53 protein-coding genes (2 of these 53 only partly in view) are annotated in these 57,671 nt (G+C 46.6%); 26 read left to right on the top strand and 27 right to left on the bottom strand.

From position 1 onward, the window contains the following. Nucleotides 1-334, bottom strand: the 5' portion of a protein-coding gene (locus ACXAGP_RS10555; protein ID WP_475261291.1) for an ATP-binding protein. 1,292 nt of this gene lie to the left of the window's left edge; 334 of the gene's 1,626 nt are visible here — the first part of the coding sequence; it begins with the start codon at nt 332-334; its stop codon lies beyond the left edge, outside the window. Nucleotides 335-635: 301 nt separating this feature from the next. Between ACXAGP_RS10555 and ACXAGP_RS10560 the strand changes: the two genes are divergently transcribed. Then, complete coding sequence (locus ACXAGP_RS10560; protein ID WP_475261292.1) at nt 636-1,214, top strand: DUF2799 domain-containing protein; 579 nt, start codon at nt 636-638, stop codon at nt 1,212-1,214. Nucleotides 1,215-1,247: 33 nt separating this feature from the next. On the opposite strand, the gene hutI is transcribed toward ACXAGP_RS10560, so the two are convergent. Continuing rightward, nucleotides 1,248-2,489, bottom strand: coding sequence for an imidazolonepropionase (hutI, locus tag ACXAGP_RS10565; RefSeq protein ID WP_475261293.1), 1,242 nt, complete (start codon nt 2,487-2,489; stop codon nt 1,248-1,250). An 89-nt stretch (nt 2,490-2,578) separates the two neighbouring features. Here hutI and hutC point away from each other — a divergent pair, with 89 nt between their 5' ends. The 7 genes from hutC to ACXAGP_RS10600 all read left to right on the top strand — a co-directional run bounded on the left by hutC (nt 2,579) and on the right by ACXAGP_RS10600 (nt 11,067). Beyond that, on the top strand, nt 2,579-3,283 hold the full coding sequence (gene hutC / locus ACXAGP_RS10570) for a histidine utilization repressor (RefSeq protein ID WP_475261294.1): 705 nt from the start codon (nt 2,579-2,581) through the stop codon (nt 3,281-3,283). 32 nt (nt 3,284-3,315) lie between these two features. Next, nucleotides 3,316-4,986 (top strand): urocanate hydratase, encoded by a 1,671-nt coding sequence (gene hutU, locus ACXAGP_RS10575; RefSeq protein ID WP_475261295.1) that lies wholly within the window; start codon nt 3,316-3,318, stop codon nt 4,984-4,986. Between the two features lie 21 nt (nt 4,987-5,007). Further along, nucleotides 5,008-6,516 carry a histidine ammonia-lyase gene (gene hutH, locus ACXAGP_RS10580; RefSeq protein ID WP_475261550.1) on the top strand — a complete coding sequence of 503 codons (1,509 nt, stop codon included), beginning with the start codon at nt 5,008-5,010 and terminating at the stop codon, nt 6,514-6,516. A 150-nt stretch (nt 6,517-6,666) separates the two neighbouring features. Next, nucleotides 6,667-8,127, top strand: coding sequence for a sigma-54-dependent transcriptional regulator (locus tag ACXAGP_RS10585; RefSeq protein ID WP_475261296.1), 1,461 nt, complete (start codon nt 6,667-6,669; stop codon nt 8,125-8,127). 175 nt (nt 8,128-8,302) lie between these two features. Beyond that, entirely contained in the window at nt 8,303-9,574 is a 1,272-nt protein-coding gene (locus ACXAGP_RS10590) for an oligosaccharide flippase family protein (RefSeq protein ID WP_475261297.1), read from the top strand. Between the two features lie 13 nt (nt 9,575-9,587). Then, a complete protein-coding gene (locus ACXAGP_RS10595; RefSeq protein ID WP_475261298.1) occupies nt 9,588-10,616 on the top strand; it encodes a glycosyltransferase family 2 protein in 1,029 nt (342 codons plus the stop codon). Next, nucleotides 10,603-11,067, top strand: coding sequence for a VanZ family protein (locus tag ACXAGP_RS10600; RefSeq protein ID WP_475261299.1), 465 nt, complete (start codon nt 10,603-10,605; stop codon nt 11,065-11,067). Before ACXAGP_RS10595 ends, ACXAGP_RS10600 begins: the two co-directional genes overlap by 14 nt. On the opposite strand, the gene ACXAGP_RS10605 is transcribed toward ACXAGP_RS10600, so the two are convergent. The 4 genes from ACXAGP_RS10605 to ACXAGP_RS10620 form a co-directional block, all read right to left on the bottom strand. Further along, the gene (locus ACXAGP_RS10605) at nt 11,023-11,868 is read right to left on the bottom strand and encodes a DUF4437 domain-containing protein (RefSeq protein WP_475261300.1); all 846 of its coding nucleotides are present in this window, start codon (nt 11,866-11,868) and stop codon (nt 11,023-11,025) included. The two genes, ACXAGP_RS10600 and ACXAGP_RS10605, sit on opposite strands and share 45 nt — an antisense overlap. Before the next feature lie 66 nt (nt 11,869-11,934). Continuing rightward, nucleotides 11,935-12,921 (bottom strand): zinc-dependent alcohol dehydrogenase family protein, encoded by a 987-nt coding sequence (locus ACXAGP_RS10610; RefSeq protein WP_475261301.1) that lies wholly within the window; start codon nt 12,919-12,921, stop codon nt 11,935-11,937. Nucleotides 12,922-12,993: 72 nt separating this feature from the next. Then, nucleotides 12,994-13,815 carry an SDR family NAD(P)-dependent oxidoreductase gene (locus tag ACXAGP_RS10615; protein ID WP_475261302.1) on the bottom strand — a complete coding sequence of 274 codons (822 nt, stop codon included), beginning with the start codon at nt 13,813-13,815 and terminating at the stop codon, nt 12,994-12,996. A 13-nt stretch (nt 13,816-13,828) separates the two neighbouring features. Beyond that, nucleotides 13,829-14,797 carry an LLM class oxidoreductase gene (locus ACXAGP_RS10620; RefSeq protein WP_475261304.1) on the bottom strand — a complete coding sequence of 323 codons (969 nt, stop codon included), beginning with the start codon at nt 14,795-14,797 and terminating at the stop codon, nt 13,829-13,831. Between the two features lie 106 nt (nt 14,798-14,903). Here ACXAGP_RS10620 and ACXAGP_RS10625 point away from each other — a divergent pair, with 106 nt between their 5' ends. Beyond that, nucleotides 14,904-15,830, top strand: coding sequence for a LysR family transcriptional regulator (locus ACXAGP_RS10625; RefSeq protein WP_475261306.1), 927 nt, complete (start codon nt 14,904-14,906; stop codon nt 15,828-15,830). Between the two features lie 97 nt (nt 15,831-15,927). Continuing rightward, nucleotides 15,928-16,749, top strand: a complete 822-nt coding sequence (locus ACXAGP_RS10630; protein WP_475261307.1) for an alpha/beta fold hydrolase — start codon at nt 15,928-15,930, stop codon at nt 16,747-16,749. Here ACXAGP_RS10630 and ACXAGP_RS10635 read toward each other — a convergent pair. From ACXAGP_RS10635 to ACXAGP_RS10685, 11 genes are all read right to left on the bottom strand, one after another. Beyond that, complete coding sequence (locus tag ACXAGP_RS10635; RefSeq protein ID WP_475261308.1) at nt 16,742-17,812, bottom strand: acyltransferase family protein; 1,071 nt, start codon at nt 17,810-17,812, stop codon at nt 16,742-16,744. The genes ACXAGP_RS10630 and ACXAGP_RS10635 overlap by 8 nt on opposite strands. 24 nt (nt 17,813-17,836) lie before the next feature. After that, nucleotides 17,837-18,259, bottom strand: coding sequence for a hypothetical protein (locus ACXAGP_RS10640; protein WP_475261309.1), 423 nt, complete (start codon nt 18,257-18,259; stop codon nt 17,837-17,839). A gap of 60 nt (nt 18,260-18,319) precedes the next feature. Beyond that, nucleotides 18,320-19,168 (bottom strand): glycosyltransferase family 2 protein, encoded by an 849-nt coding sequence (locus tag ACXAGP_RS10645; protein WP_475261310.1) that lies wholly within the window; start codon nt 19,166-19,168, stop codon nt 18,320-18,322. Nucleotides 19,169-19,201: 33 nt separating this feature from the next. Then, nucleotides 19,202-20,125, bottom strand: coding sequence for a glycosyltransferase family 2 protein (locus tag ACXAGP_RS10650; protein WP_475261311.1), 924 nt, complete (start codon nt 20,123-20,125; stop codon nt 19,202-19,204). Further along, a complete protein-coding gene (locus ACXAGP_RS10655) occupies nt 20,082-21,227 on the bottom strand; it encodes a polysaccharide pyruvyl transferase family protein (protein WP_475261312.1) in 1,146 nt (381 codons plus the stop codon). Before ACXAGP_RS10655 ends, ACXAGP_RS10650 begins: the two co-directional genes overlap by 44 nt. After that, the gene (locus tag ACXAGP_RS10660) at nt 21,220-22,542 is read right to left on the bottom strand and encodes an O-antigen ligase family protein (RefSeq protein WP_475261313.1); all 1,323 of its coding nucleotides are present in this window, start codon (nt 22,540-22,542) and stop codon (nt 21,220-21,222) included. The genes ACXAGP_RS10655 and ACXAGP_RS10660 overlap by 8 nt, the downstream gene beginning before the upstream one ends. After that, nucleotides 22,497-23,888, bottom strand: a complete 1,392-nt coding sequence (locus ACXAGP_RS10665; protein WP_475261314.1) for a GumC family protein — start codon at nt 23,886-23,888, stop codon at nt 22,497-22,499. The genes ACXAGP_RS10660 and ACXAGP_RS10665 overlap by 46 nt, the downstream gene beginning before the upstream one ends. 25 nt (nt 23,889-23,913) lie before the next feature. After that, on the bottom strand, nt 23,914-25,188 hold the full coding sequence (locus ACXAGP_RS10670) for a polysaccharide biosynthesis/export family protein (RefSeq protein ID WP_475261315.1): 1,275 nt from the start codon (nt 25,186-25,188) through the stop codon (nt 23,914-23,916). A gap of 377 nt (nt 25,189-25,565) precedes the next feature. Then, nucleotides 25,566-26,255, bottom strand: a complete 690-nt coding sequence (locus tag ACXAGP_RS10675; protein WP_475261317.1) for a sugar transferase — start codon at nt 26,253-26,255, stop codon at nt 25,566-25,568. Nucleotides 26,256-26,259: 4 nt separating this feature from the next. Continuing rightward, the gene (locus ACXAGP_RS10680; RefSeq protein WP_475261318.1) at nt 26,260-27,543 is read right to left on the bottom strand and encodes a WecB/TagA/CpsF family glycosyltransferase; all 1,284 of its coding nucleotides are present in this window, start codon (nt 27,541-27,543) and stop codon (nt 26,260-26,262) included. 202 nt (nt 27,544-27,745) lie between these two features. Then, the gene (locus ACXAGP_RS10685) at nt 27,746-28,498 is read right to left on the bottom strand and encodes a hypothetical protein (RefSeq protein ID WP_475261319.1); all 753 of its coding nucleotides are present in this window, start codon (nt 28,496-28,498) and stop codon (nt 27,746-27,748) included. Nucleotides 28,499-28,770: 272 nt separating this feature from the next. On the opposite strand from ACXAGP_RS10685, the gene ACXAGP_RS10690 reads away from it, so the two are divergent. Continuing rightward, nucleotides 28,771-30,396, top strand: a complete 1,626-nt coding sequence (locus ACXAGP_RS10690) for an LruC domain-containing protein (protein WP_475261320.1) — start codon at nt 28,771-28,773, stop codon at nt 30,394-30,396. 9 nt (nt 30,397-30,405) lie between these two features. After that, nucleotides 30,406-30,885: a hypothetical protein gene (locus tag ACXAGP_RS10695; RefSeq protein WP_475261321.1), complete on the top strand. Its 480-nt coding sequence runs from the start codon at nt 30,406-30,408 to the stop codon at nt 30,883-30,885. A gap of 109 nt (nt 30,886-30,994) precedes the next feature. Here ACXAGP_RS10695 and ACXAGP_RS10700 read toward each other — a convergent pair whose 3' ends face one another. From ACXAGP_RS10700 to efp, 3 genes are all read right to left on the bottom strand, one after another. Then, the gene (locus ACXAGP_RS10700; RefSeq protein ID WP_475261322.1) at nt 30,995-32,251 is read right to left on the bottom strand and encodes a hypothetical protein; all 1,257 of its coding nucleotides are present in this window, start codon (nt 32,249-32,251) and stop codon (nt 30,995-30,997) included. A gap of 121 nt (nt 32,252-32,372) precedes the next feature. Continuing rightward, nucleotides 32,373-33,338, bottom strand: coding sequence for an elongation factor P--(R)-beta-lysine ligase (epmA, locus tag ACXAGP_RS10705; protein ID WP_475261323.1), 966 nt, complete (start codon nt 33,336-33,338; stop codon nt 32,373-32,375). Nucleotides 33,339-33,413: 75 nt separating this feature from the next. Further along, a complete protein-coding gene (gene efp / locus ACXAGP_RS10710) occupies nt 33,414-33,983 on the bottom strand; it encodes an elongation factor P (RefSeq protein ID WP_475261325.1) in 570 nt (189 codons plus the stop codon). 43 nt (nt 33,984-34,026) lie between these two features. Between efp and epmB the strand changes: the two genes are divergently transcribed. Beyond that, nucleotides 34,027-35,052: an EF-P beta-lysylation protein EpmB gene (epmB, locus tag ACXAGP_RS10715; protein ID WP_475261326.1), complete on the top strand. Its 1,026-nt coding sequence runs from the start codon at nt 34,027-34,029 to the stop codon at nt 35,050-35,052. Between the two features lie 7 nt (nt 35,053-35,059). On the opposite strand, the gene ACXAGP_RS10720 is transcribed toward epmB, so the two are convergent. Beyond that, nucleotides 35,060-35,248 carry a hypothetical protein gene (locus ACXAGP_RS10720; protein WP_338294314.1) on the bottom strand — a complete coding sequence of 63 codons (189 nt, stop codon included), beginning with the start codon at nt 35,246-35,248 and terminating at the stop codon, nt 35,060-35,062. Between the two features lie 175 nt (nt 35,249-35,423). Here ACXAGP_RS10720 and ACXAGP_RS10725 point away from each other — a divergent pair, with 175 nt between their 5' ends. From ACXAGP_RS10725 to ACXAGP_RS10735, 3 genes are all read left to right on the top strand, one after another. Continuing rightward, on the top strand, nt 35,424-35,741 hold the full coding sequence (locus tag ACXAGP_RS10725; RefSeq protein WP_475261327.1) for a hypothetical protein: 318 nt from the start codon (nt 35,424-35,426) through the stop codon (nt 35,739-35,741). A 96-nt stretch (nt 35,742-35,837) separates the two neighbouring features. Next, the gene (locus ACXAGP_RS10730) at nt 35,838-36,302 is read left to right on the top strand and encodes a hypothetical protein (protein ID WP_475261328.1); all 465 of its coding nucleotides are present in this window, start codon (nt 35,838-35,840) and stop codon (nt 36,300-36,302) included. 101 nt (nt 36,303-36,403) lie between these two features. Continuing rightward, nucleotides 36,404-37,132 carry a hypothetical protein gene (locus ACXAGP_RS10735; RefSeq protein ID WP_475261329.1) on the top strand — a complete coding sequence of 243 codons (729 nt, stop codon included), beginning with the start codon at nt 36,404-36,406 and terminating at the stop codon, nt 37,130-37,132. 116 nt (nt 37,133-37,248) lie between these two features. Here ACXAGP_RS10735 and ACXAGP_RS10740 read toward each other — a convergent pair whose 3' ends face one another. From ACXAGP_RS10740 to ACXAGP_RS10755, 4 genes are all read right to left on the bottom strand, one after another. Then, nucleotides 37,249-37,803, bottom strand: coding sequence for a DUF3016 domain-containing protein (locus ACXAGP_RS10740; protein WP_475261330.1), 555 nt, complete (start codon nt 37,801-37,803; stop codon nt 37,249-37,251). Between the two features lie 177 nt (nt 37,804-37,980). After that, complete coding sequence (locus ACXAGP_RS10745; RefSeq protein WP_475261332.1) at nt 37,981-38,400, bottom strand: methylglyoxal synthase; 420 nt, start codon at nt 38,398-38,400, stop codon at nt 37,981-37,983. Between the two features lie 12 nt (nt 38,401-38,412). After that, nucleotides 38,413-39,558: a GGDEF domain-containing protein gene (locus ACXAGP_RS10750; protein WP_475261334.1), complete on the bottom strand. Its 1,146-nt coding sequence runs from the start codon at nt 39,556-39,558 to the stop codon at nt 38,413-38,415. Nucleotides 39,559-39,563: 5 nt separating this feature from the next. Next, a complete protein-coding gene (locus ACXAGP_RS10755) occupies nt 39,564-40,679 on the bottom strand; it encodes a Kelch repeat-containing protein (protein ID WP_475261335.1) in 1,116 nt (371 codons plus the stop codon). 462 nt (nt 40,680-41,141) lie between these two features. Here ACXAGP_RS10755 and argC point away from each other — a divergent pair, with 462 nt between their 5' ends. The 6 genes from argC to ACXAGP_RS10785 all read left to right on the top strand — a co-directional run bounded on the left by argC (nt 41,142) and on the right by ACXAGP_RS10785 (nt 50,286). After that, the gene (gene argC / locus ACXAGP_RS10760; RefSeq protein WP_475261336.1) at nt 41,142-42,170 is read left to right on the top strand and encodes an N-acetyl-gamma-glutamyl-phosphate reductase; all 1,029 of its coding nucleotides are present in this window, start codon (nt 41,142-41,144) and stop codon (nt 42,168-42,170) included. Between the two features lie 2 nt (nt 42,171-42,172). Beyond that, entirely contained in the window at nt 42,173-42,994 is an 822-nt protein-coding gene (argB, locus tag ACXAGP_RS10765) for an acetylglutamate kinase (protein WP_475261337.1), read from the top strand. Next, nucleotides 42,991-43,905 carry an ornithine carbamoyltransferase gene (locus ACXAGP_RS10770; RefSeq protein WP_475261338.1) on the top strand — a complete coding sequence of 305 codons (915 nt, stop codon included), beginning with the start codon at nt 42,991-42,993 and terminating at the stop codon, nt 43,903-43,905. Before argB ends, ACXAGP_RS10770 begins: the two co-directional genes overlap by 4 nt. Nucleotides 43,906-43,915: 10 nt before the next feature. Then, nucleotides 43,916-45,127 carry an argininosuccinate synthase gene (locus tag ACXAGP_RS10775; RefSeq protein WP_475261339.1) on the top strand — a complete coding sequence of 404 codons (1,212 nt, stop codon included), beginning with the start codon at nt 43,916-43,918 and terminating at the stop codon, nt 45,125-45,127. A gap of 19 nt (nt 45,128-45,146) precedes the next feature. Continuing rightward, the gene (gene argH / locus ACXAGP_RS10780) at nt 45,147-47,129 is read left to right on the top strand and encodes an argininosuccinate lyase (RefSeq protein WP_475261340.1); all 1,983 of its coding nucleotides are present in this window, start codon (nt 45,147-45,149) and stop codon (nt 47,127-47,129) included. Nucleotides 47,130-47,286: 157 nt separating this feature from the next. Beyond that, a complete protein-coding gene (locus ACXAGP_RS10785; protein WP_475261341.1) occupies nt 47,287-50,286 on the top strand; it encodes a response regulator in 3,000 nt (999 codons plus the stop codon). 20 nt (nt 50,287-50,306) lie between these two features. Here the strand turns inward: ACXAGP_RS10785 and ACXAGP_RS10790 are convergent, their stop codons facing one another. Both ACXAGP_RS10790 and ACXAGP_RS10795 read right to left on the bottom strand, forming a co-directional pair. Continuing rightward, nucleotides 50,307-51,998 (bottom strand): NAD-dependent malic enzyme, encoded by a 1,692-nt coding sequence (locus ACXAGP_RS10790; RefSeq protein ID WP_475261342.1) that lies wholly within the window; start codon nt 51,996-51,998, stop codon nt 50,307-50,309. Nucleotides 51,999-52,098: 100 nt separating this feature from the next. After that, entirely contained in the window at nt 52,099-54,702 is a 2,604-nt protein-coding gene (locus tag ACXAGP_RS10795) for a penicillin-binding protein 1A (protein WP_475261343.1), read from the bottom strand. A gap of 338 nt (nt 54,703-55,040) precedes the next feature. Between ACXAGP_RS10795 and pilM the strand changes: the two genes are divergently transcribed. The 4 genes in view from pilM to ACXAGP_RS10815 are tightly spaced (each overlapping or abutting the next) and all read left to right on the top strand, a layout consistent with a single transcriptional unit that may run on beyond the window. Then, on the top strand, nt 55,041-56,099 hold the full coding sequence (pilM, locus tag ACXAGP_RS10800) for a type IV pilus assembly protein PilM (protein WP_475261344.1): 1,059 nt from the start codon (nt 55,041-55,043) through the stop codon (nt 56,097-56,099). Continuing rightward, complete coding sequence (locus ACXAGP_RS10805; RefSeq protein WP_475261345.1) at nt 56,087-56,674, top strand: PilN domain-containing protein; 588 nt, start codon at nt 56,087-56,089, stop codon at nt 56,672-56,674. Before pilM ends, ACXAGP_RS10805 begins: the two co-directional genes overlap by 13 nt. Then, nucleotides 56,671-57,270, top strand: coding sequence for a type IV pilus inner membrane component PilO (locus tag ACXAGP_RS10810; RefSeq protein ID WP_475261347.1), 600 nt, complete (start codon nt 56,671-56,673; stop codon nt 57,268-57,270). Before ACXAGP_RS10805 ends, ACXAGP_RS10810 begins: the two co-directional genes overlap by 4 nt. Then, a protein-coding gene (locus ACXAGP_RS10815; protein WP_475261349.1) for a pilus assembly protein PilP crosses the window boundary here: on the top strand, nt 57,267-57,671 show its 5' portion. The gene runs 135 nt beyond the window's last position; only the first 405 of its 540 coding nucleotides appear in the window; it begins with the start codon at nt 57,267-57,269; its stop codon lies off the right edge, out of view. Before ACXAGP_RS10810 ends, ACXAGP_RS10815 begins: the two co-directional genes overlap by 4 nt.

Genomic DNA, 57,671 nt, shown 5'->3' on the forward strand with positions numbered 1-57,671 from the left:
TATTGTTGATCCCCGTTTCGGTCTCGAGGGGGGATAAAATACCCGCTTGAATGTTTTCAGCAAACCCGATGATGGCTGTGAGCGGTGTGCGTATTTCGTGACTCATGTTGGCAAGAAAAGCGCTTTTTAGTTTACTGGCGGCAAGGGCTTCATCCCGGGCTTTTTCCAGTTCTACAGTGCGCGCCAGTACTTTTTCTTCTAGCTGCAGGCTTAAGACCTGTAATTCCTGGTTCTTTTGAAACAGCTCGAGGGATTTTTCTTCCAACAAGCGCTCAGCCTCTTTTCTGGCCGATTTAGCGCGCTCTAGTCTGGCTTTGGGCACCATGTCAGACATGAGTGCAACTCCGTTTCCTTAGCGATATAACCTAAAAGGTAGCCGTTAGTGCGAAATTATTAAACCCCTGTACCAGATTTGTGAGAGCCGATGCATTCATTTTTCGATGACGCCGCTCTTTGTGGCGCTCATGACTGAGTTTACAAGGGGGTTAAATCCTGCTTCGCAAAGGTTGTTCCGCAGGCGCTGCAGGTTTACTATTTTAATAAGTAACCACTTTTCTTTTATATAAGCGCGAATAATGATGGATTTTAAGAAATGGCTGTTGCTTACGGCTTTATTGCTAAGCGGGTGTGCTTCCATGAACCAAATGGAATGCCAGACTGCTGATTGGCGAGCGATTGGATTTGAGGACGGCAGTACGGGGAAAAATCAATCTGTGATTAGCCAGTACAGGAAAGACTGCGCTGAGCATGGGATTACTGCCGATTTGCAAGCATATCGGGAGGGCCATCTGCAGGGTGCTACCCTTTATTGCACCGAAAACAATGGATTTCGCCAAGGCCTAATGAACAGAGATTATCAGCAATCTTGTCCAGCCGATTTAGAGGTCGTTTTTCTGGTGGCTTATCGCGACGGTCAATCTCTCTTTCAAGCTGAGCAAGCGATGAATGCCGCAGAACATGATATCAGCCATAATCAGCAACGATTAGCCTCTATCTCGCAAGAAATAGAGAGAATGAGTGATGAAATGTTGGCGGATGGCTTAACCAGAGAGCAGCGCATTCAAATTCGTGACGAGATCAAACAATTAGAAATCGAATATATTGAGGTACAGAGCCAGCAAGACGAACTGCACGCAATATTAGATGAGCAAACAGCGCATTTTAATCATGTTAATGCAACCATGAATAATAAATATCCGTTTGCTGATCTTTAAATTGGGATGGCTCTGTCTAATTATCATTCATCATTAAGTTCTCAGTCCTTTGTGCCAGATTTGAGAGGGCTGATGCAGCCCGGCGTAATAACAAAGTTCGCGAGGATGCTCGATGTTCCACAGAGTCAAATCAGCTTGCTTGCCTGGTGTGATGGTGCCAACGTGGTCTTCCATACCTAATGCTTTAGCAGCATTGAGGGTTACACCTAAAAGTGCTTCTTCCGGTGTCAGACCAAAAAAAGTACAACTCATATTCAGCATCAAAGGCAGAGACGCAATCGGTGAGGAGCCGGGGTTAAAGTCAGTGGCCACTGCCATAGGTATCTTGTATTGGCGCAATAATTCAATCGGAGGCTTTTGGGTCTCTCGCAAGAAGTAAAAGGCTCCGGGCAAAATAGTGGCAACCGTGCCACTTTGAGCAATAGCTGCTACGCCAGCTTCATCCAGATACTCGATGTGGTCGACGGAAAGCGCGTTTAATCCAGCAGCCATTTCACTGCCGCCCAGATTACTCAGCTGTTCTACATGAGCTTTAACTTTCAGTCCTAGCGACTGAGCTTTTAGTAACACTTTATTACTTTGTTTCAAATCAAAGCCAATACCCTCACAGAATACATCCGCCGCATCAGCTAAACCGGCTTTAGCCACCATGGGTAGCATCTCATCGCAAACTAAATCGATATAACCATCGGCGTTGTCTTTAAATTCAGGGGGCAGGGCGTGAGCACCCAAAAAGGTACTTTGAATATTGAGAGGATTAGTCTCTTTTAAACCTTGTATCACTCGCAGCATTTTTAGTTCTGTGTCGCTGTCCAGGCCATAACCGGATTTTATCTCCAAGGTAGTAACGCCTTGTTGTTGCATTGCTTTCAAACGCTTTGCTGCTGAGGTGTACAAGCTTTCTTCGCTTGCCTCTCGGGTGGCTCGCACGGTATTCATAATACCACCACCGGCGCGAGCTATTTCTTCGTAAGACACACCTTGTAATCGTTTTTCAAATTCATCGGCGCGATTGCCACCGAATACCAGGTGGCTATGACAATCGATAAGCCCCGGCAATAACCACTGCTGTTGACAGTCTTGTTTGGGATATTGCTGGTATTGTTCTGGTAGCTGATCGGCTGTACCGCACCAGGCAATCTTGCCTTGATCTATCACTACTGCCGCATTCTGCAACAGGTCTTGTTCAGCAATCCCCCTTTCCATGGTTGCGAGATTCAAATTGTGTAATACCAAAGGAGTGTTGGCGATCGTTGTGGAACTGTTTGAATTCATTGGCAATGTCCATGAAAGGATGAGTTATGTGATTTATTCTGCGAAAATTAACTTGTATATACAAGTTGTTTGTGAGAATTTATTAATTCATGAGCGTCAGCAAATATCTACAGATCAAGCAGCACTTACTGCAAAACATCGAATCAGGCCTATGGCCTGAGTATAGCCCTGTGCCATCAGAAAATGCCCTGGCGGAAGAGTTTTCTGTTAGCCGCATGACCGCCAGAAGGGCGCTACAGGAATTGGCAGAGCAAGGCGTGATTGTGCGCAATCAAGGTGCAGCTTCCTACGTGGCTAGCCTGAAAAGCCAATCGTCTATGCTGGTTATTCGCAATATCGCCGATGAAATCATAGATCGAGGCCATGAGCATAAAGCGCAGGTGTTGCAGCTAGATAAAGTCATTGCTGATCAAGTGGTGGCGGCAAACCTTGGCGTATCCGCTGGTACTGAAGTGTTTCATAGTGTGATTTTGCACTTCGAAAATGCCCAGGTATTGCAATTAGAAGAGCGCTTCGTTAACCCGAAAGTAGCACCTGACTATCTGGCGCAAGATTTTGAGGGCCAAACCAGTCACGATTATTTGTCGCAGAAATTACCCCTTACCGAAGCCGAGCATTTGGTGGAAGCCATAGTGCCAGATTCGGAATTGCAGGAACTTTTACATATTAAGGAAGGAACTGCTTGCTTACGCGTAACCCGAAGAACCTGGTCTAAAAAGGCTTCGGTGAGTTACGCCATATTGACCCATCCCGGTGACAGGTACCGTTTAGGCAGTCATCTGACCTTCGGTTAAGCCGGCCAAAGAGATTAATAAAGGTGAATCATATGAACAATCGTCACGACCCTACACGAGTGATACGCGCCCCGAAAGGCACAGAAATAACCTGTAAAAGCTGGCTAACGGAAGCGGCCATGCGCATGCTGATGAATAACCTGGATCCGGAGGTGGCAGAGCGCCCGGAAGATCTGGTGGTCTACGGTGGTATTGGCCGTGCAGCGCGCGACTGGCAGTGTTTTGATAAAATCGTAGAAGTATTGCAACGCCTGGAAGAAGACGAATCACTGGTAGTGCAATCGGGTAAGCCTGTTGGCGTTTTTAAAACTCATGCCAATGCACCGCGTGTGCTGATTGCTAACTCTAACCTGGTACCTCATTGGGCTAACTGGGAACACTTTAACCAGTTGGATAAAGAAGGTTTGATGATGTACGGCCAGATGACGGCCGGTAGCTGGATCTACATTGGCAGCCAGGGCATTGTACAAGGTACCTACGAAACCTTTGGTGCCGTAGCACGCAAACACTTTGACGGTGTCGCTTCGGGTAAGTGGGTACTCACTGGTGGTTTAGGTGGTATGGGAGGAGCGCAACCTCTGGCGGCTACTATGGCTGGTTTCTCTATGATTGCAGTTGAATGTGATGAAACCCGTATCGATTTCCGTCTGCGCACCCGCTATGTGGACAAAAAAGCCACGTCGCTGGATGAAGCATTAGACATGATAAATAACACTGACAAACCTATCTCAGTCGGTTTGTTGGGTAATGCCGCTGACGTATTCGCTGAATTAGTGGAGCGCGGTATTACACCTGACGTAGTAACCGATCAAACTTCTGCTCACGATCCACTGAATGGCTATCTACCACAAGGCTGGACTATGGAGCACGCTGCGGATATGCGTACCCGAGACGAAGCGGCAGTGGTAAAAGCCGCTAAGCAATCCATGGCAGTGCAAGTACAGGCCATGTTAACCCTGCAAGAGCGCGGCGCTGCTACCTTGGACTATGGCAATAACATCCGTCAGATGGCGTTGGAAGAAGGGGTGGGGAATGCCTTTGATTTCCCAGGTTTCGTGCCTGCTTATATTCGTCCTTTATTCTGTGAAGGTATCGGTCCGTTCCGCTGGGCGGCGCTGAGCGGCGACCCGGAAGACATTTATAAAACTGACGCCAAAGTAAAAGAGCTCATCCCGGATAACCCGCACCTGCACAACTGGTTAGATATGGCCAGAGAACGCATTCAGTTCCAGGGCTTGCCTGCGCGTATTTGCTGGATTGGGTTGAAAGACCGCGCTCGCATTGCCAATGCCTTCAATGAAATGGTGAAAAACGGCGAGTTAAGTGCGCCGGTGGTGATTGGTCGCGACCACCTGGACTCTGGCTCAGTAGCCAGCCCTAACCGTGAAACTGAAGCCATGTTAGATGGTTCTGATGCCGTATCAGATTGGCCGTTACTCAATGCCTTGTTAAGCACAGCTGGTGGTGCAACCTGGGTGAGTTTGCACCACGGCGGTGGTGTCGGTATGGGCTTTTCACAACATTCGGGTGTAGTGATTGTTTGTGATGGTACCGAGGAAGCCGGTGAGCGGGTACGTCGTGTGCTGTGGAATGATCCGGCCACGGGTGTTATGCGACATGCTGATGCCGGATACGATATTGCCATTAATTGCGCTAAAGAAAATGGCCTGGATTTACCCATGCTTAATACTGGCAATAAGTGAGGCTTGGCTATGAATGACTCCATGAATGAATTAATGATACAACCAGGCAAATTAACTCTGGCTCAACTACGTGATGTAGTAACTCAGTCTGTGCATTTGTCACTGGACAGTAGCGTGCAAGCGGCTATTACGGCATCGTCTGACCAGGTAAACAAAGTCCTGGCGTCCGGGCAAGTGGTATACGGAATCAATACCGGGTTTGGCCTTTTGGCCAATACCCGCATTAAGCCAGAAGAGCTGGAATTATTACAAAAATCCATCGTGCTTTCCCATGCGGCAGGTACGGGCGATTTAATGAATGATTCCACCGTGCGTTTGATGATGACCTTAAAAATCAATGCTCTGGCCCGTGGTTTTTCTGGTATTCGCCTGCAGGTGATTGAAATGCTGATGGCACTGGTAAACGCTGAAGTGTATCCCTGCGTACCGAAAAAAGGCTCAGTGGGTGCCAGTGGCGATTTAGCACCGCTGGCTCATATGAGTATGCCGCTGATTGGTGAAGGCCATGTGCGCTATAAAGGCGAAGTGATTTCCGGCGCCAAAGGCCTGGAGATTGCGGGCCTTGAGGCTATCAATCTGGCGCCTAAAGAAGGTCTGGCATTGCTTAACGGCACTCAAGCCTCTACTGCTTTAGCACTGGAAGGTTTGTTCCACACAGAGAACCTGTTTAATGCTGCTATTGTGGCAGGCGCTATGAGTGTTGAGGCGGCGGTGGGTAGCCGCGTGCCTTTTGATGCGCGCATTCACGAAGCTCGCGGTCAAAAAGGCCAAATACACGCAGCTACCTTGTACAGAGAGTTATTAACGGAAACCTCAGAAATTGGCGATTCCCATCTGGAATGCGACAAGGTACAAGACCCTTATTCACTGCGTTGTCAGCCTCAGGTGATGGGGGCTTGTTGGGATCAGATGCAACATGCGGCACAGATCTTAACTACCGAAGCTAACGGGGTAACCGATAACCCACTGGTATTCAATGAAGACATTATCTCAGGTGGTAACTTCCACGCCGAGCCTGTGGCGTTTGCCGCTGACAATCTGGCATTGGTAATCGCCGAGATCGGCGCTTTATCGGAACGTCGTATTGCCTTGTTGATTGATAAAAACCTGAGTGGTTTGCCGCCATTTTTGGTGAACAATGGCGGGGTGAATTCGGGCTTTATGTTGGCTCAGGTAACGGCCGCGGCACTGGCATCAGAAAATAAAACTCTGGCGCACCCGGCTTCGGTGGATAGTTTGCCCACTTCTGCCAACCAGGAAGATCACGTGTCGATGGCCACCTTTGCGGCGCGACGTTTGTCGGATATGGCTGAAAACAGCCGTGGTATTGTGGCTGTGGAGCTATTAGCTGCGGCACAGGGCATTGATTTCAGACGGCCAAATAGGACTTCTGAAAAACTGGAACAGGCCTACGCCATTGTGCGTGCGAAAGTACCGTTTTACGATCACGACCGCTACTTCTCGCCCGATATCGGCATGATGCAGGATGTAATTGAAGCGGGTAGCTTTAATCAGCTAATACCGCAATAAAATACTTTTTCGAAGAGGGCATCACGCCCTCTTCTGTTTTAATCACGCCGACAACAATAGCTTTTATCGCCATTAGACCAATGGGGTATGGCTAATTTCACAAAATTTGCCTACCTTAATGATTCTGGATATTCCACAGGATCGGAAGCAATGAAGTTTAAAACCATATTATTAGTGGATGATGAGACTGCTATCACATCGGCCATCACCAGAGTCTTGCGCGGCAAACACACGACTATTTTGACAGCCAATAGCGGCCAGCAGGCTTTGGACACCTTAGCTGAAAACAGCGTCGATATTATTATCTCCGATCTGAGTATGCCGGGTATGACCGGTAACGAACTCTTTACCCGTGTTGCCCAGGAATATCCAGAAACCATTCGCATTATGTTAACTGCTCATACTGATATCAATTTAGTGTTAGAAGCAGTAAATAACGGCAGGGTTTGGGGTTATTTACAAAAGCCTTGGAATAATGACGAATTGCGTATTTTAGTGGAGCAAGCCAGCCAGATGCAGGATATTCTGGCAGAGCGCAGCATGCTCAAACAAACTTTGCAGCGCTATCAGAAAAAACAGCGGCCTACTTTTGAAGGTTTCATCGGCGATTCCATTGCCATGCAATTTGTTTACAACGCCATAGAGCGGGCAGCTCCTAGTAATGCCAGTATGTTTTTAACTGGCGCCAGCGGCACTGGTAAAGAAGTGGCTGCTGAAGCCATACACAAACTCAGCAAGCGCAAAAACGCCGCTTTTGTAGCGCTGAACTGTGCCGCAATTCCATCAGAATTGATGGAGTCAGAGATTTTTGGGCACGTAAAAGGCGCGTTTTCCGGCGCTCTGTCTAACCGTGATGGTGCGGCTACCATGACCGACGGCGGTACCTTGTTCCTCGATGAGCTAGGGGAGATGGATATGGCGCTACAGGCTAAACTGCTGCGTTTTATTCAAACCGGCGAATATCAAAAAGTGGGTTCGGATAAAACTGAACGAGCCAATATTCGCTTTATCGCCGCCACCAATCGCGACCCGCTGCAAGCGATTGCCGACCAGGTACTTCGAGAAGACCTGTATTACCGGTTGAATGTAATTTCCATCGATCTGCCCCCGCTAAAGGAACGAGACCAGGATCCATTGCAAATTGCTCAGTATTTTCTGACCCGGTTTAGCGAAGAAGAGGAGAAGATTTTCGCTGGTTTCTCTGCTGATGCAGAGATGCTGCTAACCCAGTACGATTGGCCCGGTAACGTGCGGCAACTACGTAACCTTATTCACAGTGCGGTGATCATGTCTGACGGGCCAATTATCGGTAGCGAAGAGTTGGGGCGGCAATTGAAATTAGATAATACCAGTATCCATAAACTCAGTGTCGCCCCTCCTGGTGGCACATCGGCAAATATGCCCGTAGCTGAAGCTATCCAGGATAACCCGCTGCTGGGTGCCGCATCTGAAGCTGTGTTTACTATTGAACCGCTGGCCACTACCGAACGTCGAGCCATTGAGCGAGCCATTCAGCATTTCGATGATAATGTGGTGCAGGCAGCCAATGCTTTGCAAGTGAGTCCATCGACTCTGTACCGTAAAATGCAATCCTGGCAAGATGAAAACTAGTTGTCTGGCTATTCGCATCTTGCGAATAGCCACAGTCTGCACATTGCAAAACGCGAATGGTATTTAGTCGGCTCTAAAAATAACCAATAAAATCAACATCTTGTAAACGTTTAAAAGTTGGAACGCATCTTGTAATCCCTTGAGCAATGCACAAACATTGTTAACAGGCGATTTCATGCAACGCGCAATTAAGGCCCTTAAAAATAAGCTTTCCACTACTCAGCATCGCAATGTGTTGAGTATGATCGGCGCTGAGGCCGTAGCCAAGTTATCCCGCATCGTGACGCTGTTAGCAATGGCGGCATTTTTAGTTCCAGCACAATACGGTACCGCAATGTTAGCGCTGGCTTGTCACGATATGATTCGATTGGTTCTGCGCTGTGGTGCCGGCTCCCAACTAGTTCAGTGCTCTGATGAACAATTGCCGGCATTCGCTAAAAATGCCGTAGTCATGCAAATCATATTAAGTGTCACGCTCGCTGCTCTTCAGTATACATTGGCGATATTCCTGGGCGAATTTTATAGCAACCCTGAACTCAAGCAATTACTGCAACAATTATCTACCGTTTACCTGCTATATCCGGTAGTGAGTGTACGGGTATTCTTATTACAGCGCAGTAACAAGCTGGGCTATTTCGGCTTTTGCAATGGCTTATGTGTCAGCATCGAAAACCTGTCTATCGCTATGTTGTTATGGCTGGGGCAGGGCATTGAAGTGGTGGTCTACGGCAAATTTATCTATGCCATTTTATGGATTGTATTGTTCATACGAGTGCCGGTAACACAATATGGTATTGGTTTTAATTGGCCGATTTTCAGAAAGCTTGTTGTTAATTCAAGTAAATTATTGCAATCGGAATTATCAAGAGCACTGCGCATCAATGCCGATGTGTTGATAGCCGGAAAACTGCTTTCTCCTGAAATTTTCGGTATCTACAGCTTTGCCAAAAGTGCCAGTATCGCCGTCAGCCAGGCATTCAGCAATGCGGTAACGACCGCACTTTATCCACAGTTTTGTGTGATGCAGCGCAATGGTATCCAATCAGATTCCGTTAAGAATATTGTTTTGCTGATGGGGTTAGTTTGTGCGCTTTACGTGACACAAGCACTACTGGCACCTTTCTATATTCAATGGGTGTTTGGCAATACCTGGCTGGCATCGATACCTGTCGCTACCTGGTTGTGTATTTCAGCGATTCCGATTTTTCTCATCGATATGATTTGTGTGGCGCAGCGGGCGGCAGGTGCATTCACTCGTGAATCCCATGTGCGCCTGGCACACCTGAGCGTCTTGGTGGCCAGTTTGTGCTGGCTCAAACCTGCATCACCTTTGGCGCTGGCTCAGGTGGTGTTATTTGCCAGTAGTTTTTGTTTGCTGCTCAGTTTGAGCTGTGTAAAACCTTCTAAATTAAAACAAGCTAAAGCGCCGCTTTGCGGCTCGCTGTAATCTGGAGAATCTTATGACTCAGCAGAACTTATCTTACTCTTGTCCCGTGGTTTCTGTGGTAATTCCTATGTACAACGTGGAAAAGTACATTGCTACGAGTTTACAGTCGGTGCTGGCACAAACCTGGCAACACTTTGAAGTGATTTGCGTAGACGATGGCGGTAGCGACGATACCCTGGATATCGTTAATAGCTTCAATGATCCAAGAATACGCGTGGTATCTCAAAAGAATCGTGGTTTGGCAGGTGCCAGAAATACCGGTATCGCTGAGGCACGCGGTCACTACGTGGCATTGTTGGACGCAGATGACTTTTGGGCACCGGAAAAACTAGAGCTGCACGTATTACATCTCAACCGCAATGAACAGGTTGGTATCAGTTATAGCGCCTCCTGGTTTGTGGACGAAAACGGTAAATCAATGGGTATTGGCCAGTTCCCAAAACTCACCGACGTGGATGCCAAACATATCTTTTGTCGTAACCCAATCGGCAATGGCTCAGCACCCGTGATACGTCGAGAGTTATTGGAAGAAATTAAAACCAGTCGCTGGGAAGGCAGTCAGCTTAGACATTTCTGGTTTGATGAACGCTTACGACAGTCAGAAGACATAGAGTTTTGGTTGCGGGTGGCCTTGAACACCTCATGGATTTTTGAAGGCCTGGCCGAGCCTCTGACGTTTTATCGAGTTAATGCCGGGGGATTATCGGCTAATCTGCAAAAGCAATTCGCCAGCTGGCAGTTTGCCGTGCAGCAAAATACAGAAGGTCATGAAGATTTTATGCAACAGTGGCAATCGCTGGCTGAAGCATATCAGTACCGCTACCTTGCCAGACGCGCTGTGCAATCAGGCAACGCTAGAGAAGCCATCCGCCTGTCCTTCAAAGCCATACGCACTGATTACCGCGTAGTTGCCGAAGAGCCCCAACGTACTTTCTTAACCTGTGGCTGTGCTTTGTTGAGTGTCTTACCTCAATCGTTATATACCAAGCTAGAATCCTGGTTTATGCACAACGCGCAGCAGCTGAATTATGGTAACAAATAGTCCTGCCATTGCGGCTTTAGGGTTTGTTGTCGAGCGAGCCCTTGCCAAGGTCATTGTTCAGCTATGGCAATGTAACAGGCGTTGCTGGCCTTTTATTGTGTGCACCGGATTGCTGTGCATTACCTGGTTGTCACTAAAACCACCTTATGTGGGACCACCCGGCATTCCCGGTATCGACAAAGTTCAACATTTACTGGCCTGGTGCATGGTAGCCTTGCCCATCGTTGTAGCCAAACCCAAAGGAGCATACCGATTCTTGCTATTACTCTGGCTCGCCAGTGGCTTGATTGAATGTTTGCAGCCTTATTTTCAGCGCACTTTTGATGTACTGGATTTATTGGCAAATGGCGCAGGCATTGCGCTCGCCTTGTATGGTGGCGAGCGCAGTATAAATGGCGTAATGCAGTTACTGACTCGCAGACGCTTGTTTCACCCGCAGCTCTCCATCTGAGCGCACATAAATTACGGTCTCTTCTTTGGTGTTCAGCTGATGTTTGAATTGTCCAGTGGCGCTGAAATAGCTGCCTTCTGAGAGGTCCAGGGGCTGGCTGGTTTCCACGGAGCTGTATGTCACCTCACCCTGGATAACCACTGCCCGGAACTCATTCGCTTCACTGGCAATTTCGATGTGGGGTGATGCAGGCAGTTTCACCAGATAACCGCGCAAAGCGGGACGCTCCTGTTTTTGCCAGAGGTAGCTGACGGCAAGCTTGTCACCTTCGACAATGGAAGATTGGGTTGCATCTAGCCAAACCAAGTTGTCTGCGTGCACATTAACAGGATACTCGCCATTGGCAAATTGTTGCTCTGTGGGTCTTACCAGGTAAGGGCCACTGTCTATTTCAAGGTAAATCAGGTTGCTGTCACCATCGGCTGCAGTAATGTGATTTTCCCCTGCAGGTTGCGTCCAATAGGACGTCGCCGGTAACCAGAGCTTTTCTGCGCCGGGGTCATCATTGTGCATCAGGCCTTTGATCACGACACCGCGATAAGAAATATTGTGGATATGAGGCGGTGAGGAAAAACCTTTGTTGAAGCGCACTAACATACCTGTAGCCGTATCTTTGCTGCGATCACCCCACAAATTTGCCGCTCCTGGGCTTTTATCGCCACGCGCTGGGTTGAGATAACCCCATTGAATATTATCTGTGGTGATCACCTTTGACTGTAGTTCAGAGGCATTAGCGATAGCACACAGCGAGGTGCTCAGAAGCGCTAAGCTTATCCAAAGTAACCTGTTGATCTTTAACATTAAATCTCTCCTTTTATAAATGGCAAAAGGGATGCCAGTGCATCCCTGATAAACGAAGTCTTCGGATTAAATCGTCACGACCACTTTACCCATCGCTTGACCGCTGGCCAGTCGCGCATGGGCCTCACTTACTTGCTCTAACGTATACTCGTTACTATCCAGTATCGGTGTGAGTTTACCGGCTTCCACGATCTCGGTTAGCGCTTTGAGAATCGTTGCATGCTCCTCGCGGCGGAAGTTGTGCAGCATAGGGATTAGCATAAACACCACATGTAAGGATAGCCCTTTAAAGTGCGCCAGGGTTAAATCCAGTTCCACCAATGATACGGTTGAAGCAACATGACCGTTCAGGGCTGCCGCTTCAAAGGAATTTAGCATGTTGGCACCGCCCACCGAGTCAAATACCACATCAAAACCCACACCTGACGTATGCTGTTGTACATAACTTTCAACTGATTCGGATTTATAGTTAATGGCCGTGGCACCCAGTTTTTCAATCAGAGCGCTTTGAGCATCGCCTCCGCCCGTGGAGTACACCTCAGCGCCAAAGTGTTTCGCTAGCTGCAGCGCGATATGCCCCACACCTCCTGAGCCACCGTGCACCAACACTTTTTGCCCGGCTTTAACCCCAGCGCGCATTAAGCCTTCATAGGCGGTAATACCCACCAGTGGAATAGCCGCCGCTTCCCGCATTGTCAGGTTTTTAGGCTTGTGGGCAATCAGGTTGGCATCAGCAGCAATATACTCGGTGAGCGTCCCGGGTAGATCGGCAAGTCCGCCTGCACAACCGTACACCTCATCACCCGGTGCGTAACCCGTAACATCTTCACCCACTTGTGTGATGACACCCGCGAAATCCATACCTAACACAGCGGGGGCTGCGGGAGACAAAGGTAACTCCGGACCCATCTGGCGTATCATGGTGTCCACCGTATTGACACTGGTGGCTTTGATGTTCACCAGAACATGACCAGCTTTAACTTCCGGTTTGGCGATGTCTGTGGCCTGAAATACCTCCGGGCCACCAAATTCATTTACTATCATTGCTTTCATGGAAACTCTCCTGATTTGATGCTGTTAAAATTACTGTAGTTTGTTACTTGAGGTGTCTGCGCACCTCAGTGCTTAATCGATTGTGGGTATTTGCAGTTTTTTAAGAATGTCCTGCAGGGTTGCCATTAAGGCGTTGTTTTTCATTTCATTGAGGGCATCAGGGTGAGGCTGTGCCCAATTGCCAATATCGTTATCAAAGTAGCGTCCGGTGATACCGTTAAATTCCTCACTCAATGCGGCTCGCACCAGAATATCAGCGCCGATAGACAGGTCCTTACCCTCAGATCCATAGGCGTCCTTTACCATTTTGCTGCCAAGGAAAGAGGCGGGATTAATAGCCAAAATCGCCGGTGCGTTTGAGCCTGAATGCTCAGCCAGATAAAAACTCCACATCGTAATGGCGAGCTTACTTTGCGCATAGGCACTGCTATCGCTAAGGAGCTGTTTACCAGAGAGAGCATTGAGGCTGACTGGCGCTTGTGCTGCGGAGGACAGGTTTAATACCCGCCCTTGTTTATTCATTGCGGGCAACAACTGTTGCGTAAGTACAAGCGGGGCCAGGGTATTAACCATAAAACGAATGTCGTAGCCGGTATCAGTTACGGGTTTAGGTGTTTTGAACACACCGGCGTTATTGATTAGCACATCAATCTTATCGTGTGCCGCTCTAACCGCGTTTGCCAGTTTCAGCACCTCACTGAGATTGGCCAGATCAGCCTGATAGCTTTCGATAGTCGCATTGCTGTTAAGTGCTTCAAGCTGGCTTTTAATCACCTGTAATTTTTCACTATTGCGACCGTGAAGTAACAGGGTGTGACCTTGTTTCACCAGGTTTTTTGCGGTTTCCAGACCGATACCATCAGTCCCGCCAGTGAGTAAAATTGTTTTGTTCATGAATACAGTCCTGTTAGTTAAATTCCGGCATAATGTGCTCAGCGATTTCATGTAGCGTTTGCGGCACATTTCGCTGGTTGAAGCGCAGGTTTAACGCTACGTGGTTAACACCAATCTCTTGTCGTGCTCGCAGATAGTTACGCAGCGATTTGATACCCAAGCGATATCCCAGGTGAATGGCTTGGGGCGCATGATCCGGGTCTTCGGTGATATCAATGTAAAGTGGCTCCATTACCGGTTTTGATATGCCGGTTTCGCTAGCGGTAATTCGCAAGTTTTCGATGAATTTTGCTTGTAACGCCTGTGGTCTGGGGTAAGTGATCCAGCCATCGCCATGCTGGGCCAACCAATCAGGCGCTTGTTGTGAAGCGCCAGTGATCAGCAGAGGTAACTGCCCATGTTGCGGTTTAGGCAACAGGTCCATTTGGCACTGTAGCGTGCCATAGTGGTTTTCTATCTGAGGATAGGCCTGAGCAGCACAGCGAATATAGTCATAGCTTTGCTGAAATAGCGCGCCTCGCTGCTGGTAGTCAACGCCCATTGCAGGATATTCCTCAGGACGATCACCACTGGCAATGCCAAGGAGCAGTCGACCACCCGATAAGCTATCAACCGATGCGGCTGCCTTTGCCACATGCACCGGATGACGCAGGGGTAAAATCAGACTCGCAACGCCCAGAGCAATACGGCTTGTTTGTCCGGCTAATAATCCCAAATATACAAAGGGATCGAACACCTGTCCGGCATCACCAAAGGAGGGCACATTAAAGGGCACATCTCTGAGCCACACCGACTTAAATCCCAGGGATTCAGCCAGTTGTACTCGCTGAACTTGTTGTTGCATGGTGGGCTCTGGACTGTCGGGATACGCCTCAACAGGTACCACTAAGCCCAGGCTCAGTTTGTTAGCCTGAAACACCTGATTGTAAGCGGTATTTAGCGCTGGAAAAGCGGGTGTCTCAAGTCGTTGTCGCTGCAACATGGTTCCCCCTGTGGTGAATTGACCCGTGATGTTTAATTGATGGCGAAAGCATATCTCTGTTGAAAATGCGAATAAATGGCGTATAAAAGGAATCAGAATTCGGATTTTGGATATAATTATGGATACCAGTGGCGTTCGATTATTCGTTCTGGCGGCAGAATTACTGAATATCAGTGCCGCCGGAAAGCGCTTGGGCTTGCCGCCTTCAGTGGCGAGTGCCCGATTATCGAAATTAGAAGTGCAGGTGGGAGCCGACTTGTTTCACCGCTCTACGCGTAAAGTCAGTTTGTCGATAGAAGGTGCGGAGTTTTTGCCCTATGCTCGTGAAATCATTGCTCAGGAGGAGGCGGCTTTAGCGGCTTTAGGTAAAGGTAAAGCACAGGTGAGCGGTACATTGCGTTTTGCCGCTTCCAGTACCTTTGCTCAGTTGCACATTGCCCCCATCTTGCCGGAATTTCTGGCCCGATACCCGGATGTCAACATTGAGCTGAAATTGTCTGATACACGCATGGATTTGATTGAAGGTGGCTTTGATCTCGCGCTTAGAAATTACGCAGCCGAAGATACCAGTTTAATCGGCCGGCGTCTGGCTAACGATTCTCGCATTTTGTGTGCTTCTCCTGAGTATTTACAGCAATTCGGTACACCGGAGCAGCCAGCGGATTTGGAGCAACACCAGCTGATTGTTTTTATGCATACTAAGCCCCGCAAACTGGTGTCGCGTAGCGACAAAAGCAGTTACCCCTTTCCCAAACCCGGACTTACGCCCCGAGTGATATGTGATGATGGAGCAAATATGCGCATCGCGGCAAAAGCGGGGGTGGGTATTTGCATGAGCTCGGTATGGAATGTCCATAAAGAGCTAAATGAAGGCAGTTTAGTAAGGGTGTTACCGGATTTTGAAATAGATGATCAGGCCGCTATCTGGCTGGTTTACCCCAAATCCAATGTGCTTACCGCCAAGGTACGGGTATTTATCGATTATCTTATTGAAAAAATTGGTGATGCTCCTTGCTGGCAGCGCGCCAGCTAGTTCCATGAAGGCCATTTACAAATTGTTAAATGTCGCGCTTGCACCTGAACTTTTTCCGCTGTAGCGTTTAATCAAACTTGTTATGGATGAATAGTAAATGCCGCAAATCAATGTGAATGGCGCCAACCTGTTTTATCAGGAAACAGGCGCAGGAAAGGAAACCATCGTATTTTCTCACGGTTTTCTGATGAACCACACTATGTTCGCCGGTCAGGTGGAACGACTTCAGGAAAGCTACCGCTGCATCAGCTTCGAACATCGTGGCCATGGCCAGAGTGAAGTTACATCATCAGGCTATGAACTGGATAATCTGGTAAGCGATGCGATTGCTTTGATAGAGCAGCTGGATTGTGGTCCGGTGCATTTTGTGGGTATGTCCACAGGTGGCTTTGTGGGGATGCGTATTGCCCTGCGTCGTCCTGATTTGCTGCATTCCTTGGTATTAATGAGCACGTCTGCAGAAGACGAACCGCAAGCAGCGCTGCAGAAAAATACTCTGCTGTTAAAAACCGTAAAAAACCTCGGCTGGTGGCCGGTGATTGGTAAAGTATTACCTATGATGTTTCACAAGAGTTTTTTGAAAACGACTGACAACAAAAAAGCGGTGAACTACTGGAAGCAAACTGTCACTGAACAGAATAAAAAAGCCATGGTGGCTTTTGGCGAAAGCATATTTAGTCGAGACAATGTATTGTCGCAATTACAGGACGTATCTTTGCCTGTTGCGGTCATCGTTGGGGAATTTGACGTCTTAACACCACCTGAGTGTTCGCAGCGCATGGCGGACACCATTCCCGGCGCGCGTCTTTTCACTATCAATGATGCAGGGCACAGCGCTGCAATTGAAAAGGCTGCTGAAGTGGCAGCAGCCATGCAACAGTTTTACAGGGATGCTTTTCCTGAGACAGACTCTATCTAACGGGATAGCTAGCTGCTCGAGGAAAAGCTTTAGCAAAAAGTTGGGTTGTGGATGGCAGATTCAACCTGTTTTGAATATGCACACACAGCACCGCGAACCCCATGACAAACAGCGCTTTTTGCAGGAAAGGTAACATGGTTCCATCAGGCGTACCCATTACTCCGGACCAGATAAACAGAGCAAGAATATGCCATAAGTACAACCACATCGAGTTGCTGGACAACCAGATGATCACCCGCTGTGATAGCGAGCTGTTCAATGAGCATGATGTCACCAGCAGGTATAGTAAATTGATGGCGAAAAACGCATAACTCAGGTAATACAAGGTGGGTGGGTACTTATACCCTTGCGTAGGCACAAATGCGCCCGTTTCATTGAACTTAAACAGGGCATACAGCACGAAAAGTAACAAAGATAGCAAGGCTGTGAATAATACCTGTCGGTTGCTTAAAGAGGGTAACCTGAAGGCATAACAATAAATTAAGCCATAGGGAATTAGGGTAAAGACTACCGAGTTAATGATGCTCCCCACTGAAGCCGAAAATAGATTTACCATTACCTCGTAGCTGAAATATGCCAATAACAACGCGGCAAAGTAGGCGTTATTACTGCGAATCCGGCGATTTAGATAAAGAGCGAATGGGGTGAGCAGCGCCAATGCCAGATATACTTTAAATACCCATACAAAACCAATTCCACCCATCAGCGCATAAGAGCCGACGATGTTTTTCAAGGTAAAAGGGAATTCGCTGTCCATTAATTGTGAGAACAGGTAATAGCCTGCAAAAAACAGGGTAAGAAAAAGCCAAACGGGGAACAGCAGGTTCTTGATGCGTTTGTGATAAAAGGAGCTGACATTCAGAGTTCGATTATGAAAGATAAGCGCGTAGGTCAGCCCGGAGCCCAGCACTAACAGCGGAGTTCCAAAATTACGCAACTGAAACAACCACTCTGGGGGATTAGAATGGGCAATAACAATGATCAACAAGCCTAACAGTCTGAGCAAATCATAGTTGAGATTACGCTGAGTATTGCCGGTCTGAGTCTGATGAACTGATTGCATTTCGAATCTCCTGTTAGCTATTGATTACTGCGACTTAAACCAGTCCCAGACACCCAATGAATAACCTTCGAATACATTGATACCCAACGCCGATTTCAACAGATAAACAGCTAACAGCCCCAGTAGCGCCAGACCCATCACAAAACTAATGGTAAACGCCAGTAAAACCAGCGCTGCCATGTATTGCTCTTGTTTTGATAAGGAACGACGGTTGCGGCCCACCAAAAACACCACATAGAAACTCCATGGTAAGAACGGAAACTTCAACGTCGGGCGAATGTCCACCGAGTGCAGTCGTCCACCACGGACACCAATCGCCTCGCGCAAACCAAAAAGCTGCTCAGTACTAAAACTACTGGCGATATTGTCGGGCATGCGTTTAAGCAGGCGTTGAATGGCGGGATCGTCACCCGGATGTTCAATGGAGGAGGCCACTGTCGCTGTCATAGGATTCTTCCTGTAAAAGGTTGGGCTGCTGCACAGCCCGTTACATCTTCTTTCGGCCGCTTAGCGGGTTTGGGGTATCGCAAACGACACGGCTTTATGCACCAGGTTAATGACGTTTTTAACGCGCCACTGGCACCAGTAGCGAAGCTCACTGGCAAAGTACTTAACCCGGTCAGACAGCGGAAACTGAAACACACCGTCATTGTTGTATACGAACATGTCATCGGCTTGTTTTAACCAGTTATCTGCCTTGCCATTTTTTAAATGGAAAAAGCTAAACGGGTTGTTGATGCGGATCTGATTTCTCGCCTTGATTTGCTCTGGTGTGCGCTGTGCATAATGGCGACAAATGGGGGCTTTATAATAAAAGCGTTTGCAAAATGGAGGTAAACGACCGGAAATGTTTTCAGACCATTCCTGCGACTGCTTGTTTTTGAAAAAGCGCGGCTCACGCCAGTTAATGCGATAGTAGCGACGACGCTCGGTAACAGGGAGTGACTTGTCTTCCTGCTCGTAACCCGCCATGTCTTTATCGGTGAAATAAAACTGGGCTTGCCACACTCTTAGCATGTCATAACCTCTGCGGTCTGCCTCAGACAATAGGGGCTTAGGATCTTCGGTTAGCATTTCATCGGCATCCAGGATGTACCACCAGTCGTCGTCTGTGTACTTGTGATGGAACATGTTGTACACCCGATTGCGTAGCTGGTTTTTAAACACTTCATCGCTGTGGGCGGCGATTTCAATTTGTTTGTGTAGTTGCGCCAGTTCCAGCACGGTTTCCCAAGTGCCGTCAGTGGAGCCATTGTCAAACACATAAATGCGGTGACAAAAGTTAATCGCGTTTAACAGCGTTTCGGCGATGACATCGCCTTCGTTTTTAACCATACAGATTGCATTAAGTTTCATGATCTTTACCTCTTTAATTCGGTTTGGCGCGAATTATTGCGCGACCAATGAATGTTGAATTTGTTTCAGATAACTCATCGTGAGCAGGCCCCACTTATGTTTCGCTTTAAGGTTGCAGCGGCGGTCCGAAAGTAGTGCTCGTGCGGTATCAAATCGGCCCTTGTAGATATTGAGCTTGGCCAGGTGACACAGGTGAGCAGCACTGTATTTATTAACGTGTTTCGCTACTGTCTCATGGTTTAACTGAGCCATTTGCGTTTTTAAACGTTCACTGAAAGGACATTCCTGCTCTGGTACCCAGGTGCTGGTGGCACTGTTTTCACTGTCTCTGCGGTACAGCAGGTGAATGTTAGGGCTGTAAGCAATCGGCCCATGCATTGCCGCTCGGGCAAAAAAGTCCTGGTCTTCACCAATGCGCTCTCCCGGTGGAAAGCCGCCAATGATGTCTACTAGTGACTTGTCTATCACTGCTGAAGAGATCATAAAGGGCAGATCACCTGACGCAGCGACTTCGAAATAGTTGTTCAGTAAGACACCTTCGGGATCAAGACCCGATAAATTAATTTTGGCATCCACATAATTTTCACCGTCGATACATTGATAGCGACTTGCAAAAAATTTGCATTGTGGGAATTTCGCAATAAGCAATTGCATTTCTTCCAGAAAGAAAGGCAACCAGGTATCGTCGGCATCCAGAAAGGCCACATAGGTGTTGCGGGCCGCTTTAATACCATTATTGCGCGCCACTGAAACACCTTGATTGGCCTGGTGGATAATGCGCACGCCCTCAATCTTAGCTTGTTCTACTACGGCGACGCCTTCATCGCTGGAGCCATCGTCGATGATGATAATTTCATCCGCGGGCACACTTTGCGCCTTAATAGATGCAATGGCATCCAGTATGTGATTTGCTTTATTGTAAAGCGGGATGACGACTGAAAAATTTAGGTTGTTCATCGTGCTTTCTCCAGTTTGCTTCTGAGCGTTCTGTTGCGGTTTCTACTGGCAATTGGGCCATTGGAAAACCTGTTTCTAACCCCTGTTCAATCACATTAAACAGTTGACGTTTTGAGAATCGGTTAGCGTTAAATTGCATCTTTTCCGGTAACCCAATTTGCTCACACCATTGTTCGCATTTTGGGTGATAATTCAGTGCGACACTGGGGGTTTTACTCATAAATGCAAAAACGTTGCCATGTAGGCGCATACTCACCATAACTTTAAAATGGGAGATAACTTGCATGACTTTTAGCGGGTTGCTGTTATAGGGAATTGTCGATACCGGGACCCGGCCACGCAGTTGTTCGCAAATCATATTTGTCAGTTGGCCATCACCCAACTGAGCATGGCCGTTGAAGTTAATCAGGGATATGCGCTGGCCAGTTCGACGCCAAATGGCCTCGATGACCTGGCTGAGATCACGAGCACGCTGCTCTTCTTCAAAGGGATCGGTATTGCCAAAAGCATCTTTTGCTACCGGGCAAACGTTAAATAACACCCCTTGGCGCGGCCCGTCATTTACCTTGAATTGCGGGTGGTTACACAAGGAAACCGCAAGGTCAAAGCTCAACCTCACGTTACAGTCCGGCGCAAGGGCTTTGGCAATATCGTAACTTTGCTGATCCCGCACACCTACGAAGCTCACTTCTTGCAGAAATTGCCTACAGGCTTGTTCTGCTTCGGTATTTTTAAACGGACCCAGACTCACACCCAGTGCTTGAGAGTGTTTGATACCGGCCAGTTTTATCAAGTGGCGTTTTTGATTGATGTCTGTGGCGTTGTGGAACACACTACCTCCACCAAATATCACCCGTTTGCTGGCTAGTGCATAGCGATATTGAATTAACCGATTCTGGCCGCGCCAGTTTTGCGTTTTGCGCAATGTCTTCGCAATTTGCAAATCATCACAAAGCTTAAAATCACGCATGCTAGACGCTGCAATTTTGTTACACCCTAAGTGTTTCTGTGCGCCGAAATGAGTGGCTAATAGCAGCGCATCATCGCCGCAATTTTGCATCCCGTAATAACCCACCAGATAGGCGTCGAGGTGTTTAAACATGCTGTACTCCTTGAGAATCGATATAAATAACTGTGTTTTCATTGCGCGCTTTTTGCGGCAAGGTATTCACTGGATTAAAAGCCATTCCTATCCACAGCAATGCGGGCCAATAAAGGTAGGAAAGGATCTCCAGGTTTTCAAAAAAGCTGTAACATACAAACACTGCAAGCAAGCACAGTGCCGTTTGTGCGACTTTTGAAACCTGGGAATAAATGAATAAATAAATGGCGCTAACACCCATAGGTATAGCAAGTGCTAGCAAACCCACAAGGCCCTTTACAAAAAGCAATCCGTACCAGCTGTGATGGGAGCCAATGGGCATGCCTTCCACCAGTTTAGGGCCTTTTTCTACAATGCCATGACCAAACCAAAATGCTTCTGATTCCCAGCGTTGTAAGGCAATGGAAGCCAGCGCTTCGCGCACTCGTGTAGAGGCTGGACGGGAGGCTTTCACTTGCTCGTAGGAATCCATTAAAAACTCGAACAAGGGTTGTCCCAAAATCAGAATGGCAGGAATTAAAAAGCCAGCGATGAATAAGAACCAAGGCTCTTTAAATTTGTCGGAAAAGATCACCATGGGCCACAAACAAATAAAGATGGCCCAGCCAGCGCGCGACTGACACAGCAAGCACATGGCGGTAACACCCATGATGCCGCGCATGCGCCATTTTTTATCTTTTTCCTGTAAGCACAATACCAGGTATAAACAGGCGAGCAGGCCCGCCGCAGGTGCCCAGGGTGCGAAAAACTGCCAGCGGCCAGCCCCGGTTTCCGGGTTCAGACCATATAAAGACACCATAAAGAATTTTGGACCGGGACCACCTACAGCCTGAAATGGAGAGATGAACAGCTCACCTGGCAGCTTGATCATGTAAGCCACAAAGGTGAACGATGCGAAAATAAAGGTGTGCCAGCCTACAATACAGGCACCCCTTGCCAATAATTCCGGACGTATTGGCAATACTGCGCCGAGAAAGATAAATAAACCGATTAACGCCCAGCCTTTGGCCCAGCCAATGGTGGATTTGATGGTTTTACCCGTACCTAAATCCCAATTGGCATGTCCGGCCCATAATGCGATCAACATGAAGAACATGGCAATCATCCATAACCAAGCCATCGCAGGCACTTGTTTGCTGTAATCTTGATTACCTGAGATGAACAGGCGAAGCAGGATCACACCGAGAATGAGGTAGCCTAGTACCGAGCCGGTAACATAAAGAGCACCGAAACAATAAACCGGATAGGTGCCCAAAAAACCGAACCAGATTAGTCTTTCTTCAGCAGTAACTGGATTAATGCTTTGCGTTGCCATATCACTATCAGTCCAAAAGTAATGAAAAACATGCCGAATAACGCCGCCGCAATCGCAATCATGGGATTAGGACTGGCTTTCAGCACAGGAAATGAAGGGGTGGTTAGCATCTGAATTACGGGATAGGATGCGAACACGTCTGCTTTACTGGCTTCCAATCTTGCTGCGGCGGAGGTATAAACTGCTTCAGCCAGATCAAATTCTTTTTCCAGTCTGTCCAATACCGCGGCCTCACGGGCATAGACTTTTAACTGGTCAGTCAAATGCAGGTGAGAGCGTTCCAGATCTTTTAACTCAGATTCCTTGCCTTGCTTTTTGGCAAACGCATCGATCAGATCAGCAAATAGTTCCGCTCGCTTTGGGTTGTTTTCTAAATGCAAGGTGGTGAACATGTCGGTCGCGTCAAGGCCAGACAATTCTGCTCCGCGTTTGATAAGAGATGCTTTGGCGACATTAACGCGACTCTGCTCTGCAATCACTTTCGGGTGAGCAACACCCCAACGAGAGCGGTATTCACTGAACTGCATGGTGGACTCGCTTAATTCTCGAATGAACCCACGAAACTCTGGATCAGATTGTAAAATTAACGCTTTGCCCGCTAGTCTGGGGGAAACTTGCAGATCCAGGCTCAGCTGTTGGATGTAGTCAGACAACTCAACCAACTGTGCTTGCACATACATTTTCTTTTCGTTGAGCTGCGCGACGGTGGTGATGAGCTTGTCCATCTGACTGCGGGATACCAATAACGCTCGCTGTTGAAAGTCGACAATTTCATTGCGTGCTGTGTTAGTTCTCAGACGATACTCACCCAGCACATTCTTGATGCTCAGGTCGCGTCTGGCCACTTCATCGGCACGCAGTTTGTCCAGCTCTTCCTGTAATGATTCATACAGGGCCCAGCCTTTTAATTGCGCCTGCTCTGAAGAGTTACCAATGATGGTGATGGCAATGATGGAAGTTTGCTGCGTTAACTTCACATTAGGCTTACCGAATTGTGCTGCTGTGATACCGACTTTTTCTGCTGCACGCTCAATAACGCCTCTACTGGATAACATTTCCTTGTAGTTCACCTGTGGGTTAAAACCACCTGAACCAAAAGGCGTAGAGGTTTGAGACGTCACTTGACCTACTTCATTCAGGCTTACCTGGTTGCTGGAACCCGTGCCGGGTAATACCAGATCCAACTCACTCTTGTATTTTGGTGACTGGCTCATGTACAGCGCCACTAACATCAGAATGAACGCATAACCCATGGCACCTGTTGTCATATATGGCCAGCGCAAGATGCGATAGACATGGCCTCTAAAGCGGTCCCAGCGAGTTGGAATTTTAATGGCGGTTCCCATAACTTACTCCTTACTTCCGTTTGCCTTAAAACAGGCGGAATGGTGCGGCGATTTGCAATACTGTGCTGGCGATATCCCGCAAGTTGGTAACAGATGAGTCATAACAGGCGACAGCGTCGTCCGGCATCAAATAGGGGTTGATGGCTTCGCGATTGCCAAAGCGCATAAGTTGTTCAACAGAGCGTTCAATCACCTGAGTTTCACCAGTGATAGGGTGCTTGCTGGCCAGCACGATTTTACGCGGCGCATTGGTCCACTGCTTACCACCTACGCAGTTTGCTGATACTGCTGCTTGTAACAGGCGTGTACCGTAAGGCAGGTTGGTGGCGTATTTGCTGATCCCAGCACCAGAGTTGCTGATAGCCGAATCGGTCAGGTTAGACATAAATACCCGGAAACCTTTGGGAGTGATTTGGCTCGGGCGAACCAGGTGCGCCTGGAAACAACCTGTACTAGGAATGATGATGCGATCACCGGCTACTAAGGGATAATCCTGAACTTCTTCACCAGTGAGGATACCGGTTAAATCCACTTCAATTTGCCAGCCTTTGCGGATCAAGATCACCTGGTCCAATTTGGCATCCGGTCTGATGCCACTGGCGGCGCGGATAGCTTCTGACAATAATCTTCTAGGCGAAAAGTCACCGTAGGTGGATATTTTTTCGTCCATCAGAGCGTTATATTGGCGTTGATTAATTAACACTCGGCCAGGCTGGAATACCGCACCAGAAACATTTACTTCAATGCCCGCCCAAATGATAACTTGTAAATTCACTAAAGCCGTTGCTGGTTGGAAGATTTCTGCGCGAATTAACTCCAGTTCAATTTCTTTGGCTACCTGCCAGGTGTTTTTACCAAAGGCGAAAATTGGCTTGATGAGCGGAATTTCGATATAGCCCGATGCATCCAATACATATTTGCCATTGAAGCCGTCGCCGTTGTCCATGATCAATTCAATCATATCGCCGGGGCTAAGTGGTGTACCGAATTCGCGAGCATCCTCCATACCATAGTGGTGGCTAACAACATTGCTGTTTAGCGACAAAGGACGATCTGCACGGTAATTCAAAGGTGCTGCATAGTCTTCACGAGCAATACACTCTTTGCTGGTAGCGAATAAGTGCTCAGGTGCTTCTTCGTGTAAAAAGTAAGTGCCATTCTCACCAGGCTGACCGTAAAAAGGATGGGCAACATTTTGTGGTTCAGTCAACGAGTGGTGTTGCGCACAGCCAGAAGTAAAAATGGTGGCTGCTGCTAACATGCCGCAGACAACTGATTTTGAGAATGGAAACTTTTTCATGGTGATTCCTGCTATCTAATTTAACTATCAGTAACTGAGCAGAAACCGTTCCAACTTTTATCTTATTGAAAATTATATGTTTTTTATTTTAAGTGACTAGGGTTTTCGCAATTTGCAATTGCAGAACAAGGTGTTTTTGCAAAATGGAATGGTGTGAGAAGGGGGTATTGTAGGTTCGGCTTTAGCCGGACAGCGGTGGTGGAATTTGAATTAGTTGTCCAGCTGGTCTTTTTTATGCTCCCTGCAAAAAAGACATTTACGCCATCCATGGCGCTCAAGCAGGACATAAAGGATGTGTAGGTTCGACTTTAGTCGGACAATGTAGAAAAATAAGTCCCAGCCCCGCTTCCGAGTACACTCGAACCTACAAGGCGCTGTTAATAAGCGCCTTTGGCTCCTAGTACTGCCGGGACAGTGGCGAACAGGATTTTCATGTCCAGCCAGATACTTTGCTGCTGGATGTAGTCCTTGTCGAACTGTAACTGCTGATCAAAATCGGTGTCGGCACGCCCGTTAACTTGCCACAAACCTGTTAAACCGGGTTTGCAGTACAAACGAGGCATGATGTTGCGATCATAGTTGTCATATTCTGTAGTCAGGTGAGGACGAGGACCAATTAACATCATGTCACCTTTTAGAACATTGAGCAGTTGTGGCAGTTCATCGATGCTATATTTGCGAATGAACTTACCTATGCGGGTAATACGCGGATCGTTATAGTATTTCTTACAAACCCCTTCACGATCGCTGTCACTCGGCTCAGGCTCACGATACTTCGGGTCGGTTTTTAAGTACATTGAGCGGAATTTATAGCAATGGAAGCGACGACCATTTTCGCCCACCCGAACCTGGGTAAAGAACACCGGACCTTGGCTCTCCATGCGAATGAATAACATGGTTAGTAGCAGTAACGGAGATATTACTAATAAACCTAAGGCTGCGGCTGATTGTTGTAAAATCACGGGTATGCCTTTGTGACCGAAACGCACTGCTTTGGGTTGTTGAGCTACATTTTGTGGCACCATGAACAGCATGGTAAACATACGATTTAAAGCTAAATTATTCATAGTGTTACTCCTGATTAGCTTGTTTTAAAACGAAAGTACGAAACATGAACTCCGGTACGCCAATGACGTAGCGGTTAAATTTAGTAACGGGTTCTTGCATTAAGCGCCATACCCACTCCAGCCCGGTTTCACGCATCCACAAGGGGGCGCGTGTGATCTCTCCGGAATAAAAGTCGAATAGTCCGCCGACAGCCAAAACGGATTCGCAATCTAATTTGGCGGCGTTATCAATCACCCAGGTTTCTTGTAGCGGTGAGCCTTGCGCCACCAACAACACATCGGTTTTACTGCTATTGATATGCTGGATGATGTCGTCGTTTTGCGAGTCGGAAAAGTAGCCGTGTTGTACACCGCTGATTTGCATTTGTGGCCAGATCTGTTTCAGATTGTTTGCCATTTTTTGGGCGATACCGGGTTTAGCCCCCAGTAAAAACAAGCGCTTATTTTGCTTGTTCATGGCCTTGCATAACAGGGGTAATACGTCGGTGCCATTAATGTTGTCCATCAACTTCAGTTGACGGGAGCGGGCAGCGACACGAATACCTGAGCCATCGCCAAATAAGCAGTCCGCTTTTTTCAAGGCTTCTTTAAATTCAGGATTTCGCTGGGCAAGATTCACTGAGTTGGCGTTTACAAAGAAACTGATTTTGGGACGCTGCAGATTCAGACTGCTGCGCTTAATACCGCGGAAGAATGTACCGTCAGTGAACCACGCAATCGCCTTTTCCATTTGGGTGTTATTAATGTTTAACCCGTACAACGGAAGGCGAGCCGGGCAGGCTAACTCATCACTGCGATAAAACACGGAGTTAAAAGCAAAGCGCACCAGCAGTCCCATTAGGTTGAGTGAGCTCATCGTCGCTTGCTTTTGATAAAGGCTATCGGGGCAGCTTACTGCTAAGCCACTGCGGCTGTGCAAGGCATGCAGACTTACCAGTGCTGAAGGCAGCTTGTTCAAGTCAATTCGAGATAGCGTTTCGTTGCTAACTCTGTGCTCACAAGTTGCTCCACAGAAATGTAATTCGCCTTTTAACACTTGCCACAACACTGGACTGGACTTGAAGACACCAAAACTAAAGTGTTTGAAAGTCACGCGGCGACCTAGCGCATCGATTTTATGTTGTTCCTTGATGGTGCTCTCGCCACGTAAGGCTGCCTGTACCAGATTTATTATCAATAAAGGTGCAACTGTCACGAGCGCAACGAGTGACAAACTGAATTCAGTAGCACGCAGTACCAGACCGATCTGTTTTATATTGCGTGTGGTTTGAGATTGCGTATTGCTCATAACCATTCTCCTGTTCAAACTTCGTATTGTGGTTAGCTTGAAAAGGATATTGCTTAAGCCGTGCCATTTTTTAAATAGTTGAAAATCATAGAAAATTTTATTTTTCTGTTGATGTTGCTTTGCAAATTGCAACGCTTTTTTCGATGGCTTTTTCAATTTGCATTTTTATTTTGAGAAATGAGATGTATGAGGTCGCAGACAACTAAAAAAATTGCGGATAGCTTTTCTGAGTACGGGTAAAAAGTGCCAACAGTGGCGATTTTGTATCAGCAAGAGGTTGGTTGTTGGAGTCTTGAGAGTGCAGCTTACTCATCGCCCTGGTAAATTTAGCCAGATATCGGTGAACCAGGTTATAGAGGTGGTGGTGTGGGGTTTGGTTACGCATAATACCGTGGTTAAAATGCCGTATGTGGTCTTCCAACTCAGGTTGCCAGGTGTTGTTCCATTTGAGAGGCAAGGTTGCAATGCAATCGCTGTTTTCGGCTGCCTGAATAATATAGCCATTTTCGCCCCAGCCCACTTGATGTGCTTTGGCTAAGGGTTGTCCTTTTGATGCAATCACCTCATCGATGAACTGTTTTGCTGGTTTTGTATTGCGCAACAAAATAACACCCGAGTTAAACCGACCTGTCTTCCCATTTGCCATGTAGATACTTTTGGATTCGTCTGCGTGTAAACGGATATCGGGTGCTTCTTGTTGTACATAGGCATCGGCATCAATAAACAACACCCATTGGTATCCCTTATTTAATGCCTCTCTGAGAAGGAGTAGCTTCAACCAACAACATTCAATGCCCATCGACGAAAATCTCGGACGAGACACGCAAACGTACTCAGCATTAATTTTGTGTGCGTATTCGCGATGGCTATTAATGCAGTGGCGATATAACCACTGATAGCCATTAAGTGCGATGGAAAACACCAACATCTCTTTTTGTTCGGTGGCATGTTGCATAATGCACGATCTCCGAAACGCAAGTTAATTTCATCAAGGTAAAGCACTAAATGGGCCAGGTGTTCTTGCAAAGACTTTTAAAGGCATCAAGACTGCTGTAATAGCAAATTACTGCGTCAAATTGCGAAAAATCCCCGTTTTGCGATGCGAAATGCAAAAACCATCTCTATCAAATTGTATAAAAATCACATAAAACTTTGAATTTAATAAGATAATTCTGGTTGGCACGGTCCTCGCTCTGTTTGCTTCAGAAAACAACTGGAGAATCAGAGATGCGAAAATCCACCGCAATGTTTATCGCTACCATGATGTTGGGCTCCCTCATCACATCTATGCCGCGTGCCTCAGAAATGGTGAACGGGGTTTATCAATGGCAGTTCTTATCTGGTCAGGCTTGGCCGGGCGGGTACAACCAAAATACCGGAAAACCACAAAATATGATTTGGGCGCGAGAAGAGTACTCATCTGAATTCTTTCAGCGTATCAACAACGCATTGCCGGAGTCCAAAATAAACAAAGCCTTTTTAACTGATGATTCTGGCTCGACTATCTCCTTGACTGAAACGGCCGAGGTTTACGTAACCTTCCTGCATGAAGGGGCAGGATACAAAAATGCGTTCGGTTTTTTCAGCTATCCCACGGGTAATCCGCCAACAAGAAAAGAGGATGTGGACGTAACCATTGTATTTCCTAACCTTTCTTATCCCCACATGGCAACGGGGCATAGAGTCAACATAGGTGAGTTTACTGCTGGTACCACAATTGGCTTTTTTATCGCAGCCAATGGTTACTCCTGGTGGACAGGGGTAAAGGATCGCCGCATTCCTTATTATTATTCACTTAGCGGTCTCAACCCTGAGCACACTGCTGAACTACGTCAACATGTGGTATTGCTTTACGATGAAGAAGTGCAGGAAGTTATCATGGGCTTTGAGGATTTACCACGCACCTGGGGGGACAATGACTTCAATGATGCTGTATTTAGCGTGAAAGCTACGCCAAGCACTGCCATTCAAAAAGAGACATTGGTGTCGATGCCCAAGGTGAATGATAGCGACGCAGATGGTGTTGCCGACGAGCAAGACGAGTTTCCCAATGATTATCGCAAGGCTTACAGTAGCTATTATCCAAATCAAAATGATTGGGTAACTTTAGCCTATGAAGACAACTGGCCGAAACTGGGTGATTACGATATGAATGATCTGGTCATTCGTGAACGCCTGCAAACCATATACAGTGCACAAGGCGGGATTTCTGGACTTAAAATCAGCGGCTTTATCGATGCCAGAGGGGCGTCTAATGCCAACGGGTTTGCACTGCGTTTAATGAACGTTGTACCTGACGCGGTGAAGTCTGCCAGCCTGAGTATTGCCGGTGAACAGTTCGACAAATTTACCGAAGAATATCAAACGAATGCCGTGATCCAACTGTGGCGTAATTCGACTTTGTATACTCAAACCGGTGAAGCCAGCGGCCAATGTTCTCACTTTAACACTCATCTGCACTGTGAGAAGTTTCCTCCTGTGCCCTTTAGTTTTGAGGTGAACTTCCACGACGACTTAAGTCAACTTCTGCATGCTGATTTGGATTTCTTTATCTTCCGCAGTAATAAACGTGGCCACGAAATCCATTTCGCAGGTTACGGTCCTACGGACCTCGCTGATCCCTACTTGTTTGGCACTCATGCGGATGATTCAGACCCTGCTCAGCAGCGCTATTACAAAAACGCGCAAAACTTACCCTGGGGATTAAAGCTCAACAGTGATTGGCAATATCCTCGAGAGTACATAGACGTTCTGTGGGCCTATCCTGACTATCAAGATTGGGTAGAGTCATCAGGGCAACTTAAGCCAGATTGGTACCTGGTGCCCGGTCGTCAAACTCATGTGTTTCAATAGGAGTCTGTTATGAAAACTCAAAAGCAAATATTTTCTCTGTTACTAACTGGCTCTTTAGCGATGAGTGTTGTGATGCAGCACGCGCAAGCAAAAGCGGAAGTGCTGCAGTCCTCCGTTGCTGCTAAATCGCAAACCAGTAAAACCGCCGGAAGCTCCAAAGACCTTGTGGTTAGTTCAGATTTTGATTTTAAAACATCGCAGCAAGTCATGTTAGATATCACGGTAACCAATGATTTAAAGCAACCGGAAGCGGGGATTTTACTCAAGGTGTTTGCAGTGGAGAATCCCAAAATGTTGCAGGGTGTAAAACGTCCCCTGAAAGTGACTTTGCTGACCGTGCTGCGCACCGATAGCAATGGCACAGTGCAACGCAAGATTGAGATCCCTGCCCATTATCGCGACCTTCAGATAGAGAAACTCACGCTCTCTCATAACAATGTCAAAGACATCACCTACAAAGGCCAGGACAGGATTGTGCTCAGCCTCTGATTTGGGTGTTACCTGGGGTGGCCCGCCTTTGGCGGGCTTTTTTGTTTTAGTTTGTGAAACTCTTCTAATTGAACTCATACCACTGTCAAAATAATCAAGTGATTGTCCGTTAAAATGATCTTAAATCTTGGGGCTTATTACAATTTGTTCCTTCGAATATTGACTGGTGTTTTACTCCCCAAGTATAAAGAGCTTCACAACCTCCAAAACTTTCTAAAATATTTATTGCATTTTCTTTGGCTTCGGTAGCGTTGGTTTCAACATAAAGAAATGCCTCAATATTTATTAAGGTTCTTTTGAAGGCTAGAACTCCACCAATCTTGTAATAATATTCACTTTGATTTGTTGGATTAGTTCCTATCTCTATGGCTTTCAAAATCGCTTTTCTGGCTTCTTTCAAATAGAACGATTCACCAGTCGAGTCTGATTTTATTAGGTATAGCTTTGCAATGTGGTGAAAATACCACATTGCAAAATCTGAATTAAAATTTGATATTGAGGTATTTGCTTCGTTGAATTTTTCTATTACTGGGTCAATACTATTTTGAATAAAGCTTCCATTTGGTCCAGCTGCTTGCCCCCTTACCATGTTGCTCCACGCTCCAATAATGTCGTAAATTATGGGAAATATAGCTTGTAACTCACGATATATTACTTTTTCAGAGTTACCCGTCAAATCATCAGGATAGTCACTATTCGGACTTTTTGACAATAGCATCTGTTTAGCGCTAATGGTTGATTTTGTTAATAAATCCAAAGGTGTTGGTGCAGAGTAAAACATTTCAGACGTTGATGGAAAATAGTGAACTAAAAATTGTCCCTCCTCATTTTTTTCAATGCCAGCACACATCTTGAGCCCACAGTTAAGCTTAAATAACTTCCTGTAGCTAGTGCCTTGTTTGATATTTAAAGTGCCATTCAACTTAGAGAAGTCAGAAACTTTTAGTCGGGCAAATTCCTTTTTGGAATAGTCTTGGCCAAGTGTTTCAAGGTGAAAAAAATATGAAAAAATAAGAAGTAATATGAAAATCATTAAGGATGAATTTACAATAATTCTGAATGTATTCCGAGAAGGTTTTGTTTTGTATAAATTGACCAGCTCAATGAAAGTGTTGTGTCGAACAATTATCACATATATCGTCATTGAAATAATTAATAAAGCAACTAAAAGATATATATTATTGAAAGCGTAACCCATGACTAATACGAATCCGTTGTATATGTGTTGGTTTGTACTTTTTTCCAATAAATGCGGATCCAATCCGAGTATTGAATAATATCCATGTAGGAATGAAATGCTGGATGTATATAGTACCGCTGTTATGATGGCTAGAACAATTGCACTGTCGACTAGTTTGTTAAACATTTAATTAATTCACGGTTCATATATTGATAGGTAGTTAATATACCCGTAACAATTGGAAGAAGACAATTTTCATTATCAGTATGTAAAGTACAGTCGGGCGGCTGTCTTTTTGGTAATTTTCTCAAGCCCGCTGAATACTAAAACTGATAACCTCATCAATATCATGCTTGTCTTGCAGCAGCATTAAAACCCTGTCTAATCCCAAAGCAACACCGGCGCAATCAGGTAAGCCTTGTTTTAGTGCCGCCAGAAATCTTTCATCATGCTTTGCTTCGGTGGTGCCCATGGCGCGTCGCTGAGCATTGTCTTGTTCAAATCGCTCAACTTGCTCTTCAGGTGAGGATAATTCGTGGAAGCCATTGGCCAGTTCGAATCCTTGGTAATAAAGCTCAAAGCGTTCTGCAACCCGGTTGTCTTGAGCTGATATTTTGGCCAAGGCCGCTTGTGAAGCGGGAAAGTGATAAATAAAACAAGGCCTGTCCTGTCCAATTTGTGGTTCGATAAGATGACTGAACAACAATTGTAATTGCGTATCTCTGGGGGTGTCTGATGTGGCAAAATTATCGAAGCCGTGCGCGATGCAGAGGGCTGCTAATGTGTTATCGCAATCTGCTAAGGGATCAAAGTTAAGAAATTTTTGGAAGGCCTGTTGGTAGCTAAGCTGTTGAAATTTGGTACTTTCAAATAGCGGTTGCAATAAGTCCTGTATCTCCTGCATCAATTGCCAGTGGTCTAAACCCTCACGATACCATTCCAGCATGGTAAATTCAGGATTGTGAAACCGCCCTTGCTCTTCGTTGCGAAAGGCTTTGCAAATTTGGTAAATACTGCCGCTGCCAGCACATAATAAACGCTTCATGGCATATTCTGGCGAGGTTTGCAGATACAGCTTCTGCGCTGTTTTTCCGCCGGGCAGTAGCATGTCTGTACTGAAATTTACCAGATGAGGATCGGTCACACCTGCCGTCGCCAGTAGTGGGGTTTCCACTTCCAGTACATCGCGCTGGGCGAAAAAATGCCGGATATAGGCATTCAGTTTTGCACGAGCCTGCAGGGTAGCGAGTTCGGTTCCGGGTTGCCAGTTCATGGTTTTGCCAATTGGTTTCAGATTCCAAAGACGAAAAAGCCCACAATAAGTGGGCTTTTGAGATTAATCAGATGATTATTTTTGAGCGCGAGATACGTACTCACCCGTGCGAGTGTCAACCTTGATCACTTCGCCAGTTTGCACGAATAACGGTACGCGTACGACTGCACCAGTGCTCAAAGTAGCGGGCTTACCACCGGTACCAGCTGTATCACCTTTCAGGCCGGGGTCGGTTTCAGTGATTTCCAGCTCTACAAAGTTTGGCGGAGTTACAGCAATTGGAGAACCATTCCACAGCGTTAAGGTACAAATATCATTTTCTACCAACCACTTAACGTTGTCGCCAACGGCTTTATCATCAGCTGCCAATTGCTCGAACGTGTCGTTGTTCATGAAGTGCCAGAATTCACCATCACTGTAGAGGTAAGCTAAGTCGTGATCCATAACGTCTGCGCCTTCCACTGATTCGCCAGAGCGGAACGTTTTTTCCAGCACTTTTCCGGAAATAAGCTTACGGATTTTAACGCGATTAAATGCCTGGCCTTTGCCCGGTTTTACATATTCATTCTCTAAAATGTTGCAAGGTTCGCCATCGAGCATTATTTTTAAGCCCGATTTGAATTCATTGGTGCTGAAATTAGCCATAAATTCCTCTTAAATTCTTACTATTTCATTGGGTAGCATATAATTGGCGCAGATAATACCGGAAAAACCACTCACTGTAGAGAGTCACTGGCAAAAAGAGTTAGCGACAGCGTACAAATCTCCTGAATCTTTGTTAAAAACACTGGATTTAGATGTCGCTGAGTACCAAAAAGACATAACTGCCCGCAAACTCTTCCCTATGATAGCGCCTCAAGCGTTTGTCTCCAGGATGGAGAAGGGCAACCGTTTCGACCCTCTGTTGCTGCAGGTGTTTCCCGATGCACAAGAGTTCAGTACGGCTCCCGGATTTACCGCTGATCCCTTACTGGAGCAGGACAACCCGCAAGCTGGCCTGTTACACAAATACCAAAGCCGGGTTTTGCTGGTGGTCAAAGGCGGTTGCGCTGTAAATTGTCGCTATTGCTTCAGGCGGCATTTTCCCTATCAGGACAATGCCATGCGCAAGCAAGACTGGCTACCCGTGTTTGACTATATCGCCTCAAACAAGGCGATTAATGAAGTGATCTACTCCGGTGGCGATCCCTTGATGGCCAAAGACGACTTTTTGTTGTGGATGACACAACAACTCGAAGCCATTGAGCATGTCAAAACCTTGCGCATTCACTCCCGTTTACCCGTGGTGATCCCCAATCGCGTCACTCCGGAATTGCTTGAATGGTTTACTCAATCCCGGTTAAAGCCGGTGATGGTGGTGCACATTAATCACGCTAATGAAATTGATGACTCACTCAAACAAAAACTACAGCTATTGCACAAGTCCGGTGTGACCCTGCTCAATCAATCGGTATTACTCAAAGGGATAAACGACAATGCCGATGCGCTTATTGAGCTGCATGAAAAGCTCTTTGACGCTGACGTGCTGCCTTATTATTTACATATGCTGGACAAGGTGGAAGGGGCCAGTCACTTCGACGTGAGCGATAATGACGCACGTGAGATTATGGCAGAAGTGATAAAGCGCCAGCCAGGATATCTGGTTCCCAAACTCGTCCGAGAGATTGGTGGCCAGCCTGGCAAAACGCCTATGGATTTACGGCTTCATCCATGATGTTGCACTAAGCGAAAGTATCAATATTTCCGCCTTTTGCCACATCACCTGATGGGCCACTCGGTACGCCAGCGGCTGAATCCAGCAGCTGAAGTGTCTGCGCGCCCTCTGCTTCTTGCTGATCTTTCGACAGCTGCAAGCCCTTGAGTTCTAGCGAAGACACACCGGAGTTTCCAGAGTTTCCTGAAATTTCCATACCTAGTTCCTAATAGTTGTGACGTCTCGGCACCCGCTTTACAATTTGAGGGGTAGTTAAGCTGATAACCTTGTCGTCGGATTAAAAAGCAGGCAGAATTGCCCGCCTTCGATAGGGTATCGGCAAAAGTTGAATATCCTTTAGACATTTTTTGGAAAAATTTTCAGGTATTCTAATGGACGCAGTATTAGAGAAGTTAAATGAAAATCTGCAGGTCTTGTATCGCCGAGCTGTAGATGCCGACAGTGCGCTTGATCAACTGAGCAGTCAGGGCAAAGCCAAACACCAAGCCATATTTCCTGCCGATGCAGGGTTCAGTGTGAGTAGCGAACGGTTTGCGCCCTATATCGCCGAGCTGAGCAACGACATCAGTGATATGCAAGCTATGGACGCAGAGGCTGACAAAACCGCTGCGTTATCGGCAGTGGTAAAGAAAATGGAGTCGCTGTTCGTAACTTTGGCGCAATTTAAAGGTGTTTTGGCTGAAAGTTAACGGTTTCAGGCTGTTGGTGGCCGCATAAAGCTTGTTTTTTAAGCAAAAAGTACCATAATTATCTGTGAGGGGTAGTTACAGGTAATTGGTGTTGTTATGGAAATTTCCACTACAACCAACATTTTGAACGCGGGTTTTCGTCGTACCACGACAGCCAGCGATTTGCTTAATACTGATACATTTGGTATCGGTAACACTGCGCGTGCACCCTCATTAAATTCTTCCCAAAGTTCTGCCCTTAACGCCGGGTTCCAGCAAGATAATCTGGCGGAGCAACCCGTTAATGCCTTTGGTATTGGTCAGGCTAATCAGCCTGAGGTGGAGTTGTCAGCGCAAGCCCGTATCCTGCAACAGAACGAAGCTAACCAGCAGTCGTTGAGCGACCGTTTGGCAGAAGCCAGAGAAGAATCGCAAAGCAATAACGATGATCAGGAAGCTGAACCTGAGACGGACAACTCAGGTTTCGTGCGGGTGGCCAGCAGCGAGGGCAGTGCCCAGAAAAACAATATTCCTGCAGAACGCGCCGCCGAAGTGTATCGCTCCATTCAAAGTCTTTTGTAATTCCTTTTTGGAAGGTAAAAAAACAACCGTCAAGGTTGAGTGTTTAGCTTTTGCTGAGTTATAGTCATTTGTGGCCCAGCTATACAAAAGGATTTTATTTAATGCGCCTTATTGCCCTTATATTTTTTCTGTTTCTGTCTTTTCCCATCTTTGCTCAAGAGACAACGCATTATGCGACAGTGCTTGAGCAGCCCGTTGTAGCCACTAGTGAAAAAGAGGCTAACAAGCAGATCTTTGGAACGCTTTTGTCACATTATGCTGAGCAAAATAAACTGCTGCCCTCTGACGAAGAGTTGTCACAATTCAAGGCATTTGGAAAACTTTCGGCTGATCTGCGGCGTAAAAAAGACGAGCTTAGATTGGCCAAATTAGAGGAGATTGAAGCCGATCGTCCCCTAACCATTGAAGAATCAATGCAAAAGAAGATACTCGTCGAAATGAATCAGCGACTGGAGCAGAAAGAGGCTCTGGAAGATGATATTCACATGACTAAATTCATGAATGATATGGCCAACGGTTTTGTTAAGAACTGGAAGATCAATAAATCCCTATATGAAACCTACGGCGGTGGAATCGTATTCCAGCAAGCAGGCCTGGAGCCCGCAGACGCCTGGCTGGCCTTTTTTGAAATTGAAAAGAAAAAGGGCAACCTGGAATTTCACAGCGAAGAATTTGAATCTCAATTTTGGGCAACACTGACTCCAGATCATAACCATTTTTCATATCAGGAAAAGCCTGAAGGGAATCCTTTTGATGTTCCTTTTTGGATTGATGGTATTGAAATAATGGAAGAGGAATTGGCAACACTAAAGAGCAAACAAGAGCAGTAACCTCATTTTTTATCAGTGATCCGAACTAAAAGATCCATATTTATTTTCAAACAAAACTATTTCAGGCATAAAAAAGCGGAACTTGTGTTCCGCTTTCAAAATGCGTTATGAGCGCCTTAATTACTGGCCAGCAGTTCCTGTTTAAATTCTTTTTTAAACCAGTCGCGTAGCATGTTTTTCTCGTATTTGAGTGGGTCATCGCGACGCGTGACGGAAATACTATCCATAAAGGACATATCCTTGAGTTCTTCGGTACCGGATTTAAGCACGCTGCCATCGCTGTCTAACAGTTCATAGCTGAAATCCATACGCGGGATTTCAATGCGTTTGATTAGTCGAACATCACCAGTGGTATCGAAGCCAACAAAGCTGCCCGGCCAGACACGGCCTGCTAAATCCAGGTCGGTGACGTTGAAAGTGAGCTTTTGTCCTTCGGGTAAATCAGCGGCTAGTTCGTCCATGTATTCATGCAGCCTTTCCAGGGTTCGGTTGCGAAAGCGGGAGCGAATACCATTGGCAGGTTTTACGTCGGTATATTCTTTCGGGTTTACCCAGGTAACAGCGACCCGCTCGGATTTATCGATTCTATCCAGATTCTCCTGTTCTTCAGCCTGGCTGCTGGTGCTGATGAACAAAGCGGTGGTTATGGTGGCCAGTAGGAATTTTTTCATCGTTACTCTCCAATTGAGACGATTCAGGATCGCCGAACAATGCTGATTGCTTGTTATACCTATATAGAACGTTTCAACGCAAAAAACGTGTCAGTATTTTTTAATTATAGTTTATCTCGATGCTAGTCAAGGTAAAAGTTTGTAACCTGAGTGTAAAGAGTCTGAACCTTAAAAATACTAATTGGTATAACTGGGGATAAACCGCTGGTAGTCAGGGTCGTTAAACAAGGTGGAAGTGATAATGAGATCGGCGGTAGCCTCGCTGCAAGCAACCGGTACATTCCACACCGAGCAAAGTCGAAGCAGCGCTTTCACATCGGGGTCGTGTGGAGCGGGATTGAGGGGATCCCAAAAAAACACTAATAAGTCCAGTTTTTGTTCTGCGATTAAGGCGCCGATTTGCTGATCGCCACCCAAGGGCCCACTTTTAAAGCGGGTTACAGGTAAGTTGAGTTTTTCTGCCACCAGTCCGCCAGTTGTACCCGTTCCAACCAGTTTGTGTTTTGCGAGTTCTTGCTTATGTTTCTCTGCCCACTTAAGTAGCGCAGGTTTCATGTGATCGTGAGCTACAAGAGCAATGGTTTTGGTGGCACTCACAGGTTGTTGTCCTCAATTGAGTTTGTCTGCTACGTATTGTTTTACCTGAACACAATTTCGTCCAGCACTTTTGGCACTATACAGCGCCTGATCTGCCAGTTCTATCAATAAATCCTGGGATTTAATGGCTTCCGGGACAACGCTACATACTCCTGCGCTTAGCGTCAGATGGATGCTATCTTGCTTTAACACCAGAGGTGATTTTTCCAGTGTGCCTCTGGCTAATTCAGCAAATTCTATGGCCTTTTCGGATTGCGTGTTCGGTAGCAGTACTGCGAACTCTTCACCGCCATAGCGAAACAGTTCTGCTGAGTTGTCGTTGGTCAGGTTGGAGATCACAGAAACAAAATGTTTCAAACATTGATCACCAGTGGGGTGCCCATACTCATCGTTAATGCGTTTGAAATGGTCGATGTCCAGCATAACCAGATTTAAATTGGCTCGCTGTTTGGAACACTGATCCCAATGATATTCAAATTGCTCATTGAAGTAACGCCGATTGTGACATTGAGTCAAGGGGTCGGTGCGATTAAGGCGATGTAGCTCAACTTGCTTTTCCGACAGGGTTTTTTCGATGCGAAAGGCGCGTTCATACTCTCTTCGGTATCGCCTGCCTACCAACAGCAGGTATAACCAAAACATAAATACAATAAAACCCAGTTGAAATTGCACACCTGATATCAGAGTACCAATACAAAGCGGCACCAGTAATAACGAGATATACCAGCAGGTGAGCCTGTATTTAGTCACCAGGCTTTGTACTGCAGCACTGGCAATGCCCGCCGTGACCAGGTTAACTAATATGGATAATTCCGCGTAATGAGGTACAAAATTAACCAGATAAAATAGTGCGCCCCAGGTGCCAGCGTGAGTCAGACATAGTGTCGTCAGGCTGATATTCCAGATGTGGTAGTGCTTTTCGTAATGTTTGGCAGTGGCTTTGCCATGCACCAGCCGCAACAGACAAACTACGGTAAAGAGCGCCCCAAACAGAATGCTTTCATCTGGGTATTTTTGTGAAAAGCCGGTAGAGAGGAATATCACCGGCCAGGCAAACAAATACAAATATACCCCCGGCAGCGCTCGCTTGATAAAGTCGAAATCTGCCCGGCGCTGGAAATCCAGTTCTAGCTCATTGGTATTTGTTTGAGGCTTCATTGCCGTTATTCTTGTCCAAAGTTATTTTTGTTTTCACTAATAGTAGTCAGCAATTGCTGCTTATTAAAGTGAGTTATTCGATTAAGTACCTGTTGGTTTTTCCCCATACCCGCAATGATGTAGAAGCCTGCTTCATATTCCAGTAGTCCACGGTGATCCATTGTGGGGTTGTCGTTGGCTAGCAGTTGCCAACGATTTTCATCGAAATGATAAAACCAGATCATGTCATCAGGTTCGGATGGTTCGCCGTTATAGCCCACACCATTGTAATTGTATGGGTTATCGCTGCCGCCGATAAACAGCACACCTTCCAAGGATGGGGTTTTAACTCCTTTGGCTGCCATGCGATAGCGAGACTTTCCGGTAGGATGAGCAATGATTTGCCAATCAATTTTATTGATTTGATCAGGGGCAATAATGCCTTTGTAGCAAGCCGATTCTGGGGCAAAGGTTCTTCTTTTAGCGCGCTGCGGCATTACTTTAACGCCATCGCAAATCAATATTTGACTACCTACGATGCCTCCCGCATGACCAAATACCGGCGCACCCGGATAGGGAGAACCTTGTTGCCAGCTATCGGTTTGGGTGTCGTATATCTGTACCAAATTTACGTTGCCGTCATTGTGCCAGCCACTAATGAGATATATGTAGCGATTTTGATAGGTAACCGCGACGGCATCATCCACAGGCACCGGCATGTCTTTCAGTTTTGTGTAGTTATCAGTGAGTACATCATAGCTGTAGTTGTCGGGACTGGAAATTTCACTGTGATCTTCGGCAACAGTATAGCCACCGAATAGCCAGGCCTTACCATCAAGGGCCACTGCGATACTGGCCAGGCGGCCTTTTAATGGCAATGTGGCGGGTACGGGGGCTTTTGCCTGCCAACGAGTATCGCCATATTTGAGGGCCCAGACTTTATTGTTTACGTCCTGCCAATCCTTGCCTTCCCCCAGCCCCATAAACGTAATAATCCAACTGCCTGCTTCGGTGTCGACTTTCACCGCCGCATTGTTGGATACAGGTTCAGGTAAATCGGGTAATGGTTCACTGAAGGCATGAAAAGATAAGATTATCGTTGATACAAGCAGAAGCGTTTGGATAAGGTAGGTAATTTTCACAAGTAACGGTTTAGATGAACCCAAATGTTGAATTACCCTAACGCTTAATCTTACAAAAGTCTTGTTCTGGTTAATCTCGTTCTATTTCATGAATGGGTAACAAACCATTATGCAAGTTGTTGAAGTAAGCCGGTTAAACTGTAAGTTATTGATAATAAATGTTTAAAGTCTGCATTCGGATTTTTTGAGAGTTTGTAATAAAAATTTAAAATAAATAAAAATGCAAAAAAGTTGCATAAATATATTTTGTGTGGCACATTCTCCTTTAACAAGAAGCTGACCCCGAATTTATTTTTTAACGGACATGAAAGTTTTACTGAAACCTTTAACCAATTTACTCCCTGCCATTACTCTGGTCGCATACTTCATTTTGCGACGATAGAGCACAGTGGTTGCTTGCTCGGCAACAACCACTCATTTTTTTCATCTATCCTTATTAATCTTCAAAAAGAGAAAAACGTAATGAATGTGTCATTATTGGGCGCCAGTGGGTATACAGGTATGGAATTGGCATTGCTGGTGGACAAGCATCCAACCATGCAATTGCAAGGTGTTTATGTCTCTGAGCACAGTCAGGATGCCGATAAAGGTTTGTGGCAACTGGACAATCGTTTTTACCAAGCGCCGTTTACCAGTGACGAGCTGAAACTCACTGCGCTCACAGCAGAGCAGTTGGAACAGGTAGCCAAAAACAGCGATATTATCTTCCTGGCCACGCCCCATGAATTCAGCCATGATATTTGTGCGAAACTATTACAATACGGCGCTAAAGTGCTGGATTTATCTGGGGCATTTAGACTGAAAGACACCGAGGTCTTTGCGCAGAATTATGGCTTTGCCCATAGCCAGCAAAACTTGTTGGACAGTGCTGTTTATGGCTTGGCAGAATGGTATGCCGATGAAATTGCACAAGCACAACTCATCGCCGTTCCCGGTTGCTATCCAACAGCTTCTTTGTTGGCCTTAAAACCCCTACAGGCAGCGGGCTTGATTGATGCTTCGGTTTTACCTGTGATCAACGCCACTTCAGGTGTAAGTGGTGCAGGTAGAAAAGCCACCATGACCAACAGCTTGTGTGAAGTCAGTTTGCAAGCATACGGCGTTCTTAGCCATCGTCATCAACCCGAGATCGCCAGTTATCTAGACAATCAGGTGATTTTTACTCCGCATCTGGGCAATTTTAAGCGAGGCATATTGGCTACGATCACCTTAAAACTCACCGCTGAAGCCAGCCAACAAGCTATCGATAATGCTTTTCACAGTGCTTACGATGGTTCTGACTTTGTCAGCCTGGTGCAGCAATGGCCCAAATTGGACCAGGTGGTGCATTCCCCTAAATGTCATTTGCATTGGCAATATTCTGAGCAAAATAATTACATTGTGGTCAGCAGTGCCATCGACAACTTACTCAAAGGGGCTGCCTCTCAAGCCATGCAGTGCGCAAACTTGATGTTGGGCTTGCCCGATACTACAGGGTTATTAGGGAGCTGAACATGGCGAATGCAATTGGTAAACCCTGGTTGGTAGCGAAAGTTGGCGGAGCACTTTTGAAAGATGGCGCGGCACTGCAATCGGTGCTGCAGGTGTTACAGCAATTGCAAACGCGCTACGCCGTCGTGTTGGTGCATGGTGGCGGTGATACCACACAAGCTTTGCTGGAGGCTTTAGATTTTACAAGCGAAAAAATTGATGGCGTGCGGGTAACACCACAAGCCCACATACCTTATGTCGTAGGCGCTTTGGCGGGCACGGTTAATAGTGAAATTTGTGCCCAGGCTAAAGCAACTGGTTTAAACCCGGTGGGACTAACCTTATTGGATGGTGGCATTTGCAAGGCGCAAATTGCCGAGCCTCGGTTTGGCTCGGTAGGAAAAATAAGTCCGGCTGACGGCAACTTGCTTACCATTTTGTGTAACGGCGATTATTTACCTGTTATCGCTTCCATTGCCTGCGACGATGCAGGTAACTTATTGAACGTAAATGCCGATGATGCCGCCGCTGTGGTAGCGCAGTTATTAGCAGCAGAGCTGCTGCTGTTATCCGATGTCGCCGGGGTATTAGACCAGGATAAACAGTTAATCAGCCAGCTGGATAGCGCGCAAATTTCCAGTCTTACAGAGCAAAATATCATTCAAGGCGGCATGGTTGTGAAAGTGAATTCGGCACTGGCAACAGCTAATCAAACCCAAAAATCGGTGTTTATCAGCTCCTGGAAAACACCTGAGCAAATGCTTGCCTTGCTCAAGGGGCAGTCGTGTGGCACGTGTATCGTGCCGGATCATCAAACTGATGACTTACAAGGAACCACGTTGTGAAACAAGACCTGTTAACTTTTACCCATTGGACACAAGCCGGTATCAATGACTTATTGGACTCAGCTTTGGATATTAAAACTCATCCGGGCAAATACAGCTCGGCATTAGCTGGAAAATCAGTAGTGGGATTGTTTGAAAAACCTTCTTTGCGTACTCGAGTGAGTTTTGATATTGGCATTAATAAATTAGGTGGCCACTTTTTATATCTGGACATGGCTGGCGGAAACCTGGCTGGTCGTGAGTCGGGCAAAGATATGGCGGGTAATTTAGGTTGTTGGGCAGACGCTATCGTCGCGCGTGTGTTCAAGCACAGCACCTTAACGACTTTGGCGGACAATACTAATGTGCCGGTTATCAACGCACTGTGCGATCTCTATCATCCTTGCCAGGCGTTGGCTGATTATCTGGTATTGAAGGAAAAGTTCGTCGATTTAACCCAGGCGCATCTGGCCTTTCTGGGGGATGGCAATAATGTCTGTCATTCTTTGATGATTGTTGGGGCAATCTTGGGAGTTAACTTAACGATTGCCACACCGTCTGGATATGAGCCAGATGATGACATTATCCAGTGGTGTCAACATCAGGCGAAAACCAGCGGCAGCACCATAGTGTTGACTCAGGATGTCAGCAGTCTTAAAGACGTTGATGCCCTGTATACCGATACCTGGATCTCAATGGGAGATAACACCCCATTGGAAGAGGTTAAGAGTCAGTTTCAGCCGTTTCAGCTCAATAGCGAGCTGATGCAAAGTGCTGGCGCTAAGTGGGCGATGCATTGCCAACCTGCCCACAGAGATTTAGAAATTACCACGGAAGTTGTTGATGGTGAGCAGTCACTATTACTGCTTCAAGCTGAAAACCGTATGCACGCTCAAAACGCCATTTTGCTGTGGCTTTTGGCAGATAAATAGGAGATCTGAGATGTCAGAGCAAAACGTAAAAAAAGTAGTATTAGCTTATTCAGGTGGCCTCGATACGTCTGCCATTATTCCCTGGCTGAAAGAAAACTATGATTGTGAAGTGGTTGCCTTTGCTGCAGATGTGGGGCAGGGGGATGAAGAATTGGAAGGCTTGCACGAAAAAGCCATCGCTTCGGGTGCCAGTGAGTGTTATATCGTTGACTTAAAAGAAGAGTTTGTTAAAGACTATATTTTCCCAACGATTCAAACCGGCGCTGTGTACGAGGGCGAATACCTACTGGGAACCTCCATGGCCAGACCGGTCATCGCTAAAGCGCAAGTGGAAGTGGCTCGTAAAGTCGGTGCGGATGCCTTGTGTCACGGTTGTACCGGTAAAGGCAACGACCAGGTGCGTTTTGAAGGTGCGTTTGCTGCCCTTGCCCCCGATTTAAAAGTGATTGCCCCCTGGCGTGAGTGGGACATGGTCTCCCGTGAAGACCTGTTGGATTATCTGGCAACGCGTAATATCAAAACCACCGCTTCTGCTACAAAAATTTACAGTAGAGACGCCAATGCCTGGCATATTTCCCACGAAGGTGGTGAATTAGAAGATCCCTGGTGTGAGCCTTCTAAGCAAGTTTGGACCATGACCGTTGATCCGGAAGATGCGCCTGATGCACCGGAAACCGTGCAATTGAGTTTTCAGGAAGGCATGATCACTCATGTGAATGGCGAAGCGCTATCGCCTTTGCAAGCTTTGGAAAAGCTCAATGGTATCGCAGCAGCTCACGGTGTTGGCCGTATCGATATCGTGGAGAATAGGCTGGTAGGCATGAAGTCCAGAGGTTGTTATGAAACTCCGGGCGGTACACTTATTTACAAAGGTTATAAAGCCATCGAAACCTTAGTATTAGATAAACACTCTTTAAAACACAGAGAGAGCTTAGGGCTTGAGTTTTCTCATGTATTGTATGATGGTCGTTGGTTTACGCCGCTATGTCAGGCATTGTTGGCGGGCGCGCAGGCATTTGCGCAACAAATTACCGGTGATGTGGTCATTAAACTGTACAAGGGTAACGCTACGGTAATTCAAAAAGCCTCAGTGAATAGTCTTTATTCTGAGGATTTTGCTACCTTTGGCGCTGATGATGTATACGATCAAAAGCATGCAGAAGGGTTTATTCGGTTATACAGTCTTGCCAGCAGAATTAAAGCAATGCAGGCGAAGCAATAAGGCATATTGAGGAAACGTTATGGCGCTATGGGGCGGTAGGTTCAAACAACAACCTAGTGAATTGTTTAAAAAGTTTAATGACTCTTTGCCTGTAGACTATCGTCTGGTGGAGCAGGATATCCAAGGGTCAATCTGCTGGTCTAAAGCGCTGGAGCAGGTGGGAGTGTTAAGTTCTGATGAACAGCACGCTCTGCAAAAAGCGCTATTGGCTCTGTCTGAAGAGGTAGAGCAAGACCCGCAACAGATCCTCACTTCGGATGCCGAAGATATCCATAGCTGGGTTGAGCAGAAGCTGATCCTGGCTGTGGGTGATTTGGGTAAAAAGTTACATACTGGCCGCAGTCGTAATGATCAGGTGGCCACAGACCTAAAGCTGTGGTGCAAAGCCAAAGGTGAGGAGCTGTCGCTGGCACTTGTGAGTCTTCAGCAAGCGTTGATGGATCTGGCGCAGCGTGAGAAGGGCACGGTACTACCGGGTTATACCCATTTGCAACGAGCTCAACCTGTCACCTTTGGTCATTGGTGTTTGGCCTATGTAGAAATGTTTGACCGGGATATCGGGCGACTCAACGATGCCCTTTACCGGGCAGACACCTCTCCTTTGGGCTCAGGTGCGCTTGCTGGCACTGCTTATCCTATAGATAGGCACGCTCTGGCCAATGATCTGGGCTTTCGTCGACCCACTTTGAATAGCTTAGATGCCGTATCAGACAGAGATCACGTCATTGAGCTGATGTCCTGTGCCAGCATCAGCATGATGCACTTATCTCGCTTTGCCGAGGATCTTATCTTCTATAATAGCGGAGAGGCCGGATTTATTGAATTAAGCGATCAGGTGACTTCCGGCTCTTCATTGATGCCGCAAAAGAAAAACCCGGATGCGCTGGAGCTGATTCGGGGCAAAACGGGCCGGGTATACGGCTCTTTAAGTGGTATGCTAACCACCATGAAGGCGCTGCCTTTGGCGTACAATAAAGACATGCAGGAAGACAAAGAAGGTCTGTTTGATGCCATGGATAGCTGGCAAATTTGTTTACAAATGGGCGTATTAGTGGCCGAAGGGATTAAGGTGAACAGCAGTGCCACTCTGGCAGCCGCGCAACAAGGCTATGCCAATGCTACAGAATTAGCTGACTACCTTGTTAGCAAGCAAATCCCCTTCAGAGAAGCCCACCATATTGTTGGTGAAGTGGTGCTCAAGGCCATCTCTGAAGGCAAGGCACTGGAAGAGTTCACCTTAGCTGAACTGCAGGTGTATTCCTCATTAATTGGTGAGGATGTTTATCAATATCTCACTATTGAGTCTTGTCTTGACAAGCGTCAGGTATTGGGTGGAACGTCTCGAGAGCAAGTTGAACTGGCGCTGGATACTTCCCGACGAGATCTGGCGGATATCTTCCCAAGCCAGGTAATGGGCAGTCCTTCTGAGCCACAAATTCAAATAGCGTTACGTCATGTTCAGCAACGTCTCAACGCCCAAAAAGCTGCAGCACTAAGTGTGCGTCAGGCAAAAATGACCGATGTAGACGCTATTGAGAATATTGTTAGCTTTTGGTCTGACAAAGGTGAAACTTTACCGCGAAGCCGGGATAACATAGTGCACGACATCCAAAACTTTGTGGTGGCTGAGTTAGACGGAAAAGTAATCGGCTGTGCCTGTTTGTATATCTACCAAACCGGGCTTGCGGAAATTCGCTCGGTGGGGGTGCAATCGGATATTCAGGGCAAAGGCCAGGGTAAAGCTATGATCCAGTATTTGCTGGAACAGGCTCGCCATATCGAATTAAAGCGGGTTATTGTGCTGACGCGCGTGCCAGACTTTTTTGCTAAATTGGGCTTTGTGACTACCGATATGGGCGGTTTGCCTGAGAAGGTCATCAAAGACTGTGATATCTGTCCTAAAAAGCAAGCTTGTGACGAAGTGGCTATGGAGTACCTGGTTGGGCTACCTGGACCTGAACAATTGCACAGTCAGCTGATTGCAAAGGCCGCTGTGGGATAATAAAATATCCTATTCTCGATTCGGAGCCGCAATTTCTTGCGGCTTTTTTATTTGTCTTATAGTGTTAAGTTACAACTATTTAACTTTCTACCGTATTAGGTAACACCTTCCAGATCCTAAAACATATGGGACTGGAAGTAGGGATCATCCTCTTTATATGAAAATGTCGCAAAAGTTAGTCATCGCCTTTGTTACGGCGGTGGTATTACCTTCTGTCATCATCAGCATGTTGATGGTGCAGCATGGTAAACGTCAGGCGATTGAAAACTTCACTTTATCCAACGAGCGGGAAGTCAGACAGATAAACAACGGTCTGACCATACTGTTGCAGAAAATCGCGGAAAGCGTTGATTATTTATCCGGTCTTGAGACTGTTACCAAGGGGCAAGATGGTTTAACCCAATATCTAACAACAGCCACTGCCACCATGATGCAGCCGCTAGCTGGTTCGGCGGTGGAGCGAGATATTTATACCCTGTTCGAGGACTTTGCTCAAAGTAATCCCGATCTCACCTACATTTATATGGGAAATGAATACGGAGGCTACGTGTCATGGCCACAGGAGGCTATTTCCCGGCAGTATGATCCACGTATCCGGCCTTGGTACACCACTGCCGTTTCTACATCGGGAGAAATCGTTCGTACTGATGCCTACTATTGGAAAATCGGCGATAAGGTCATCGTAAGTACCGTTAAAGCCCTTTATGGTGAGGACGGCACACTCTCTGGTGTAATTGGCATGGACCTCTCCATGAAAAGCCTGACTCAGCGTGTTGCTCAGATCAAACTCGGCAATTCAGGGTTTGTCATGTTAGTGGAGGACAATGGCACAATTCTGGTGGATCCAAATCGGCCGGAAAACAACTTCAAACACATCAATGATATATATGGCGGGTCGCTTGCTTCGGTATTTGCCATGCAGTCGGGTTATGCCCAAATCAATCTTGAGGATGAAAGTTATTACGCTTCCGTTTATAAATCGCCACAATTGGGGTGGAAGTTTATTGGTGTCAGTCGTGAGGAAGAGATTTTGGCTGAGGTGAGCCAGCTGCTGGAAATGAATATCATCGTGGCGTTATCACTCATGCTGTTGTTTGTCACCTTGGCAGTGCTGTTATCCAAAGTAATAAACGGACAGATTGAAGAACATCAACAGCAATTAATTACGGAAAAAGAGCGAGCCGAAGCAGCCGTGCAGGCCAAAGGTGAATTTTTGGCTAATATGAGTCACGAAATTCGCACACCCATGAATGGGGTGATTGGTATGTTAGGTTTGTTATTAGATACCAAATTAGAACAGCAGCAAGCCAGGTATGTGAGGTTGGCACAATCCAGTGCGGAATCTTTGTTAGATTTGATCAATGATATTTTAGATTTCTCCAAAGTCGAAGCGGGCAAGATTGAACTGGAATCTATTGATTTTGATGTGCGAGCATTATTTGATGAAGCCATTGAAAGCCTTGCACAGCGGGCCGAGGAAAAAGGTCTGGAGCTGGTTTTGGATGAGGTCGACCTGGAGCGCTGTTGGGCAAATGGTGACCCCGGGCGCATTCGTCAGGTGTTAAATAATTTAGTGGGTAATGCCATTAAGTTCACCTCGCAAGGTGAAGTCGTGGTCAAAGTTAGTATTGAAAAAGCCACAGATTTAACCTGGCGCCTACAGTGCACGGTAACAGATACGGGTATTGGCATCCCGCCTGAAAAACTAGAGGGTTTGTTTAGTTCTTTCACTCAGGTGGACAGCTCTACAACACGAAAATATGGTGGCACAGGACTAGGGTTGGCTATCGCAAAGCAACTTACTGAAATCATGTCCGGGCGGATTTGGGTAGAAAGTGAGTTTGGCAATGGCAGTACCTTTGGCTTTGAAGTATTACTTGCTCCTGGGAAACAAATTCAGGTACCTAAAATTAAAGCTTCGGTACGCGGGAAACATATTCTGGTGGTGGACGACAATGCCACGAACAGAGAGGTATTGAGCAAGCAACTGAAAAAGTGGGGCGCTGAGGTGGTGGAAGCTGAAGATGGTGTCAGCGCGCTAAAAATATTACGCCGAAACCCTGATTTTGATGCAGCAATTCTGGACATGCAAATGCCAGGTATGGACGGGGCTTCATTGGGCAAAATGATTCAGGAGGATACGATAACTCAACGAGTTCCTATGATAATGATGACCTCCATAGGTAATACGCGGGATCCCAGTTTCTTTGCTCAAATCGGATTTAAAGCCTATTTTACCAAACCTGTTACTTGCTCCGATCTCTACGATGCATTGGTTGTGGTGCTAGATGGTGGCAGCAACTTCGACAATAAGTCTATGGTCACCAAAGAGCAGCTCAAGCAGTATAAGTCTTATGTAAAAGAAGCTCGAACTCAGTTATTACTGGTGGAAGATAATATGATCAACCAGGAAGTTGCCAAGGGAATGTTAGGTGGATTGGGTTATGAGATCGTGACCGCAGAAAATGGTTTGCAAGCACTGGATGTGCTTGCCGCACAGGACGACCCTCACGCCATCGCAGCGGTACTAATGGATTGCCAAATGCCTAAGATGGATGGTTATGAAGCTACCAGAGCGATCCGCAGTGGCGCCCAAGGCATTGGGAATACTTCCATCCCTATAATTGCCATGACTGCCAATGCCATGAAAGGCGACCGCGAAAAATGCCTGGCTGCAGGCATGGATGATTATCTGTCGAAGCCGGTTTCGGCCGAGGAACTGCAAAATAAACTGGATGTCTGGTTGGGAGTAGAGAAGCGAACCGAGGATGTCAGTGAGGTTCGGATTGATGTTACTGAATTCAATGAGCCTGATAGTTCTCTCGACGAGAATGATAGAGTTTGGGATAAACAGGGTTTCATGGAACGCATCGGCAATAGCGAAACACTAGCAATAAGACTAATTGGTTTATTCAGGACTTCCATGCCGGAGGAACTCGCCAGATTGACCCAGTACGTAGAGACTGAAAATTGGAGCGAGGTTAGCAAGCTGGCCCATAAAATAAAAGGCTCTAGCGGTAGCTTAGGCGCGGTTAAAGTCTCTTCTGCCGCAGAGAAAATAGAATTTGCTGCACGCAAAGAAGACGGCCAAAAAGTTCAGGTTAAATTGGCCGTGCTACAAAATCACGTAGAAGACTTTATTGCGGTATTGCCCTGACGAGCAGGGCATTTAATCGATTACAAGCTGACGCGTTTGTAAGGGCGGTATTCGGCGTGCCAGAAAAAGCGGTCAATACGCTCCAGAATAACTTCATCCGTTACTTGCAGCGCAAGATTTTGTTCCTGAGCTTGTTTGGCTACGGCAAAGGCGATCTTTCTACTCACTTGTTGTACTTCCCGCAGAGGCGGCAATAAGTCTCCCTCACCTGTGTTGGCTAGCGGTGAGCACTCAGCCAGTGTTGAACTGGCGGTTAATAGCATTTCGTCGGTAATGCGGCTGGCTTTGCTGGCCAGTACACCTAAACCAATTCCCGGGAAAATGTAACTGTTGTTACATTGCGGAATATTGAATTTCTGGCCTTCGAATTCTACGGGTAAAAATGGACTACCCGTGGCGACAATGGCCCGACCTTCAGTCCACCGAATAACATCGGCAGGATGCGCTTCCACTTGTCTTGAAGGGTTGCTTAACGGAAAGATAATTGGACGTTCCACATGGCTTGCCATGGCCTTAATGACTTCTTCCGTAAAGAGTCCACCGACGCCTGATACGCCAATAATTACCGTCGGCTTAGCATTGTTAATCACTTCTAACAACGAAGGAAATTGACCGTCAAACTGCCATTTTTTCAGATTGCTGCTGTCTTGTGCCAGGCACTGTTGAAAGTCTCGCAAATCAGGTGTCTGATCGGTTACCAAACCGTGTCTGTCTACCATGAAAATCTGGCTTCGAGCTTTTTCAGGTGCCAGACCTTCAGCACTCATTTGCTGTATGATCTGTTCTGCGATACCACACCCCGCTGAGCCGGCACCGACAAAGACTACATTTAAATCTTTCAACTGAGTTTTGATGGCTTTCGTAGCGCACATCAGCGTACCCACGGTAACGGAAGCGGTGCCCTGAATATCGTCGTTAAAACAACAAAATTTGTCGCGATAACGTTGTAAAATGGGGGTGGCGTTGTGTTGCGCAAAATCTTCAAACTGGATCATGACACCAGGCCAGCGCTTCTCCACCGCATTCATAAACAGTTCGATGAACTCATCGTATTCTGATTGACTAATGCGCGGGTGGCGGCAACCCATGTACATGGGATCTTCCAACAGCTTTTTGTTATTGGTACCGACATCGAGCATGATAGGCATGGTGTATGCCGGGCTAATACCACCACAGGCGGTATAAAGTGCTAGCTTACCAATGGGGATGCCCATACCACCTATGCCCTGATCACCTAATCCAAGGATGCGTTCGCCATCGGTAACCACAATCACTTTAACATTGCGTTTGGTGGCATTGCGCAGGATATCGTCGATATCGTGTCGGTCGGCATAGGATAGAAACAAGCCTCTGGACTTGCGGTAGATATCTGAAAACTGCTCACAGGCATCACCTACGGTTGGGGTATAGATGATGGGCATCATCTCGTCAATGTGCTCCTGAATCAGACGGTAATACAGCGTTTCATTGGTATCTTGAATGGCCCGCAAATAGATGTGTTTATTCATTGGATCAGCAAAACTGGAGTACTGCGCCCAACAGCGCTCCAATTGTTCTTCAATGGTTTCGTAACGCGGTGGTAAAAGACCCGCCAGGTTGAAGGCTGCTCGTTCGTCATGGCTGAAGGCACTGCCTTTGTTTAACAAAGGGGTTTCTAATAGAGCGGGGCCTGCGTAGGGGATGTACAAAGGATCGTTGTTATCTTGATTCATAATGCTTTTGTCAGGGTCAAATTATTGAAAGTATAACGGTAAAACGGGTTTTATTGTTGGCAATCGTGCTGGTAAGACGAGCAATAAAGCTTGTTCGTCTTCAGAATATCTCATCTTCCAGAGTCGGTTTTTGCTCTTCGTCTTGAGTTTGGTCGATGATCTCATGCTCAGCGACCCATTCAACGGGTTCCGTACCAGTGATGAAATACTCGAATTTGGATGTGTGATCCGTACGACCAGTGAGCTTTCCGGTGCCTCGGTCGATGCGCACCGATACGATATTTTCAGGGATGGCCTTACTCATTTCGGGTACATCAGACAGCGCTTTTTGCATGAATCTGATCCAGGCAGGCTGGGCTGCTTTAGCACCATCCTCACCACCTTGCATTGCGTTACCAATGATGGTGGTATTGTGCGGGTTATTATTGATGAGATAAGGATATGCCACAGTTCTACCCAGTGAACGACTCGGATCGTCGAAACCTACCCAAACAGTGGCCACCAGGTCCGGTGCAAAACCGCTAAACCAGGTATCTTTTGAGTCGTTGGTGGTACCGGTTTTACCCGCCAGATCTTTGCGCCGTATGAGCGAGTTAGCCCGCCAACCGGTTCCGCGCCAGTAGGTTTTGTTTTTTACGCTACCGCTACCAGTGATGGCGGTTCTGAGCATTTCCGATACTAAAAACATATTTTGACTGCTCACCACCTGTTCCGCTTGTGGCGGTAGTGCAGTTAAATGCTCGTCGTTGTGAGGGTTATCTCCGACTTCTGGTTGGCCCAACTGTGCCGTTAAGCCTTCGGTTTGTTCGCATACTGGACAGGCGGTAAGTGGATTAGCACGCCATACATATTCGCCGTACTGGCCTTCAATGCGCTCGATAAAATGAGGACTGACTGCGTAGCCGCCATTGGCAATGGTGACAAAGCCATTGGCAACTTCAATGGGTGTGATTGAGGCCGACCCCAAAGACAGTGATTCATCGCGTGGCAGGTCTTCCATTTGAAAACCAAATTTGCGCAGGTGATTGCGCACATTATCAATACCCACTGCTCGCAGCAATCGCACTGCCACCACGTTCTTAGATTTGCCCAAAGCGATACGCATGCGAATAGGGCCATCGTACACCGCCGGAGAGTTTGCTGGACGCCATGCTCGCCCGGAGCTTCTGTCCCATTGATTTATGGGCGCATCGTTAATTACCGAAGCAATCGTGTGGCCTTGTTCAAGGGCTGCGGAGTACAAAAAGGGTTTGATATTGGAGCCCACTTGTCGCTTTGCTTGTGTGGCGCGGTTAAATTGACTTTGATAAAAGCTATAGCCTCCCACAAGCGCACGTACCGCCCCATTATTGGGATCCAGTGCCACTAAGGCACTACTGGCTTCCGGAAATTGTGATAATTGCCAACGGTCATCTTCATTTCGCTGCCGTATCCAGATCAGCGCACCTTCTTGCAGGATATCACTGGCAGTTTTGGGGGGCGTACCTTGACGTGTATCCGTGATATAGGACCTTGCCCACGCCAGACCATCCCATTCAATTCGATGATAGGCTCCACTTTTATCAATGACGGTTATCGCCTGTTCAAATACATTGGTGACAACTGCTGGGCGCAGCGGACCATAGTTAGAAAAGCCCTTAAGGTGATTGACAATCTTTTGTTCTGACCAGGCCATATCAGGGATAAAACTGCCATCATCAGCCTCTTCTGGCGGCGGCGACTTACGCCATAATTGGCCGATAATACCGCGATAGCCGTGACGTTCATCATAATCATGTAGATTTTGTCTTAGCGCAGCGATAGCGGCCTTTTGGCTTTCGTAATCGGCGGTGGCATACACTTTATAGCCACCGGTTTCGGCCTCTTCTTTGCCGTAAATAGACACCATTTCGTTGTAGATAACATCGGCCAGATAAGGCGCGTCTAGCTCTATTTCAGCGCCGTGTAAGGCGGCACTGACAGGCTCAGTAGTAGCCCATTCATAATCCGCTCTGGTGATAAATTTTTCACTTAACATTCTACCTAAAACAACTCTGCGTCTGTCTACTGAGCGCTCCGGGCGGCTGATGGGGTTCATTGTGGAAGGGGCCTTAGGCAAACCAGCCAACGTGGCTATTTGAGCCAAATTAAGCTCATCCAATGATTTTCCGTAATAGACCTGTGCTGCAGCACCAAAGCCGAAGGCGCGATGTCCCAGCTCTACTTTGTTGATATACAGCGAGAGGATTTCATCTTTGGTGAGTACGCGCTCCATGTGCCATGCGATAAAGATTTCTTTGAGCTTACGCACAAAGGTTTTATCACGTGTTAAGAAAAAACCTCTGGCTAGCTGCATGGTAAGTGTACTGCCACCTTGGCTGAGACGTCCCGTCACCATCAGGTTAAATGCGGCGCGGATGATACCGATAGGATCAATGCCAGGGTGCTCGTAAAAGCGGCTGTCTTCTGTGGCTAAAATGGCATCGATAAGTTGTTGCGGAACTTCTTCTAGCGTGACCGGGATACGACGTTTTACTCCGTATTGCGATATTAATCGACCATCACGGGTGTAGATTTGCATAGGCGTCTGTAGTTTTACATCCTTCAGGATCTCAACACTGGGGAGTTCAGCGCGAATATAAAAATACACACCAGCAATGGCACCCACACCCAAGACAGTCCCCAGGGCGAAAACGCTAATCAAATACTTAAGCCACTTACTCACGTGTAGGTATGTTCCTGTGCCATATCCAAAAGACTATCTGCCAGTGGCAGAAGAATTAATTATTTTATATTAAAAAGGGTGTGTATGTGAAACGCTCAGATGGCCCATTTCGTCACTAATAACGAGTTAAGCTTCTCAAATTTGCCTATTTCTCGAGGAAATAACTCTCTTCTGACTGATAAAACTAAAGGAAATCCGTAAAACAACGAAATAATGACAATAAGCGTCACTGAATTGCATGAAAATTAATACGTTAGTGTCACCAGAACTAACTATTTTTGTTACATCTTGTAAAAATTATTCTATGCTTCTAGTGAGTAGAGTAAAGAGACATCAACTTGAATCTAAGCTTGAGTAAAAACAAAAATCAATTGCTTGGCGTTGATATAGGTAGTCGCTTTGTGAAAGCATTACTTTTATCGCAAAAAGGCAAGCGTTATTGTGTCGAAGCGATCGCGTGCGAACCGATTTACGGCAACGTCATGCAAGAAAGAGAGATAAAAGACTTCGACGCAGTGAATCACGCGCTGAAAAAAGTTCGAAAAAGCTTGAAGACTAGTGTGAAAAATATCGCTATCGCAATTTCTGGCTCTACGGTATTAACCAAAGTTGTCGACATGGACAGTGGCTTGAGTGATGTTGACCTGGAAGCACAAATTGAAATTGAAGCCGATAGCTTAATCCCTTATCCAATTAATGAAGTTTATATCGACTTTGAAGAACTCGGCGCCTGCGCAAGAAAGCCGGGGCGCTCAGACGTTTTACTCAGCGTTGCCCATAAAAATATTGTTGAAAACCGTACTTTGATTTCAAGAGAAGTAGACTTTGAAGTCAAGGTTATGGATATCGAGGGCTATGCCCTTGGTAACGCCATGATTAACTTCACTACGTTCGATGAGCAAGAGGCGACGTTTTGCCTGGTTTTAGGGGCTGCCCAATTGCAATTGACCGCAATTAAAGGTGGGCAAGTGGTCATGAGTAGGGAATTACCTTTTGGTACTGATGCTTTAGTTAATGATATGGCCATGGCTTATGAATTGTCTCACAATGATGTGCAAAAAGGGCTGCTTTCCGGCGACCTTCCAGACAACTGGCGGGACGTGATGTACCCGCAGTTCTTGTCTTCCTTGCAAATGCAGATCAATAGAATCTTGCAACTCTATGCCACAACGTTTAATACGGACCTACCCAAAAAACTCTTTATGTGTGGTGGTGGGGCCATACTCGAAGGGATTGTTTCTGATCTTGCCATGGACATGCAAATTGAAATTGAGGAGTTTAATCCATTTTCATACTTTGATGTCGCCAAAGGCTTAGACTTACAAGAGTTTCATGGTGTGCAGTTTGGGATTGCTGCAGGATTGGCTTGGAGAGGTTTTTCTGCATGTCACACATAAACCTGTTACCCTGGCGGGACAAACAGCGAGAAAAACAAAAGCAGCTTTATTTGGCGAGTTTGGCAGTCTGTGCACTTGTAGCTGTGGGTGTTGTCCTTGGAGTTGGCAGTTTTATCGACAGCATGATTCAAAATCAACAAATTCGAAATCAATTCCTCGAGAAAGAGTTAGCTATTCTGGATGTCAGAATTGGCAAGATTGGAACCATTAAAAAGCAAAAACAGGATATTGAGCGTCGCATATCACTGATTCAGCAATTACAGGAACATCGCAATGTCAGTCCCAAAGTACTCGATGAACTTGCCAGACTTGTGCCTCCCGGAATAGCCTTTAAACAATTTACCCGCAAACAAAATCGAATTGAGGTGGTGGGCGTGAGTGAGTCGAATAATCGACTGGCGGATTTTATGCGCCGATTGGAGAGTTCTAAGGTTTTTATCGATAACGATTTGTCTTCGGTTGTTGCTGATACATCTACGTCTGAGGCGGTTAGTGACTTTAAGTTGACATTTTCTATTAGCCCTGAAGTGTCGCCTCCCTTGCTTAGCTTGCAAGAAGCGGAGCAAGCAAAGTGAAGTTCGATTTCAACAAACTCAAGGAAATGAACGATCTGGACTTTGAGCAGATTGCTTATTGGCCATTTGAAGTTAAAACGGTATTTGCTTTGCTGGTTTTTATTATTGTCTCCGGTGGTGCATTTTATTTTCTTGTGAAAGATAAATTACCTGTATTGGAGAGTCTGGAAAGAGAAGAATTTGAGTTAAGAGGTAAATACGAGGCAAAGTATCTTATAGCAGCAAATCTTGAAGCCTATGAAGAGCAATTGGAACAACTAAAGTTAGATTTTCAAAAGGTCGTCAAATCGCTGCCTACGAGTAATGAAACGCCGGGGCTTCTGGATGATATTACTCTGGTGGGTACTTCTTCTGGGTTAACGTTTAAAGGAATTAACTGGCAGAAGGAAATTCCCAAGGAATTCTATACAGAGTTACCTATTCGTATTGAGGTAAATGGCAACTATCATGAATTTGGTGAATTCCTTTCAGAAGTCGCCAGTTTACCAAGGATTGTGACTGTGCATGATTTTGAAATGGAGACCGCTGGAGGGGAATTAAGGTTAGTACTATCTGCCAAAACCTATCGGGCGATTTCCGAGCAGGAGCAGCAATGAGAGCCCTTATCTTGATAGTTCAGGCTGCCATAATATTGAGCGGATGCTCGGCTGACACGACGGACCTTCAGCAGTTTATTGCAAGGGTAAAAACGGCAACACCACCACCCATCGAGCCTTACCCCGAATTCAAACCAATTCCTCCATTTATTTACGAGGCTCAGAATGAGCGCAGTCCATTTGTCAGGCCCAGAAGCCAGGATCTGGCATTGCAAGACCAGAGCAGAGAGAACTGTTTGCAACCGAATGTCGGGAGAGTTAAAGAAACTTTGGAGAGCTATGGAACAGATGCACTCACCGTGCATGGCTTTTTTACCAGTCAAGGACGAAACTGGGCATTGATTATTGCCAACGACGGTTCCCTTCATCGTGTTACTGTCGGCAATTATTTGGGTTTGTTC

It is taken from the genome of Planctobacterium sp. AWM4_229 (assembly GCF_056160305.1).

Bases quoted from the DNA above. Each gene is read 5' to 3' on its own strand.
- ACXAGP_RS10730 (WP_475261328.1), top strand. From the start codon at position 35,838: ATGGAAATTTCCACTACAACCAACATTTTGAACGCGGGTTTTCGTCGT.
- ACXAGP_RS10785 (WP_475261341.1), top strand. From the start codon at position 47,287: ATGAAAATGTCGCAAAAGTTAGTCATCGCCTTTGTTACGGCGGTGGTA.
- ACXAGP_RS10735 (WP_475261329.1), top strand. From the start codon at position 36,404: ATGCGCCTTATTGCCCTTATATTTTTTCTGTTTCTGTCTTTTCCCATC.
- ACXAGP_RS10695 (WP_475261321.1), top strand. From the start codon at position 30,406: ATGAAAACTCAAAAGCAAATATTTTCTCTGTTACTAACTGGCTCTTTA.
- ACXAGP_RS10585 (WP_475261296.1), top strand. From the start codon at position 6,667: ATGAAGTTTAAAACCATATTATTAGTGGATGATGAGACTGCTATCACA.
- ACXAGP_RS10680 (WP_475261318.1), bottom strand. From the start codon at position 27,543: ATGAGCAATACGCAATCTCAAACCACACGCAATATAAAACAGATCGGT.
- ACXAGP_RS10650 (WP_475261311.1), bottom strand. From the start codon at position 20,125: ATGAACAACCTAAATTTTTCAGTCGTCATCCCGCTTTACAATAAAGCA.
- ACXAGP_RS10645 (WP_475261310.1), bottom strand. From the start codon at position 19,168: ATGAAACTTAATGCAATCTGTATGGTTAAAAACGAAGGCGATGTCATC.
- ACXAGP_RS10640 (WP_475261309.1), bottom strand. From the start codon at position 18,259: ATGACAGCGACAGTGGCCTCCTCCATTGAACATCCGGGTGACGATCCC.
- hutU (WP_475261295.1), top strand. From the start codon at position 3,316: ATGAACAATCGTCACGACCCTACACGAGTGATACGCGCCCCGAAAGGC.
- ACXAGP_RS10635 (WP_475261308.1), bottom strand. From the start codon at position 17,812: ATGCAATCAGTTCATCAGACTCAGACCGGCAATACTCAGCGTAATCTC.
- argH (WP_475261340.1), top strand. From the start codon at position 45,147: ATGGCGCTATGGGGCGGTAGGTTCAAACAACAACCTAGTGAATTGTTT.
- ACXAGP_RS10790 (WP_475261342.1), bottom strand. From the start codon at position 51,998: ATGAATCAAGATAACAACGATCCTTTGTACATCCCCTACGCAGGCCCC.
- ACXAGP_RS10620 (WP_475261304.1), bottom strand. From the start codon at position 14,797: ATGTTGCAGCGACAACGACTTGAGACACCCGCTTTTCCAGCGCTAAAT.
- ACXAGP_RS10690 (WP_475261320.1), top strand. From the start codon at position 28,771: ATGCGAAAATCCACCGCAATGTTTATCGCTACCATGATGTTGGGCTCC.
- efp (WP_475261325.1), bottom strand. From the start codon at position 33,983: ATGGCTAATTTCAGCACCAATGAATTCAAATCGGGCTTAAAAATAATG.
- argB (WP_475261337.1), top strand. From the start codon at position 42,173: ATGGCGAATGCAATTGGTAAACCCTGGTTGGTAGCGAAAGTTGGCGGA.
- hutH (WP_475261550.1), top strand. From the start codon at position 5,008: ATGAATGAATTAATGATACAACCAGGCAAATTAACTCTGGCTCAACTA.
- ACXAGP_RS10675 (WP_475261317.1), bottom strand. From the start codon at position 26,255: ATGAATAATTTAGCTTTAAATCGTATGTTTACCATGCTGTTCATGGTG.
- argC (WP_475261336.1), top strand. From the start codon at position 41,142: ATGAATGTGTCATTATTGGGCGCCAGTGGGTATACAGGTATGGAATTG.
- hutC (WP_475261294.1), top strand. From the start codon at position 2,579: ATGAGCGTCAGCAAATATCTACAGATCAAGCAGCACTTACTGCAAAAC.
- ACXAGP_RS10750 (WP_475261334.1), bottom strand. From the start codon at position 39,558: ATGAAGCCTCAAACAAATACCAATGAGCTAGAACTGGATTTCCAGCGC.
- ACXAGP_RS10660 (WP_475261313.1), bottom strand. From the start codon at position 22,542: ATGGCAACGCAAAGCATTAATCCAGTTACTGCTGAAGAAAGACTAATC.
- ACXAGP_RS10610 (WP_475261301.1), bottom strand. From the start codon at position 12,921: ATGAAAGCAATGATAGTAAATGAATTTGGTGGCCCGGAGGTATTTCAG.
- ACXAGP_RS10615 (WP_475261302.1), bottom strand. From the start codon at position 13,815: ATGAACAAAACAATTTTACTCACTGGCGGGACTGATGGTATCGGTCTG.
- ACXAGP_RS10590 (WP_475261297.1), top strand. From the start codon at position 8,303: ATGCAACGCGCAATTAAGGCCCTTAAAAATAAGCTTTCCACTACTCAG.
- ACXAGP_RS10805 (WP_475261345.1), top strand. From the start codon at position 56,087: ATGTCACACATAAACCTGTTACCCTGGCGGGACAAACAGCGAGAAAAA.
- ACXAGP_RS10600 (WP_475261299.1), top strand. From the start codon at position 10,603: ATGGTAACAAATAGTCCTGCCATTGCGGCTTTAGGGTTTGTTGTCGAG.
- ACXAGP_RS10560 (WP_475261292.1), top strand. From the start codon at position 636: ATGAACCAAATGGAATGCCAGACTGCTGATTGGCGAGCGATTGGATTT.
- ACXAGP_RS10775 (WP_475261339.1), top strand. From the start codon at position 43,916: ATGTCAGAGCAAAACGTAAAAAAAGTAGTATTAGCTTATTCAGGTGGC.
- ACXAGP_RS10700 (WP_475261322.1), bottom strand. From the start codon at position 32,251: ATGTTTAACAAACTAGTCGACAGTGCAATTGTTCTAGCCATCATAACA.
- ACXAGP_RS10685 (WP_475261319.1), bottom strand. From the start codon at position 28,498: ATGCAACATGCCACCGAACAAAAAGAGATGTTGGTGTTTTCCATCGCA.
- ACXAGP_RS10665 (WP_475261314.1), bottom strand. From the start codon at position 23,888: ATGGGAACCGCCATTAAAATTCCAACTCGCTGGGACCGCTTTAGAGGC.
- ACXAGP_RS10670 (WP_475261315.1), bottom strand. From the start codon at position 25,188: ATGAAAAAGTTTCCATTCTCAAAATCAGTTGTCTGCGGCATGTTAGCA.
- ACXAGP_RS10740 (WP_475261330.1), bottom strand. From the start codon at position 37,803: ATGAAAAAATTCCTACTGGCCACCATAACCACCGCTTTGTTCATCAGC.
- ACXAGP_RS10630 (WP_475261307.1), top strand. From the start codon at position 15,928: ATGCCGCAAATCAATGTGAATGGCGCCAACCTGTTTTATCAGGAAACA.
- ACXAGP_RS10655 (WP_475261312.1), bottom strand. From the start codon at position 21,227: ATGTTTAAACACCTCGACGCCTATCTGGTGGGTTATTACGGGATGCAA.
- ACXAGP_RS10720 (WP_338294314.1), bottom strand. From the start codon at position 35,248: ATGGAAATTTCAGGAAACTCTGGAAACTCCGGTGTGTCTTCGCTAGAA.
- ACXAGP_RS10725 (WP_475261327.1), top strand. From the start codon at position 35,424: ATGGACGCAGTATTAGAGAAGTTAAATGAAAATCTGCAGGTCTTGTAT.
- hutI (WP_475261293.1), bottom strand. From the start codon at position 2,489: ATGAATTCAAACAGTTCCACAACGATCGCCAACACTCCTTTGGTATTA.
- epmA (WP_475261323.1), bottom strand. From the start codon at position 33,338: ATGAACTGGCAACCCGGAACCGAACTCGCTACCCTGCAGGCTCGTGCA.
- ACXAGP_RS10595 (WP_475261298.1), top strand. From the start codon at position 9,588: ATGACTCAGCAGAACTTATCTTACTCTTGTCCCGTGGTTTCTGTGGTA.
- ACXAGP_RS10605 (WP_475261300.1), bottom strand. From the start codon at position 11,868: ATGTTAAAGATCAACAGGTTACTTTGGATAAGCTTAGCGCTTCTGAGC.